38 protein-coding genes and 2 pseudogenes (1 of these 40 running past the window's edge) are annotated in these 57,671 nt (G+C 61.8%); 19 read left to right on the top strand and 21 right to left on the bottom strand.

Features of this window, described 5'->3' with window-relative positions:
• The 3 genes from MESS2_RS30035 to MESS2_RS30025 all read right to left on the bottom strand — a co-directional run.
• Nucleotides 1-337, bottom strand: partial view of an amino acid ABC transporter permease gene (locus MESS2_RS30035; RefSeq protein WP_008878481.1) — the 5' portion only. Its footprint begins 332 nt before the window's first position; the window shows 337 of its 669 coding nt (coding positions 1-337); it begins with the start codon at nucleotides 335-337; its stop codon lies beyond the left edge, outside the window.
• A gap of 9 nt (nucleotides 338-346) precedes the next feature.
• Entirely contained in the window at nucleotides 347-1,123 is a 777-nt protein-coding gene (locus tag MESS2_RS30030) for an amino acid ABC transporter ATP-binding protein (RefSeq protein ID WP_008878480.1), read from the bottom strand.
• A 71-nt stretch (nucleotides 1,124-1,194) separates the two neighbouring features.
• The gene (locus MESS2_RS30025; RefSeq protein WP_008878479.1) at nucleotides 1,195-2,025 is read right to left on the bottom strand and encodes a substrate-binding periplasmic protein; all 831 of its coding nucleotides are present in this window, start codon (nucleotides 2,023-2,025) and stop codon (nucleotides 1,195-1,197) included.
• A 210-nt stretch (nucleotides 2,026-2,235) separates the two neighbouring features.
• Between MESS2_RS30025 and MESS2_RS30020 the strand changes: the two genes are divergently transcribed.
• A complete protein-coding gene (locus MESS2_RS30020; RefSeq protein WP_008878478.1) occupies nucleotides 2,236-2,955 on the top strand; it encodes a GntR family transcriptional regulator in 720 nt (239 codons plus the stop codon).
• 603 nt (nucleotides 2,956-3,558) lie between these two features.
• On the opposite strand, the gene MESS2_RS32635 is transcribed toward MESS2_RS30020, so the two are convergent.
• The 3 genes from MESS2_RS32635 to MESS2_RS30010 form a co-directional block, all read right to left on the bottom strand.
• Complete coding sequence (locus tag MESS2_RS32635) at nucleotides 3,559-3,699, bottom strand: hypothetical protein (protein ID WP_157357917.1); 141 nt, start codon at nucleotides 3,697-3,699, stop codon at nucleotides 3,559-3,561.
• Nucleotides 3,700-4,162: 463 nt separating this feature from the next.
• Nucleotides 4,163-6,160: a CocE/NonD family hydrolase gene (locus MESS2_RS30015; protein ID WP_040594466.1), complete on the bottom strand. Its 1,998-nt coding sequence runs from the start codon at nucleotides 6,158-6,160 to the stop codon at nucleotides 4,163-4,165.
• 97 nt (nucleotides 6,161-6,257) lie between these two features.
• The gene (locus MESS2_RS30010; RefSeq protein ID WP_008878475.1) at nucleotides 6,258-7,820 is read right to left on the bottom strand and encodes an ABC transporter substrate-binding protein; all 1,563 of its coding nucleotides are present in this window, start codon (nucleotides 7,818-7,820) and stop codon (nucleotides 6,258-6,260) included.
• A 108-nt stretch (nucleotides 7,821-7,928) separates the two neighbouring features.
• Between MESS2_RS30010 and MESS2_RS30005 the strand changes: the two genes are divergently transcribed.
• Nucleotides 7,929-8,723, top strand: a complete 795-nt coding sequence (locus tag MESS2_RS30005; RefSeq protein WP_008878474.1) for a helix-turn-helix domain-containing protein — start codon at nucleotides 7,929-7,931, stop codon at nucleotides 8,721-8,723.
• A 611-nt stretch (nucleotides 8,724-9,334) separates the two neighbouring features.
• Here MESS2_RS30005 and MESS2_RS30000 read toward each other — a convergent pair.
• From MESS2_RS30000 to MESS2_RS29960, 9 genes are all read right to left on the bottom strand, one after another.
• A complete protein-coding gene (locus MESS2_RS30000; protein WP_209436143.1) occupies nucleotides 9,335-9,655 on the bottom strand; it encodes a hypothetical protein in 321 nt (106 codons plus the stop codon).
• A 131-nt stretch (nucleotides 9,656-9,786) separates the two neighbouring features.
• The gene (locus MESS2_RS29995) at nucleotides 9,787-10,119 is read right to left on the bottom strand and encodes a hypothetical protein (protein WP_040594451.1); all 333 of its coding nucleotides are present in this window, start codon (nucleotides 10,117-10,119) and stop codon (nucleotides 9,787-9,789) included.
• An 85-nt stretch (nucleotides 10,120-10,204) separates the two neighbouring features.
• A complete protein-coding gene (locus MESS2_RS29990) occupies nucleotides 10,205-11,320 on the bottom strand; it encodes an ABC transporter substrate-binding protein (protein WP_008878471.1) in 1,116 nt (371 codons plus the stop codon).
• A 63-nt stretch (nucleotides 11,321-11,383) separates the two neighbouring features.
• Nucleotides 11,384-12,319 (bottom strand): SMP-30/gluconolactonase/LRE family protein, encoded by a 936-nt coding sequence (locus tag MESS2_RS29985; RefSeq protein ID WP_008878470.1) that lies wholly within the window; start codon nucleotides 12,317-12,319, stop codon nucleotides 11,384-11,386.
• A 28-nt stretch (nucleotides 12,320-12,347) separates the two neighbouring features.
• Nucleotides 12,348-13,403, bottom strand: a complete 1,056-nt coding sequence (locus MESS2_RS29980) for an ABC transporter permease (protein ID WP_008878469.1) — start codon at nucleotides 13,401-13,403, stop codon at nucleotides 12,348-12,350.
• Nucleotides 13,404-13,421: 18 nt separating this feature from the next.
• A complete protein-coding gene (locus MESS2_RS29975) occupies nucleotides 13,422-14,918 on the bottom strand; it encodes a sugar ABC transporter ATP-binding protein (protein WP_008878468.1) in 1,497 nt (498 codons plus the stop codon).
• An 81-nt stretch (nucleotides 14,919-14,999) separates the two neighbouring features.
• On the bottom strand, nucleotides 15,000-15,884 hold the full coding sequence (locus MESS2_RS29970) for an NAD(P)-dependent oxidoreductase (RefSeq protein WP_040594449.1): 885 nt from the start codon (nucleotides 15,882-15,884) through the stop codon (nucleotides 15,000-15,002).
• A gap of 1 nt (nucleotide 15,885) precedes the next feature.
• Nucleotides 15,886-16,461 (bottom strand): gluconokinase, encoded by a 576-nt coding sequence (locus MESS2_RS29965; protein ID WP_157357915.1) that lies wholly within the window; start codon nucleotides 16,459-16,461, stop codon nucleotides 15,886-15,888.
• Nucleotides 16,430-17,167: an SDR family oxidoreductase gene (locus MESS2_RS29960; RefSeq protein ID WP_040594463.1), complete on the bottom strand. Its 738-nt coding sequence runs from the start codon at nucleotides 17,165-17,167 to the stop codon at nucleotides 16,430-16,432. The genes MESS2_RS29965 and MESS2_RS29960 overlap by 32 nt, the downstream gene beginning before the upstream one ends.
• A 174-nt stretch (nucleotides 17,168-17,341) precedes the next feature.
• Between MESS2_RS29960 and MESS2_RS29955 the strand changes: the two genes are divergently transcribed.
• Both MESS2_RS29955 and MESS2_RS29950 read left to right on the top strand, forming a co-directional pair.
• Nucleotides 17,342-18,262, top strand: coding sequence for a 2-hydroxyacid dehydrogenase (locus MESS2_RS29955; protein ID WP_040594461.1), 921 nt, complete (start codon nucleotides 17,342-17,344; stop codon nucleotides 18,260-18,262).
• 15 nt (nucleotides 18,263-18,277) lie between these two features.
• Nucleotides 18,278-19,309 carry an L-idonate 5-dehydrogenase gene (locus tag MESS2_RS29950; RefSeq protein ID WP_008878463.1) on the top strand — a complete coding sequence of 344 codons (1,032 nt, stop codon included), beginning with the start codon at nucleotides 18,278-18,280 and terminating at the stop codon, nucleotides 19,307-19,309.
• A gap of 31 nt (nucleotides 19,310-19,340) precedes the next feature.
• Here MESS2_RS29950 and MESS2_RS29945 read toward each other — a convergent pair whose 3' ends face one another.
• The 5 genes and pseudogenes from MESS2_RS29945 to MESS2_RS29925 all read right to left on the bottom strand — a co-directional run bounded on the left by MESS2_RS29945 (nucleotide 19,341) and on the right by MESS2_RS29925 (nucleotide 26,087).
• Nucleotides 19,341-19,760, bottom strand: coding sequence for a GlcG/HbpS family heme-binding protein (locus tag MESS2_RS29945; protein WP_008878462.1), 420 nt, complete (start codon nucleotides 19,758-19,760; stop codon nucleotides 19,341-19,343).
• A gap of 40 nt (nucleotides 19,761-19,800) precedes the next feature.
• Nucleotides 19,801-20,841, bottom strand: coding sequence for a LacI family DNA-binding transcriptional regulator (locus tag MESS2_RS29940; RefSeq protein WP_040594458.1), 1,041 nt, complete (start codon nucleotides 20,839-20,841; stop codon nucleotides 19,801-19,803).
• A gap of 517 nt (nucleotides 20,842-21,358) precedes the next feature.
• A pseudogene (locus MESS2_RS31870) lies at nucleotides 21,359-21,617 on the bottom strand (IS110 family transposase); the annotation flags it as partial.
• 24 nt (nucleotides 21,618-21,641) lie between these two features.
• Nucleotides 21,642-24,326, bottom strand: coding sequence for an AAA family ATPase (locus MESS2_RS29930; RefSeq protein ID WP_008878459.1), 2,685 nt, complete (start codon nucleotides 24,324-24,326; stop codon nucleotides 21,642-21,644).
• A 574-nt stretch (nucleotides 24,327-24,900) separates the two neighbouring features.
• A protein-coding gene (locus tag MESS2_RS29925) for an IS3 family transposase (RefSeq protein ID WP_085987231.1) occupies nucleotides 24,901-26,087 on the bottom strand; the annotation gives its coding sequence in 2 pieces (ribosomal slippage) (nucleotides 24,901-25,835 and nucleotides 25,835-26,087; 1,188 coding nt in all).
• A 181-nt stretch (nucleotides 26,088-26,268) separates the two neighbouring features.
• On the opposite strand from MESS2_RS29925, the gene MESS2_RS29915 reads away from it, so the two are divergent.
• From MESS2_RS29915 to MESS2_RS29900, 4 genes are all read left to right on the top strand, one after another.
• Entirely contained in the window at nucleotides 26,269-32,232 is a 5,964-nt protein-coding gene (locus tag MESS2_RS29915; protein ID WP_008878455.1) for a DUF3320 domain-containing protein, read from the top strand.
• 13 nt (nucleotides 32,233-32,245) lie between these two features.
• Nucleotides 32,246-33,370, top strand: a complete 1,125-nt coding sequence (locus tag MESS2_RS29910) for a metallophosphoesterase family protein (RefSeq protein WP_008878454.1) — start codon at nucleotides 32,246-32,248, stop codon at nucleotides 33,368-33,370.
• Entirely contained in the window at nucleotides 33,367-36,000 is a 2,634-nt protein-coding gene (locus tag MESS2_RS29905) for an AAA family ATPase (protein ID WP_008878453.1), read from the top strand. The genes MESS2_RS29910 and MESS2_RS29905 overlap by 4 nt, the downstream gene beginning before the upstream one ends.
• 124 nt (nucleotides 36,001-36,124) lie before the next feature.
• Nucleotides 36,125-36,925, top strand: coding sequence for a DUF6088 family protein (locus tag MESS2_RS29900; protein ID WP_244440123.1), 801 nt, complete (start codon nucleotides 36,125-36,127; stop codon nucleotides 36,923-36,925).
• Between the two features lie 151 nt (nucleotides 36,926-37,076).
• On the opposite strand, the gene MESS2_RS29895 is transcribed toward MESS2_RS29900, so the two are convergent.
• Entirely contained in the window at nucleotides 37,077-40,052 is a 2,976-nt protein-coding gene (locus MESS2_RS29895; RefSeq protein WP_008878451.1) for a Tn3 family transposase, read from the bottom strand.
• A gap of 493 nt (nucleotides 40,053-40,545) precedes the next feature.
• On the opposite strand from MESS2_RS29895, the gene ltrA reads away from it, so the two are divergent.
• From ltrA to MESS2_RS30410, 11 genes and pseudogenes are all read left to right on the top strand, one after another.
• Complete coding sequence (ltrA, locus tag MESS2_RS29890) at nucleotides 40,546-42,060, top strand: group II intron reverse transcriptase/maturase (protein ID WP_008878450.1); 1,515 nt, start codon at nucleotides 40,546-40,548, stop codon at nucleotides 42,058-42,060.
• 78 nt (nucleotides 42,061-42,138) lie between these two features.
• Nucleotides 42,139-42,975 (top strand): annotated as a pseudogene (locus MESS2_RS29885) (nucleotidyl transferase AbiEii/AbiGii toxin family protein); the annotation flags it as partial.
• Nucleotides 42,972-43,829, top strand: coding sequence for a response regulator transcription factor (locus MESS2_RS29880; RefSeq protein WP_008878448.1), 858 nt, complete (start codon nucleotides 42,972-42,974; stop codon nucleotides 43,827-43,829). The pseudogene MESS2_RS29885 and the gene MESS2_RS29880, both read left to right, overlap by 4 nt.
• Entirely contained in the window at nucleotides 43,826-44,404 is a 579-nt protein-coding gene (locus MESS2_RS29875; protein ID WP_008878447.1) for a hypothetical protein, read from the top strand. Before MESS2_RS29880 ends, MESS2_RS29875 begins: the two co-directional genes overlap by 4 nt.
• A gap of 1 nt (nucleotide 44,405) precedes the next feature.
• Nucleotides 44,406-47,807, top strand: a complete 3,402-nt coding sequence (locus MESS2_RS29870) for a UvrD-helicase domain-containing protein (protein ID WP_008878446.1) — start codon at nucleotides 44,406-44,408, stop codon at nucleotides 47,805-47,807.
• Nucleotides 47,808-47,888: 81 nt separating this feature from the next.
• A complete protein-coding gene (locus MESS2_RS29865; protein WP_008878445.1) occupies nucleotides 47,889-48,644 on the top strand; it encodes a multiubiquitin domain-containing protein in 756 nt (251 codons plus the stop codon).
• Entirely contained in the window at nucleotides 48,619-49,791 is a 1,173-nt protein-coding gene (locus MESS2_RS29860; RefSeq protein ID WP_008878444.1) for a ThiF family adenylyltransferase, read from the top strand. Before MESS2_RS29865 ends, MESS2_RS29860 begins: the two co-directional genes overlap by 26 nt.
• Nucleotides 49,788-50,228, top strand: coding sequence for a ubiquitination-like system serine protease family protein (locus MESS2_RS29855; protein WP_008878443.1), 441 nt, complete (start codon nucleotides 49,788-49,790; stop codon nucleotides 50,226-50,228). Before MESS2_RS29860 ends, MESS2_RS29855 begins: the two co-directional genes overlap by 4 nt.
• 214 nt (nucleotides 50,229-50,442) lie before the next feature.
• Nucleotides 50,443-53,097: a PD-(D/E)XK nuclease family protein gene (locus MESS2_RS29850; RefSeq protein WP_008878441.1), complete on the top strand. Its 2,655-nt coding sequence runs from the start codon at nucleotides 50,443-50,445 to the stop codon at nucleotides 53,095-53,097.
• A complete protein-coding gene (locus MESS2_RS29845; protein WP_008878440.1) occupies nucleotides 53,097-56,489 on the top strand; it encodes a UvrD-helicase domain-containing protein in 3,393 nt (1,130 codons plus the stop codon). Before MESS2_RS29850 ends, MESS2_RS29845 begins: the two co-directional genes overlap by 1 nt.
• A gap of 294 nt (nucleotides 56,490-56,783) precedes the next feature.
• The coding region (locus MESS2_RS30410) for a hypothetical protein (protein ID WP_051069195.1) at nucleotides 56,784-57,671 on the top strand (888 nt) is incomplete at its 3' end.

Below are 57,671 nucleotides of genomic sequence, written 5' to 3'. Positions count from 1 at the left end.
AGGCGCGGTAGGCCTCCGCGTTGAAGGCTGTGAGGTTCATTCCGAGCGCGAGAATGCCCATCGTCACCGAACCGAGAAAGACGTTGAACAGCATCGGCACGCAGTAGAAGAACCAGACGATCTGAACGAGCGCGGGCGTGCAGCGGAAGAACTCGACGAACATGGTTGCTGGCCACCGCACGACGGCCCAGCGGCTCATCACCATGAGCGCCACGACGAAACCGAGCGTCAGTCCGATCAGATTGGCTGCTGCGGTCAACTGCAGCGTCACGACGAGGCCGTCGAGCAGCGGCCCGAAGTTGCGGGTGACCGACTGGAAATCGAAACTGTAGTTCATCGCCCCGCCTCACTGCCGGATGTGAAAGACGCGATCGATGAAGTCCTTGGTCCGCTCCTCCTTGGGCGCGCCGAGAACCTGTTCGGGCGGACCGTCCTCGACAATGACGCCGCCGGCGCAGAACAGCACGCGCGATGCGATGTTCTTCGCAAACCACATGTCGTGGGTGACGATCATCATCGGCATATCCTGCCGCGCGAGTTGGAGGATGACCTGCTCGACCTCGCCGACCAGTTCCGGATCGAGCGCCGAAGTAACTTCGTCGAAGAGCATGAGCTTGGGGTCGAGCATCAACGCACGGGCAATCGCCACGCGCTGTTTCTGACCGCCCGAGAGCTGGGAGGGAAAGGCTGTCGCTTTCTGGCCCAGTCCGAAGCGGGTGAGCAGAGCGTTTGCACGCTCGGTCGCGGCGGATTTCTTTTCGCCACGCACCTTACAAGGGGCGAGGATCAGATTCTGCAGGACGTTCAGATGCGGGAACAGCGTATAATGTTGAAAGACCATGCCGATCGACCGGCGCACCTGAAAGTCGATGGCAGTCTTCGCCGGCTTAGCGCCGGCATGGATGTAGGGCTTGCCTGCGAACGTGATGGAGCCGCCATTGATGTTCTCAAGCCCCATCATAACTCTCAGCAGCGTGCTCTTGCCGCCGCCGCTCGGACCGATGACGACCAGTCTCTCGCCAGGCTTCATGGTCAGGTCGATGCCCTGGAGCACTTGCAGCGCGCCATAGGCTTTCTGCAACCCGCTGACACTGACTAGCGGGTCTGTTGCCCGATCGATCATGACAGATCTCCTCCTGTTCGGTTCCGCCTTTCAACAGACCGCGCCGAAGCGCGGCCTGCTGTGCCGACCGGCTATTTCGTGCCCTTGAGGACTTCGTCGTTGGCCTTGCGGATCAGGTCATCCACATGGCCCGTTGCAACCTTCTCCTCCAGGAAGATGTTCACGACCTCGACGTCCGAGGCAGACAGGTCGAGCGGCAGACCGAATGCGACGCCCTGCTTTGCGAGAGCGGGGACCGGGTTCAGCGCTACCGCCCAGTCCGGATTCGCCTGCGTGAACAGGGCGTTGGTGTCCGAGGCGTCGACCAGGATGTCAGCGCGGCGCGAGGTGAGCGCCAACCGAGTTTCGTCATTGCCAGGAAGGCGCAGTATCTGCGCCTGCTTGACGACGGCGGAGATCGCCTTGTCTTGGGCGGTGCCGGACATGACGGCAAGCGTAACATCCGGCTTATCGACATCAGCTACCGACGCGGCGCCGCCCGGGATCTTGGGGTTCTCCTTGTTGTAGGCGAGCGATATCTGATACTCCATTGCCGGGATCGAGAACTGCACCGCCATGGCTCGGGCCGGCGTGCGGTTCAGCGCCAGCGACATGTCCCATTTGCCGGCCTGCAGGCCGGCGACGATGTTATCCCAGGTCGTGTCGACGAATTCAGGCTTCACCTGCAGGACCTCGGCGAACTCGCGGCACAGATCCGCGAAGAAGCCTGAATACTCGCCCGAAGCCGGGTCGCGCATGACATAGGGCGGAGCGACCGCAGCCCCGCACCGAAGAACACCGGCCTTCTGAACCTTCTGCCAATAACCCCCGGCGGACTGGGCCCTGGCCGTTGTCGGAACGGCCGCCAGCAAGGCCAATGCGGAGATTGCCCCGATTGCGGGCGCAAGCAGTTTGGAAAACATTCGAAACTCCTCTGTGAGGCGCCGATTTGGCGCGTTCCTCTTCGTCGGCTTGCTGCCGATCTTGCCCTTATGTCGGCACCGTGCCGACAATGATGTATGTCGTCATCGTGTCGACAAGTCAACAGAAAAGTACAACGTGTCGACATAGCCCGGATTTTCGGGCATATGATTGGGTCAAACTCATAGGCGAAGGATTGCAGGGGTTTCGACATGGAAGAAGAAAACGAGCCAAGGCGGGCCAAGGGTTCCGGCTGGAAAAGCGTATACGACACGCTGCGCAACGAGATTCTCGCGCTGACGTTGCAACCCGGCGAATTGCTCGACGAAACGACGCTGGCCGGGCGCTTCGATATGTCGCGCTCACCGATCCGCGAAGCGCTGATCCGGCTTCAAGGCGATGAGCTTGTCGTCACTTTGTCCAACCGCAGCACAATCGTGGCACCAATAGAGCTCACGACTTTCCCGAAGTATGTCGAGGCGCTCGATGTCGCCCAGCGCATGAACACGCGACTGGCGGCCAAGCTCCGCACTGATGCCGACTTGAAGATCATCGCGCGGCGCCAGAAGGACTTCGAGGCCGCGGTCAGGGCTAACAATCACCTCCAGATGTCGGAGGCCAACAAACAGTTCCACGTGGCGATCGCCCACGCCGGAAAGAATCCCTATCTCGCCTCGTTCTATGAGCGTCTCCTGTGCCAGGGCCAGCGCATGCTCCATCTCCATTTCGAGTATTTGGAGCGGACCGGCGAAGGCTATCTCCTCACCGATGAGCATGACCTGATGCTGGAAGCTGTCAGGGCCGGGAACGTCGAATTGGCGGACGAGTTGGCCCATGCCCATACTCGGCAATTCCAGGAGAATTTCATGGCCTTTATGCGCGAGAACTACACAACCGACGTGAATCTCTGGCCACTAAAAGCGGCAGAGTAATAGATGACCCCCAAAGGAATCGGATTGGGGCAAGAGGTTGTTGGCCGTCCCCTGAGGTCGCTGTGAAGATCGTCGATTACATGCCGGGGCTGGAAGCATTCGAGGCGGAGGCGGCAGCAACGGCACTCGTCAGCACAGCGATCTCGATTCCTATGCCTGCCGCGTTTCGAACAACAGGCAGCCGCTGTCCTCGTCCTGCGCCACCTTCCATCTACAACAGGCGAATGTCTGCTACGCCCTACCGTCCACAGTGCGCTGCCGTAGCTCTGCAGGCGACATTTCATGAGCTTCGCGGACCTCTACCTGGGGCACCGCTAACCATGGATGGCTTCGTTCGCCGTCGGACTAGCACCGACACTTCAAGGCTAGTCTGCTCGCCCAGCTGCCGTAAATCTAGGTATCGTTCGCTCGATCCGTCGGGCTAGGTAGGTGCCTTCGGCGAGATATTGCGACCGTCTGTCCGCGACGTCGAGACGAGCTTCTCGCATCATGTCAAAAGGGCTCGCCATAGTCGGCGACGCAATAGTCGCCGAGTCCGACACCCATGAATATTGGGGCTCGTGCCCTACTGTGTCGCTATCGCCGGGCGGAGCGCGCGGCCGGTCATTCCATCCACGCGCCACCGCTGACGGTGAGCGCGATGGCAGTCATGAAGCTGGCCTCGGGCGTGGCCAGAAAGCCCACCACGCCCGCGACATCCTCAGGTGTCTCGATACGGGCGCCGCATCCGCCCTGCGCAGACATTTATCCGGCACGTTATACGCTAGGATCGAAAAGCCGAGTGATTTTCAGATATACCGATGTGAAAACAGTAAATTAGCGCATCAAACTCCGCTCGCCGCTCGTGGCTTTTATGAAGAGAACAAGAGGCGCGAAACCTGAGGGCAACGCGCCATAGCCGTGTCGCTGGCCCGATGTCACTCTGATCGCGTGACCTCGCGGCGATTCTACAAGGCGCAGATTCTAGGCGAGAAGCGGAAATATCAGCGCTCAGGTCTGTGTCGCGTATCTTCTCTTTTTGCGCCAACGCAGCAAGAGAGACGACGAGCCTTTATCACCACCAGCGCGCCCCATTCAAGGCAGTACGAGGGCCGGAGTGCCGCAAAAGCTTGCAACGGAGCTATCCAGTCTACAGGCTGCCAATTCCGCCCGTATGGTCGCAAGCCTAACCCTGCGCGCGCCGGGTTTATCGGTGTAGCCCGAACTTTCACATATGGTCGCGGGGGATGCGCGCGCTGCGCTCACGGTCGAAGACCGTGGCCCCATCGTGGAAGGCCTGCATGTGTTCCGAGACCACCCATTCCGTCCCGGTGCAGGCCATCGTCATGGTGCTGCGGGTCATGGTCTCCCAGCCCTCGCGCGCGATGATGCACAGCGAGACGATCGTCGCAGTCATCGAAAGCGGATCGCCAGGCACGATCGACCAGACCTGTTCGGTGACGTCGCGCGACATCAACCCATTGCCCGGATGACGGTTCAGGCCGGTGTCTTCGCCGACCTTGTATCGCGTCACGCCATTGAGAACGTCGCGCTCGATCGTGCGGGCAGCAGCCCCCTCTTCCAAAGTCTCGTAATGCGGCAGCGGATCGGGATTGGCCGGCTCCGGCACGTCGATGCGCTCATGTTCCCCGAGCAGCGGCAGGCTGATTTCCATCGAATCGAGTTCGACGTCGAGCTTTGCGTCGAAAGGCGGCGGCAGGATCAGCGGCCAATAGGCGCTGGACAGCGACAGTCGGATGCGGTGCCCCGGCGCAAAACGATAGCCGCAGGCATCCAGGACCAGTTCCACCGACACCGTCTTACCCGGGTCCAGCGCCGTGGGTTCGGCATTGCCGTTTCGATGCGCCAGATTGAGCACGCCGAAACACACGCGCGTGGCCGTGCCATCGGGATGCACATCGACCAGCCTTGCCGCCAGATTAGCGAGCGGTGCATCGCTGAAAAGCTGCAGCTTCAGCACGGGTTGGCCGAGGACGAGGCGCTCCTCAACCAAGACCTCGCTGTCGAAGGCCAGCGAACCGGCATCATCAAGGCGCTGGTCGCCGGCCATTTGCGTATCCGGCTTCAGGGTGAAGAACTCGCCCGCTGCCGTGCCGGTGTCGAGCGGCGATTGCAACACGGCGCGGCCGCCCGCGCGGCTTGCCGGTTCGTGGGTCAGCCGGCCGGATGCGTTGACGGAAAGAGCCAGCATTTCCGGCTCGCTCCACGCGTCCTTGGCGATCCAGTAGCCCGGGTCGGCCTCGCGCCAGCGCACCGGCTTCGGACCGTCTAGAATATAGGCGCGCACCTGCGGCAAGACTTCCACTCCGTTTTCTTCATCACAAAGCCAGCGACGCCACCAGGCGATTGCTTCGGCGTGAAAATCGGCGCGCGGCTTCGGATAGGCGAAATGCGGATATTTGTGCACCCAGGGGCCAATCAGCGCCTTGGCCTTGCCGGGCATGCCAGTCACCGCCTTTAGCGGCGTGTTGCGATACCCATCGGCCCAGCCGGCAAGCACCAGAGCGGGAATCGGGAAACTCTCGAAATCCTCGCAAATCGAGCCATGCCGCCAGAAGTCGTCACGCCGCTGGTGAGACAGCCATTCCTGTATAAAGAACGGTTCGCCTTCCAGCCGCTCCAACCACATGTCACGCCAGTGTTCCCCGACGATCTCACGGTCCGGCGAGCGCGATTCATAGGCGCTCATCGTCGCCGCCCATGAAAACTGGGCCGAGAGATGCGTGCCGTTCTTGTAGTGGATGTCGTCATTGTAGCGATCGACGGTCGTGGCGATGCCGATCACCGCCTTCAGCGCCGGCGGCTTCAGCGCCGCCACCTGCAGGCAGTTGAAGCCGCCCCAGGAAATGCCCATCATGCCGACGCTACCGTTCGACCAGGCTTGCGCTGCGATCCATTCAATAACCTCGACGGCATCGGACAATTCGCGTGGCGTATATTCGCCATCGATCACACCATCGGATTCACCGCAACCGCGAATGTCCACGCGAATTCCGGCAATGCCGGCGCCGGCGAACACCGGATAGGTCGATTCGTCGCGCGGCGCGGTGCCGTTGCGCTTGCGATAGGGCAGGAATTCCAGCACGGTCGGCACTCGCGCGGTCTGTCCGGCATCATCCGGCATCCAGATGCGCGCGGCCAGCCGTGTACCGTCCTTGAGTACGATCCATTTATTTTCGATCACACGGAAATTCTTGTTCGTCATCAAACCAACCATGGAAATTCCGGCAGTGCGCAAAGGCGCACCGGCGGCGCCATCAGGCGCAGGAAGGAAAAGCCAGCGGCCGCCGGCCTATCAGAAATCAGGCTTGCAGCCAGACCCGGCTGGCGACACGGCCATTGGAAAGGTCGTTGCCGATGTCGTTGACATAGCCCTTCAGCTTCTTGGACGACGCGTTCAGATAGTCGTTGAACACCGGCAGGATGAGACCGCCCTCATCGCGCACCATCAGGGCGATCTGGCGGTAGAGCGCACGGCGCTTAGCCTCATCCAGTTCACCGCGCGCCTCGATCACCAGCTTGTCGAAGTCGGGCCGCTTGAAGCGCGTATCGTTCCACTCTGCCGTCGAGACATAAGAGGTGGAATAGCGCGCATCCTGCGTCGGGCGCCCGCCCCAAAAGGTCGCGCAGAACGGTTTGTTGTTCCACACTTCGGCCCAGTAACCGTCGGCCGGCTCGCGCTTCACGTCGAGCTTGATGCCGGCCTTGGCCGCACTGATCTGGAAAAGCTGGGCGGCATCGACAGCACCGGAGAAGGCAGCGTCGGAGGTGCGCAGAAGGATCGGCCCGTCATGCCCGGACTTCTTGTAGTGGAACTTCGCCTTTTCAGGGTCATAGGCGCGCTGCTCAATATCGGTCGGCGCCAGCGCATAGTTGGCATTGACCGGAAAGTCGTTGCCGATGGTGCCGTAACCACCGACCACCGTCTTGAGGATCGCCTCGCGGTCGATCGCCAGTTTCAGCGCCATGCGCAGGTCGTTGTTGTCGAAGGGAGCGGTGTCGCAATGCATCAGGAAGGCGTAAAAGCCCTTGCCCGACGTGCGCAGGATCTCGACGGTCGGCACTCGCTTCAACAAAGGCAGCACCTTCGGCGCCAGCATACTGATGAAATCGACCTGGCCCGATTGCAGGGCGGCGATGCGCGCCGTCGGGTCGTTCATCACGGTGATCTCAACGCTGTCGACATAACCGCGATCCTGCCGCCAGTCGTCCTTGTTGCGCTCAAAGGTGGCGCGCACGCCCGGCTCGAATTTGAGCAACTTGTAGGGACCGGTGCCGATAGCGGCGTTCGGATTGTCGTTGCCGCCATTAGGCTGGATTTGCAGATGGTAATCGGTCAGCACCAGCGGCATGTCGGCATTGCCTTCCTCGAGCGTGATGACCAGCTCCCCGGCCTTTTCCTCGATCTTGGAAATACCAGTCAACAGGCCGAGCGCGCCCGACTGCGACTGCGCGCCGGCATGGCGCTGCAAGGTGGCAACTACATCCGCAACCTTCAGCGGCTTGCCGTCATGGAACTTCACATCCTTGCGGATCTTGAAGGTCCAGACCTTGGCATCGGGCGAAGGCGACCAGGACTCGGCCAGAGAAGGAAGCGGTGCGCCGGTCTTGGGATCGGATTCAATCAGCGTATCGCCCCAGCAATGCCCGATCACGAAAGGCACGCTGGCCGATGCCAGCGCCGGGTCGAGCGTGTCGGCGGAAGCACCGCCCTCAAGCCCCATGCGCAGCGTGCCTCCGCGCACCGGAGTTTCAGCCATCGCCGGCGAAACCAGCGTTCCGGTTGCGGCTGTCAGGCCAAGCAGGGCGCTTCCCTGCAGGAAGCCGCGCCGCGAAAGGTCCAATGTCTTGCCCAGGTCGATCATCATGGAGATCCTCGAAACGGAATGTTTCGCCGGCGATATTTCAGTCCAGATTGTCGCAGTGCAATTTCGTTCATTGACGCGGCTTTACGCGAGTTTACTCTATAGCCAATGGGGGAAAGCGACCACAATTTCAGCAGCAATCTCAGGCTGGCGTGCAGCTCGCGCAGGTCGATCTCGGATCTGTGCCGTGCTGTCGGCCTCAACCGGCAACAATTCAACCGCTATCTTAATACAGGGACCCTGCCATCGGCGCACAACCGCTCGCGCATCGCCGCGGCGTTCGGCCTCGATCCCGCCGATTTCGCCCTGCCACCGCAGGCCTTTCGTCTCAAGCTGCTTGCAAGCAGCCAGTCGGTTGCCCGTCCCAATCCCAGTCTCGGCCCACTCGGTAGCGCCTTTCCCGGCGATCTCAAGGCGCTGCGCGCCTATCTGGGCTTTTACCAAGCATGGCACACATCGCTATCCTGGCCGGGCCGGATCGTCTGTTCCTGCTCGCATCTGCGTGAGATGGACGGCAAGGTGCTGGTGACATCGCTAGAGCGCATCGTTGATCAGGAAAGCGGCATCGTGCAGCGCTCGCGCTATCTCGGCCTGGTCGCCTTCCGGCACGAGCGCCTCTTCCTGACCGAATTGACACGCGACGAAGCGCCGACCTTTGGGCAGACAATCCTGACGCCGTTCGAACTCTACCAGCGCCGTTACCTTCGCGGCCTGTCGATGGGCATATCGTGGCGCAACAACAATCTGCCTTATGCCACGCGCACCATCTGGCGCCGGCTTGCCGCCCCGGTGGACAAGCGCGGCCTGATCGCCAATTGCGGCATCTACAAACCGGCCTCGGCCGCCCTGCCGTCCGTCGTCGTGTCTTTCCTGACCGAAGCCCAGCCGTTGACCGCAGCATAGCGTTGGTGCAGGAATGCGGAACTGCGCGCAATCGGGTCTTTGATACTGGCGATCGCCCCGATGCGATCGTCCCTTTGAACGGGTGGTCGGTATCATCACTCTCCACCCCCCTATTACCTGGCGGAATGGCATTCTTTGCGGCCACGCTTACTTCAGCACAGCGCAGTAGGTGCGCCATTCTAAATTAAGCTCAGTCGTCCGATCTCTGCATCAATCCGGGCGATCAGTGGCTCTGCCAGGATCGTCGGCGTTCTGATCGGTCTGAAAAAGGGGGCGATGATCTCGCCGCTGGATGGGTATTCGGGCGGCGTGCTTGCGACCGCCTGGGCTTTTCGTGCTGCGACTTCTTCCCCGGTGATCCCGAGAGACGTGTAAACGCCAATGTGTCGACCTCGGACCGAAAACGTCCCTCAGGCAAAGAAAAAGCCCGCTGCCGGGAGGTGGCAGCGGGCTGATTTGAACGGTTTGGAGGGGAGGCATTGCATTCGGCCCCAGCGTCGACATCTGGGAGGCGGCCTGACAACAGAATGCTACAGAGAGCCGCTGATATTGCATGCAGGAACCAGCCGCGTTCCACTGTGCGCTCCGGAATTATCTGTCGGTGTCCGGAATTATGCCGGGCTGCGGAGGTGGTCTGCGGCGTCGTTTCGGCGCTCGTGCAGAAGCCTGAGCACATCGCTGCCGCACGACATGCCGCGAAGCGTGGTCTCGATCCGGGGAAGCCGAATGCTGCCGAAGCCGCTGGTACCGGCGGCGCAGTTCTGGAGGAGGTGGCAAAGCGCGCGAAGGGAGGTGTTCTCACCGCAGGTGACAATCGCTTCGTAGGCGTCTGCTCCCTCAACGTTGTGTTCGGCGCCGATCCTCACGCAATCCTCCCGCGTCGGCTGCCCGATCTCGAAACGCATGCCGATACGGCTTTCGATCTGATCCATAGCGTGGATATCACGCCTCGTGCCCGCTAACCGATGAGTGTTGCCGGCGAGCAGTAAAGCGAAGCCGCAGCGCTCCTGGAGCCGGCGAAGGCTCCCAGTTTGGCTTGTCTCACCAAACTCCACGCTGTCAATCAAACAGGTGCGTAGTCATTCGCCTCGAAAACATGATGGTGCACGCGGCCGGTGAACATCTTCAGCAGTTCACCGGTCACCTCCCGGCTTTGAAATCTTACGTCGGATTGAAGCGCTTTGTTGCAGGCTTCCATGTCGGGATAACGAATGGCGAGCGCCATTGCGTATGCGGGCGCTCCTTCGTCGCGCGCCGTTCCGTCAAGAACGCGCACTTCCTCGGCGCCAGGAAACTGCGTCCACAGCGGCACCAGCCTGTCCCTGACGAAGCGCCGGAACTCGCTCTCTTGTCCGTTATGGATTTCACCTTCGAAGAGGGCGTAGCGAATGATCATGGCGAGGGCTTTCCTGACGTTGTGCGCTTGAGCCGTCTGTCGGCTTTGCGGGCGCATCGGGTGATGCGCCCGCCTTGGTATTTGCTTATTTGCCCCAGATTTTCTTGTACTCGTCCCGGTAGCCGTTGCCGGGATCGAAGGCATTGTTGGGGCCGCCGTCGAACTCGACATTGTCGGCCGTGACGACATGCAGCGGCGACAGATAGCCCGACCATTTTTCACCGGCGATGGCGCGGTTAAGCTCGTCGACCAACTGCCAGCCCTGCAGGTTGAGTGGCTCGGCGACCGTCACCTTCTGGAACTGCCCGGCGCGGATGCGCTGATAGGCTGATTCCGAACCGTCGCCGGCGGCGACATTGATCGGCGCGTCGGTGCCGGCCTTGCCCGCCGCGGCAAGCGATGGACCCATGAAGTCGAAGTAGAGATCGTTGATGGCCAGCGAGTGCGTCCAGGCATCGCCGTATTTCTGCAGCAGGGAGGTGGTGAGCTGCGGCATGCGCTGCGAAGTCTCGGCGATCGGCGTGTCGACATATTCGAGCACCTTTCCGCCCATCCGCTCGATCTCCTCCTTCATCTTGTCGGCCTTGGCGATGGCGATGGCATAGGTCGAATCGGTGAAGATGACGACGCCGGGCTTCCCCTTGGCATCGGCATAGGCCCAGTCGGCCGCAGCCGTCGAGACCTGCATGGCGTCGGTCGAGACATTGGCGAAGACGCCGCTCTTTTCGTCGGGTCCGATCACCGGTCCGGCATGCCAGGAGACCAGCGGTATGCCGGCGGCCTTCGCCTGTTCCAGCGCCGGCGCCTGTTCGACGGCGTCGAAGCCGTTGATGACGATGCCGTTCGGCTTCAGCGCCATGGCCTGGCCGAAGGCTGCGGTGCGGCCGCCGATCGAACCGGCGCCGTCAATCACCTTGACCTCCCAGCCGATCGCCTTGGCCGCTTCCTCGACGCCGGTGGTGACGCCCAGAATGCCGCCGTTCTTGAGATCACCGGCGAGCACGACGATCGTCTTGCCCGGCTGCGCCTTCGGACCGGTGGTCGGGCCGTCCCATGCCGTGACTTTCTGCGCATATTTTTCGACCACAGCCATGGCGTCGGCCATCGCGTCCGCCCGTGCCTGGCCGGCGAACAGGACCGGAGCAGCGATTGTGATGGCCATCAAGGCGACGGATGATTTCAAAAGTGTTCTGCGTTGCATGTTGGTACCTCCCTTTGGTTTCAAAAAAAACGGGTCTTCCGGAACTCGATTTCGGGCGCCAGGTCACTGGCTGATCTGCCCAGCCACCGGGCCCAAACCGGCTGGATGCGCGTTGACATAGATGGAATAGAGCGACGTCTGGGCGGTGATGTAGAGGCAGTTGCGCTTCGGACCGCCGAAGCATAGATTGGAGACGATTTCGGGAACAAGGATGCGTCCGATCAGCATCCCGTCCGGCGCGTAGACACGAACCGCATCGGCGCTGGAGGTCCAGATGTTGCCATCGCGATCGACGCGGAACCCGTCGAAGAATCCGGCCTCGCATTCGGCGAGCGTACCGCGCGAGCGCAGCGAACGGCCATCCGTGGCGACGTCATAGGCATTGATTGCACGCGGCAGGCCCTGAACATGGCTTGCGCCGGTATCCGACACGTAGAGGATTTTCTCGTCGAGCGAAAAAGCCAGCCCGTTCGGCTGCACCAGATCGGTGATGACCGCAGCCACCTCGCCGGTTGCTTCGTCGAACCGGTAGACATGGGACGCGCCGATCTCCGGCCGGGCAATCATGCCTTCATAGTGGCTGTCGATGCCATAGGCCGGGTCGGTGAACCAGATCGTCCCATCGGATTTGACCACCACATCGTTGGGCGAATTGAACCGCTTGCCGTCGATGGCTTCGACAAGCGGCTGCCAGCGCCCGTCATGCTCGAGCCGGGAGATGCGCCGGCCGCGATGCTCGCAGGCGACGACGCGGCCTTGGCCATCGAGCGTGTGGCCGTTCTGGTTGTTGCAAGGGGTTTCGAAGACACTGACTGAGCCGTCGCTTTCGTCGTAGCGCAGCAGCCGGTCGTTGGGGATATCCGACCACAGCAAATGCTTCGCCGCGGGAACATAGACCGGTCCTTCCGCCCAGCGGCTGCCGGTCCACAGCCGTTCGAGCTTGGCATGCCCGATCGTCAACTTTCGGAAGCGATCGTCCAGAATCTCGTAGTCGCTCATGTCGTGCCCCCGGACCCGGCTCGACTTGTCACTTCGAGGACTGCACTACGGTCTTGGTCCTGGCCCTGTGCGCGGCGCCGCGCTTGCGCTGGGCGTAACCGGCAATGCCGATGGCGACGAGCAGCGTCACGCCGTTGAACAGCGGTTCGACGAAGAACGAGCCGCCGAACTGCTGGATGCCGGAAATGCCGACTGCCAGGATGACGACGCCAGTCATCGTGCCCCAGACATTGACGCGCCCGGGCTTGATCGTGGTCGAGCCGAGAAAGGCGCCGACCAGGGCCGGCAGAAGATATTCCAACCCGACACTGGCCTGGCCGATGCGCAGCTTGGAGGCGAGCAGCACGCCCGTCAGCGCCGTCAGGAAGCCCGACGAGATGAAGGCGCCGATGACAAAGCGGCGCACCGGAATGCCGTTCAGCGCAGCAGCCTTCGGATTGGCGCCGATGGCATAGACGTAGCGGCCGATCGGCAGATATTCGAGGATGATCCACAGCGCGGCGGCAATCGCCAGAACATAGAGACCGGTGATCGGCAGGCCGAACACCATCGTGCCGTTGAGCGCGTAGAAGCCGTCGGGCAACACGCCGACAACCTGCCGCCCGCCAGTGTGCCAGAGCGCCAGAGCGTAGAGGACGGTGCCGGTGCCGAGCGTGGCGATGAAGGAGTCGATGCGGGCGACTTCCACCAGCAGTCCGTTGAGGAAGCCGGTTGCAGCGCCGAGTAGCAGCACGATGATCACCGCCAGCGGCCACGGAACGCCGAACATGGTCTGCAGGCTGATGGCGAGGATGTGCCACAGCACGATGCCGTAGCCGACTGTGAGGTCGATGCGACCGGACGCCATCGGGATCATCGCCGCCAGCGACAACAGCGCGATGATCGCCTTGTCGGAGATGATCGAGCGCAAATTGAGCAGGCTCGGAAAGGTGTTCGGCAGCAGAATCGAGAACAAAAGGATCAGCAGCGCCGTCAGGATCACCAGCCCGTAGACCGGCAGCAGCCGGATGATCTTCTGCCCCAACGGCAAACCCGCCATTTCGCCGCGGGTCGGTTCGAGTGCGCTGGATTCGATCGATTGCATGGCTTTGCTCCGGAAAAGTCAGGCGGCTTCGGAAGCCGATGCCGCGGTGATCACGGCGGAGGTGGTCAGGTCTTTGCCGGTGAGTTCGCGCACGATCTGTCCGCGCGAAAACACCAAGGCGCGGTGGCAGATATGGGCGATCTCCTCGAAATCGGTCGACACCACGACCACAGCGAGGCCGGCTTCAAGCGCGCGGCCGATCAGCCGGTAGATTTCGGCCTTGGCGCCGACATCGACGCCGGCTGTGGGATCCTCGGCGATCAGCAATGTGCGGCCGGTGTGGAGCCAGCGCCCGACGACCACCTTTTGCTGGTTGCCGCCCGATAACGCTTCGATGGGAAGGTTCGGGTCGTTGGGGCGCAGCCCGACCGAGCTGCCGATCAATTGCGCCAGCGCAGCCTCCTTGTGAGGCGCCAGGAACGAGAACAGGCCGCGCTTGCCGGCGCCGGGATTGAGAAAACTGTTTTCGCGGATCGACAAGGAGGCCGCGATGGATTCCTCGGTCCGGTCGCGGGCGATCAGGCCGACGCCGGCCGCCATTGCGGCGATCGGGCTCGACAGATCGGGCGTAGCGCCATTGATGGTCACCGAACCGGAAAAAGCCTGGCAGCCGAACAGCGTGCGGCCGACGAGTTCCTGTCCGGCGCCGCGCAATCCGACCAGACCGAGCAGCTCTCCCTTGCGCACGTCGAACGACACCGGACCGGCGCCGGCGCAGACCAGGTCGCGAACAGCGCACACCGTCTCGCCGGCCTGCGTCTCAGCCTTGCTGAAAACCTGGCTTACCGGACGGCCGACGATCATCTCGACCAGCTCGTCCGGCTTGGTCTCGGCGACCTTCTTCTGGCCAACCAGCCTGCCGTCGCGCAGCACGGCGACGCGGTCGGCGATGCGGAAAATCTCGTCGAGGCGATGCGAGACATAGATCATGCCGACGCCGCGTTGCTTGAGCGGGCGAATGGCGTCGAACAGGCGGTCGACCTCGTCGGCCGGAAGGCTGGCGGTCGGCTCATCGAGCACCAGCACATCAGCCTCGGTGGCCAGAGCGCGGGCGATGGCGACCAGCGATTTTTCGGTGCGCGTCAGATCCTGGACGCGCGTCGTCGGATCGAAATCGCAGCCGACCAGCTTCAGCGCCTCGTGCGCCCGCTTTTCGGTGGAGTGCCAGTCGATGAGACCGGAGCGCAGCGAAAATCCCTGCGCGAGGCCGACATTTTCACCGACCGTCATCCATTCGATCAGGCCGAGATCCTGATGAATGAAGGCGACGGACTGACGCTGGTTCGGCCGCGGCGGGCGGTGGTGATAGGGCTCGCCGCGAAACAGGATTTGGCCGCCATCCGGCCGGTAAATGCCGGCGAGCGTCTTGATCAGTGTCGACTTGCCAGCACCGTTTTCACCAAGCAGCGCCAGGATCTCGCCCTTGTGCAGATCGAGCGACACGTCGGAGAGCGCGCGGGTGCCGCCGAACTCCTTGGTAATCGACTTGAACTCGATCAGTTTTTCCTTGGTCACAATGCGTTCCTCCCAAGATCGCCAAATTATGTTATCGATAACATTTCTAAGCGTCAAGCGACAAAAATTCAGGCCAGCCGATCAGCTGGTCGTGCCGTCGAGCAGGCGCATCATCTCGGCCGAATCCTTTGGTCCCAGCCCGGCGGCGCAAAGCAGGCGGTGGATTTCCACCACCTGCCCGGTCATCGGCATCGGCGTCTTGGTCTTCAGCGCGAAGGCCTGCAGCGAATCCAGATCCTTCAGCATGTTGTCGATGCGGCCGGTGGCTGAAAAATCCCGGGCGGCGAATTTTGCCATGAACTCCTGCATGATACTGGAATCGGCGCGTCCGCCTTTGAGCGCCTCCGGAATTGCCTTCGGATCGACCCCACCGGCTTCGGCGAGCTTCACCGCTTCGGCCACGGCCTGGAAAAGCACCGCGCAGAAAAGCTGGTTGATGAGCTTGGTCGTCTGACCTGCTCCGCTCGGACCCATCAGCGTGTAGTTGGCGCAGAGATGCCGCATCACCGTGCGCGCGTGTTCAAAGTCTGCCGCCTCACCACCCGCCATGACGGTCAGCCGGCCGGCCAGCGCGCCTGGAACACCGCCCGAAAGCGGGCAGTCGAGCCATTTCATGCCGGTCTCGGCCGAGAGCTTCTTCGCCATCTGCGCGGTGTCGACCGGGTCGATCGACGACATGTCGATCAGCAGCTTGTCCGGCGACGCCGCAGCCGCGACACCGCCGTCGCCAAACACCACCGAACGCACGATATCGGCATGGTTGAGGCTGAGAATGACGAAGCTGCTGGCGCGCGTCGCCTCGGCGACCGACGCGGCAGCGGCCGCGCCCTTTGCAGTCAGGGCGGCGATCTTGGCCTTGTCCAGATCGAACACCATCACTGCTTGCCCCGTTTCGATCAGCCGGGTGGCGATCGCCGATCCCATGATGCCGGCGCCGACAACGGCTACTTTTGCTGCTTGCGTCATCTCAACGTGCCTCTTTTCTTGTCCTGGCAGCAGGAGCGACATTGAAGTCGCCAAGCCCCTTCAACGCCGCATCGGCGATCCTGTCGACCGGGGCGTCAATGTCCACGGTAACCACCATCGGTTCTTCGCCCGGATTCTCCAGCGCGGCGAGTTGGCTGTCGAGCAGCGCCGGCGGAAAGAAATGGCCGCGGCGCTCGGCAATCCTGGCTTGCAGCACCGCGCGCGATCCCTCCAGGAATACGAAGACTACCGCCCCGCCCGCTGTTTGGCGAAGGCGGTCACGATAGGATTTCTTCAGTGCCGAGCAGCTCACGACGAGCCCGCCACCCTGCTCATGTGCCTGGCGCAAAGTTGCGCCGACTAGATCGAGCCATGGCCAGCGATCATAGTCGGAAAGCGGCATGCTCGCCGACATCTTTTCGAGATTGCCGCGCGGATGCAGCGTGTCGCCTTCGATGAAGGTGAGGCCGAGCCGCTCCGCAATCTCGACTCCGATTCTGGTCTTGCCGCAGCCGCTGACACCCATCACGACGATGAGTGCGGGCTCAGAGGCAGGTCGTGATACCGCCATCGACATAAAGCGTGTGTCCGTTGACAAAGGATGAGGCCGGTCCGGCCAGGAAGACCGCCGCGCCGATCAGTTCGCCGACATCACCCCAGCGTCCGGCCGGCGTGCGGTTGGTCAGCCAGGTTGAAAATTCGGGATTGTCGACCAGCGCCTGGTTGAGCGGTGTCTTGAAATAGCCGGGTGCGATGCCGTTGACCTGCAGCCCGTGCTTGGCCCAGTCGGCACACATGCCGCGCGTCAGGTTGCGCACCGCGCCTTTGGTCGCCGTGTAGGGGGCGATGTTGGGACGGGCGAGTTCGCTCTGCACCGAGGCGATGTTGATGATCTTGCCGCGCTTGCGCGCAATCATGTGCCGCGCCACCGCTTGTCCGACGAAGAACACGCTGGAGATGTTGGTGCGCAGCAATTCGTCCCATTTGTCGGCGGGAAAATCCTCGAGGGGCGTGCGGAACTGCATGCCTGCATTGTTGATCAGAATGTCGATGGCGCCGACCGTCGCCTCGACCTCGGCGACACCCTCGGCCACCGCCGCATGATCGGTGACATCGAAGACGGCGCTGCGCGCCTTGTAGCCTTTCGCTACAAGGGTTTCAGCTGCCGCCTCGATTTTGGTGGCGCTGCGGCCATTGAGCACGATCTCCGCGCCATGCTGCGCCAAACCCTCCGCCAGCGCCAGGCCGATCCCCTGCCCCGAGCCGGTGATCAGCGCCCGCATGCCGGTCAAATCGAACAATGAACTGGTCAAATGCTCCTCCAAAGGAATGTTCCTGTAGCGGCTACGATTTCCACCCGCGCCACCGCCAGACCCTATTGACATGAATGTTATCGATAACATAGTCAATGGGAAAAATGAACTTGCTGAGGAGGCGACGCCTTGACCGACATATTGATGACAGGCCCCTATCCGGATTGGGATATGGCAGACCTTGAGGCTAGATATCGCATCCACAAGCTGTGGCAGGCCGAGGACAAGGACGCGCTGATCGCCCGTCATTCCGGCGCCATCCGGGCCATCGCGACACGCGGCGAGCTGGGCGCCAGCGCCGCCCTGATGGCGAAGCTGCCGAAGCTCGAAATCGTCTCCTGCTACGGCGTCGGCACCGATGCCATCGACCTTGGCTACGCCAGGGTGAACGGCATCCTTGTCACCAACACACCGGATGTCTTGACCGAGGATGTGGCCGATATCGGCATCGGGCTGTTGCTCGCCGTCGCGCGAAAAATCCCGCAGGCCGACGCCTATGTGCGCGATGGAAGCTGGCGCAAGGGCAATATGGGGCTGGTTACGCGTGTCTGTGGAAAAAGGCTGGGCATTGTCGGCATGGGCCGCGTCGGTGCGGCGGTGGCGCGGCGCGCCGCTGCCTTCGACTGCGCGATTTCCTATTTCGACAGCCGCAAGCGCGACGATCTTCCTTACACATTTGTCGGCGATCTGCTCGAACTGGCGCGCAACAGCGAATTTCTGGTCGTGACGCTCGCCGGCGGCGAAAGCACGAAGCACATCATCAATGCGGATGTTCTGGCTGCACTCGGACCTGACGGCATCGTCATAAACATTTCGCGCGGCAGCACGGTCGATGAGACCGCGCTGCTCGCCGCGCTGGAGTCCGGAGCGATCAAAGGCGCCGGGCTCGACGTGTTCTGGAACGAGCCGACGATCGACGAGCGCTTTCTGAAGCTTTCCAACGTCGTGTTGCAACCACACCACGCCAGCGGCACGGTGGAGACCCGCAAGGCCATGGGTCGGCTTGTCCGCGACAACCTCGCCGCCCATTTCGGCGGGCAATCCTTGCTGACACCGGTCGCTTGAGAAAGGAACGCGTTCATGAAGTCGATTGTCATCCATGCGGCAAAAGACCTGAGGATCGAAGAGACCGATCCGGGTGTTCTTGGCGATGGGCAGGTCGAGATATCAGTCGAAGCCGGCGGCATCTGCGGCTCGGACCTGCATTATTACAACCATGGCGGCTTCGGCGCGATCCGCCTTCGTGAGCCCATGATCCTTGGCCACGAGGTCGCCGGCACGGTGCAGGCGATCGGCGGCGGGGTTTCCGCCCTCGCCATCGGCGATCGCGTGGCGATCTCGCCCAGCCGGCCCTGCAATGCCTGCCGCTACTGCCTGCAAGGCATGCAGAACCAGTGCTTGAACATGCGCTTCTACGGCAGCGCCATGCCTATGCCGCATATACAAGGGGCGTTCCGCCAGAGCCTGATCGCAGAGGCGTGGCAATGTCACAAAATCGCCGACCATGTCTCCATCAACGAAGCCGCTTTTGCGGAGCCCTTCGCGGTTACGCTACATGCGATGAACCGCGCCGGCTCGCTGCTCGGCAAACGCATCCTGGTCACCGGCTGCGGGCCGATCGGCGCGCTTTGCATCCTGGCCGCGCGAGCCCACGGCGCGCGCGAAATCGTCGCCACCGATGTCATGGACGGCGTGCTGACAAAGGCTGAGGAGATCGGCGCCGACCGTACGATCAATGTCGCGACCAATGGCGAAAAGCTAGCCGCCTATAATGTCGACAAGGGTAGTTTCGATGTGATGTTCGAGGCCTCCGGCAACGAGCGCGCCGTGCGTGCTGGGCTCGATGTGCTCAAGCCGCGCGGCGTGCTCATGCAGCTCGGTCTCGGCGGCGATCTGTCGATCCCGCAGAACCTCATCGTCGCCAAGGAGATCGAGATGCGCGGTACTTTCCGTTTCCACGAGGAGTTCGCACTCGCCGTCGATCTGATCAACCAGCGCCGGGTGGATGTCAGACCGCTGCTGACCGGCATCTATCCCCTCGACGAGGCGGTTGCGGCCTTCGAGATCGCCGGTGACCGCAACAAATCCATGAAGGTCCAGATCGCGTTCTGAAGTTCCTTCGGTTGCGTCGGGGGCACATGCCTTAGACCACGTCGGCGCCGATCGCCGTGAGCGCGGCGCGTGCAACGTCGAAATCCTGCTCACCGGTTCCCGAACCGACACCGATGCCGCCCGCCAGGCGGCCACCGAAGCGGATCGGCAGGCCGCCAGGCAAATTGGTCACGGCGCCCTGTGAGGCTATCCCGGCGGAGAGTGCCGCTTCGAACGCCATGTCGCCGGTGGCTGCGTTGATCGACGCCGCGGTGCGCGCCTTTGCCAGTGCCGTGCGCAGGCTCAAGAAACGTGCGCCGTCCATGCGCAGGCTGGCGAGGGTCTCGCCGCTCGCATCGACGACCATAAGACATTGCGGCACGCCCATCTCGACGGCGCGCGTAGCTCCGGCAGCGACGGCTTTCAAGGCGCCGTCATGTGTGAGACTGATGGTTTCTCGAAACATCGCCATCGGAACTGCCCTTCGTCGTGTTGGAATTTTCCGCAGGGGCTCACGTGCTTTCGCGTTCGACAACGCGATAGCCGGTCAGGATGATTTCCTGTTCATGCTTCTTCTCGTCGCCGCGGATAATCTGGATAAGCCTGCGCGCAGCCTGTCGGCCTATGCCATAGCAGTCCACATTCACGGTGGTTATGCCGGGATGGCAGAAGGCGGCAACCTCATAGTCGCCAAAGCCAGCAATGGCGATATCTTGCGGAACCTTCATGCCTCGGCGCTTGCACTCCATCAGTGCCCCGAAGGCCGAAAGATCCGAAACGCAGAGCACGGCCTCGGTGTCCGGCCAGCGTTCCAGCATGCTGACAACCGCCTGGCCGCCCTGTTCTATGGAGATCGGCGGCACGCCGAAGGAAACAAGGCGCCCGGCAGGCAGGCCTAGTTCCTCAATGGCTCTGACAAAACCTTCGCGCCGCTGGCTGCCACGCGTGTCGCGCGAGGTCGTGCCGCCGATGTAGCCGAATTTTCGGTAGCCCTTCCTGGCCAAGGTCTTCACGAGAAGCCCCATCGCCTCTTCGTTCGAGAACCCCACCACCTGGTCGATGGGCTTTGACGGCAACTCCCAAGTTTCGACTACCGGGATGCCCGCGTTTTTAAGTAGCCGACGGACGCGCTCGGTATGCGCACCACCAGTCAGAATGATGCCTTCCGGTCGCCGGCGGAGCATCGCTTCAATCAGCTTTTCCTCTTTCTCGACCGTATAGTCGGTGTAGCCGAGCAAAAGCTGGAGCCCCGTGCTCTCCAACTCATCCGTAATACCGCGCGCTGTATCGGCGAAGTTGGAATTGTTAATCGATGGGACCATCGCAGCGACAAACCCAGTCTTGCGTGAAGACAGGCTGCCGGCCGACTGGTCGAGCACGTAGCCGAGATCGTTCACGGCCGCCATGATTTTCTCACGAGTGATTCTGGAAACCCTGCCGCCATCCTTCAAGGCACGAGAGACCGTCATCGCTGACACACCGGCACGGTTGGCAACATCGACCATCGTCGGCGCCTGCATGTCGGCAGGTCTTGATGAGGCTGCCTTGGCCATCAGCACCCTCCCCCCCACAATAGTGTGCGTGTGAAAGATTTTAGCGCAGCATTGGGTTGGTGGTCAGCTTCCTTCATTCATCACCCTTGATCGGTTGTAAGCTATGTTATCGATATCATCACCAGCTGACAACAATCTATTCGCTTGCCTCCGACAACCACCAGCTGGTCGGTAACCACGGGCGGCGAGGTCGAATAGACCGAGCCGGGCGTGACGTTGGCTAAGCCGGCAGGACCGACCAGCGCATAGGCAGTAGTTCCGCACTGCCATTTTATGCGACTTTTTGAGCACAGATCATGAACACGATGCGATGCTCAGGCAGGGCACCGTGCCGGAATCGAGCGCGAACGAGACAGGAGGCCGAAACGAGCTCCGAGGGAGGGCGTTGTCCTCAAGGCCGCATAGTGCGATCACCACCATGCGCAAGGCACGGATCGCGCTTGCCCACCGGCTGGTCATCATCATGCAGAATTGGATGACGGCTCCGATTGTGGGCGTTGATGCCGAAGGATTGGTCCGCGACGGCCGAGAGCACTCGGCAATGAGGCCCTTTCACGGCGACAGACAATCCAGCTATTCCCTCGCTCCCCCGCAGCGCCTGTTCTATGAAGGCGGGGCTGAGGGCCCGCGGCAGGCGGATACCGCGGGGAGTCGAAGCTGGTTCTCCAACATGACCCGCTGGCCGACCAGCTTCTTGCGCGCGATGATCAATGCGCAAACGGCATGCGCAGCAGCGACTTCACGTGCATGGGCTTGATGAAGCCAGTGAGGGCCAGTAATAGGCGACAATAGTCATTAGGCTAGAGTACGGTCGCCTTGGGAGGCTGTTCGAATTCAATCCGGCGCTTTTCGGCATCCTTTTTTCGTTTGGTGGTGTCGATACGATATTGGTCAATTCCATCAAGATCGCCTTTCATATCGTTTGGTGTTGGAACTGGAATGGCCTTGGCGGACGCCATGTCATGTCCAGAACGCTCCGAAACTCGCTTCATGGCCCAATAAATTCGCTTGTGGTCTTCGTCCTCGACCACCACACCCTTCAGGCTCTGTGTCTTGACATCGCTATTAAATCGCTCGACGACTTTACCGAGCAGGATTTCCTCAACGAGCCTCTCCCAGGTTTCCCGAAGATCGCTGTAGAAATCCTTCGCTGACCTTCGCCAAGAATCGGTGGTGAAATCAGTGGCGCCGTCGAAGCTCTTCAGGCGCGTCTTGAGAGTGTCGATGCGCTTCGTGACAGACTGTGCGATCCACGGCTCGTCAGTTTCGCTAATCAAGCCAAAACCGGCTGATTCGGACTTGTTGATGTAGTTTCGAACAAGAGGAATCGGCGGATTGGCCTGCGCAGCTGCGTCAACCACCTCATTGAAGAACAGAAGATTATGGGTGAAAATGATGATCTGACGTCCTCTGGCCGCTTCTTTCACGAGCCTTGCCGCGACCCGCCTGATCCGAACATGGTCGAGCGATGACACGGGGTCGTCGATGATCATGCCTTGACGCGATGTGTCTCCTCCGACCTCGGCTAAGAAGCAGGCCAGGGCAAGCGCGCGCTGCTCTCCTTCGCTTAAGACCTTGCTGTTTGGGATCGCTTTTGCCGCGTTGAGCCCGACCTCGAAATAGCTCTGCCCATCTTGACTACGATCATTAACTGCGAACGGGATGTGCGTTAACGCCAGAGTCTCAATCTCGGCGACGACGCGCTTTTCGAGATCCTGCATGACGAGGCTTCGTCGAAGCGACGTCATTTGCCGTGACACCGAGCCTGTTTCGACAGCGTCGCAGCATGAGAGAAGCTTGCGCCGCTCTTCGAGATTCGCCAAGCGCGCGAGAACGATGGTGAGATCGTCGCCCAGTTTTTTCCGATCCTTGAGTGTATCGCGACGAGATCGATCGGTAGCGCGGTTCCCGTCGTCGGCCGCTGCCTTGTCGTCCGTCAGCGCTTCGGCCTCTAGCGCCTCCGCCTCCGTTCGGAGTTTCGATGCAACTGGCGCTGCAAGTTGCGGGAACGCAGCGTACTCGGACAGCGCAGCCGCAGCGACAATTGCATCACGCCTTTTACCTGCCGCGACATAATATGCCGAGATCAGCGCCACCATCGCCTTGCGTACGGCGGACAGATCGCCAAACTCTCCGAGAGCCGCCTCAACCGCCTCCCCGGTCGCAATGGTGAGTCCTTTGATTTGGCGCAGGGCCTCTTCATGGGCAATAGATGCGACTTGCGCCGCCTTATTTGCGGCGCCCGTTACGAAGTCATTGAAGGATTGGATCCGCCCCGCGGCGTCCGCCGTCATCGGCTCCTGGCAGAGCATGCAACGATCGCCTTCCTGATCTGGCAAGTGCTGATGGTCGATGCCAGTGACGCTCGCTAAATAGGCTCGTGCATGGTCGAACATTAACCGCCAGGGAGAAAGCCCAACGCCGGTCAACGGCATAGTCGCGAACGCTCCTGAAGCGGCAAGTTGTGCAGCCTGCGCTGTAGAATCGGCTGTTGCATAGAGATTGCGATAAATCTCGAGGGCCGCCGCTGAGAGAGCCGCGTCGATCTGTTCAGATGCCGTCAGCAGTTTTTCCAAGGCCGCCTTGGCACGCCGACGCTTTGTCGCCATCGTTGAAGGGTCGCTTGCCAGAGCCTGTTCGAGGCCAGCGAGATCAGCCATGTCCTGCTCTGAGAGGGCAGCGAGATTTTTGATTTCGGCTGCGGAAGGCATCACGTCCTTTGACTTGATTTCGAGACGAGCCAGCAGCTTTACGACCGCGCCGGCAGCTGTGTACCCACTCGGCAATGGTGTCTTTAGGTTCTTTTCGATCGCTTTGATTTCTTCCCGGAAGTCGGCTTCGAGCTCGCTGCGGTGACGTCCATGGCTTTCGAGAAGCGCGATGGCTGCGGGCAGAAAACCGATACGGTTTTGCTTATCGACGTAGAGGCGAGCATTCGCAGAGTCGAAAACGGAGATCCGTGCAATTGACGCGGGGGGCAGCGTTCCGTCCTTCCAGGTTATGGGGGTCGGTTCCGTAGCACCCTCTTCGAGAAACCGGACAAGCACTTCGGCTGGCGGTTTGGTGCCGATCTCGAACACGTTGCCAAGAAGATCATCCGCCGTCAGACTACGGCAAAGCTTCTTTGCGATCCGGCAATAGCCGCTCTTTCCGCTTCCATTGTCGCCGTAGATAATGGTGACGCCATCGGTGGCGAAGCGCAGTTGCTGCTCTTCGGCGAGGCGGTTCAAATGCTTGACGGGGCCGAGTGAGCAAAGCACCGCGCGCGGCTCGTTTGAACTGTTGGCCCTCAAATGCTCCGCCGAGAGCGGAAAGCATTCGGGCAGATCAGCGGTAAATCCACCGACGTGGCGGACCCGAGCTGTTACACCGGCCTTATCCTCCTGCTCGAGGTTGAAGCCCGGCCGCGCGGCGTGTCTTCTTAAGGCATCCCTAATCCAGTCGGGCTGCTTATCCGCCCATTCCAAAAGTCCAACCTCGGCCATTCCTGCCCCCCGAATCTTACCATCATTATACTTATTGATCTGTCCAGATTCTATGAATTCGCTTGTCTGGACAAATTTTCCTCGCGATCTCACATAGAGTGCTGGAGATGTACCAAATAAATGACCTCCCCCGCCCCGCTAGGTCAGCAAACAAATGCTTCAGCGATCAAACGTCTCCACAACAACATCAGCAATCAAAGGCATTGGACCGCGCGCACGAATTTAGGTAGCCGGCAACGCGTACGAGGAGATAGAGCTGGAAGTGCGTGCCTTTCTATAGTCTATGGGCGGAATCGACCGCCTCACCGATAGGCCGATCGAGGTTCGCCGTCACTGTCGGGCTGGGCCCGAGTCCGCGATAGGCGCCACGACAGCGCTCGCGATAGGCGCGCAGCGCTTGGTCCATTGCGCCCGGACCGCCACACATTTGCGGATGAGGTTCTGCCCGTCTTGGGTTTCAGCAGCGTGCGCCGGCGCTTCGATTTCCGCGACTTTTGGATCCCCTCCAATCGTGGCGACCGATTATAGCCTCTCTCCATTTCGACCGTTATCTGGGTGACCTGCCACTGAATTTTCATCCGGCTGCAGTTAGAGCCTCGGCGGGTTTTACGCCGTATGGCGCGGGTTGAGCAACGGGTGATCGGTGGAGCTGGTCGGGGTTGCGCAGCCGATCGTCCGTTGCGGTGAGATTGGCGGCATAGGCCGCAGGCGTGATGTATCCGAGCGCCGAATGTGGGCGCGATCGGTTGTAGTCGTCTGCCCATTCGGCGATGGTTGTTCGGGCATGGTCGAGGCCGAGGAACAGGGTTTCGTTCAGCAACTCGTCCCGCATCCGCCCGTTGAAGCTTTCGCAGAAGCCGTTCTGCATCGGCTTGCCCGGCGCGATGAAGTGCCATTCCACCTGATGATCCTTCGACCAGGCGAGGATCGCGTTCGAGGTGAACTCGGTGCCGTGGTCAGAGACGATCATGCCCGGCTTGCCGCGCCGGGCGATCAGTTCCGTCAGTTCACGCGCCACCCGGCGGCCGGAGATCGAGGTGTCCGGGATCGCAGCCAAACATTCGCGCGTCACGTCGTCGACGATGTTGAGGACGCGGAAGCGCCGGCCGCAGCCGAACTGGTCATGGACGAAATCCAGCGACCAGCGCGCGTTCGGCTTCGCCTGAACCAGGATCGGTGCCCGCGTTCCTACCGCTCGGCGCCTGGAGCGTCGCTTGCGCACGGCCAGTCCTTCTTCGCGGTATAGCCGGTAGATGCGGTTGATACCCGATGCCTCGCCTTCGCGCCTGAGCAGAATGAACAGCCGCCGATAGCCGAAGCGCCGGCGCTCGTTGGCCAGGTCGCGTAGCCGGCCGCGCAGTGCCGCCTCAGGTGGGCGACAAGAACGATAGCGGATCATCTTGCGATCAGCGCCCACAAAGGAACAGGCCCGCCGCTCCGACAGGCCCATCGTGGCCTGCAGATGCGCGACGGCTTCGCGCTTGGCGGCGGGCCCTACCATTTTTTTGAAAGAAGCTCGCGCAGTGCCGACGCTTCCAGCATCTGGTCGGCGAGCAGCTTCTTCAGCTTCGCGTTCTCGTCTTCCAAGGCTTTCAGCCGTTTGGCATCGGAGACGTCCATCCCGCCATACTTCGCCTTCCAGTTATACAGCGTCGCCTCGGAGATCCCATGCTTGCGCGCCAGGTCGCCCGCCTTCGCCCCCGCTTCGTGCTCACGCAGAACCGCGATGATCTGCTCTTCCGTAAACCGCTTTCTCTTCATTAGTCCGTCCTTCAATCGAGGCCGGACTCTAATCTCAGATGGAGGAAATTACCCGTGGCAGGTCAGGGGCGGTAACACTTCTAGAAATCTATGCTGCTGGACATAAGCGGCGCCATACCAAGAATTTACTTTCAAATTCTGGCGGCAAAGTTCTATCGTACATGAAAATAGGGGATGGGGTATGGAAACGAGTTCGGAGACTGGCGATGCTGCCGGTATATCAGCCGCGCCCGTAATAGAAGTCGTGGCGGACATCGCCGCCAGCTTTACATATGCGTCCTTCCAAAATGCAATTCCGGTGATCCGGTCTATCGCGCTCAACAACCCGACCCAGCAGGGTTTCGAAAAATGCACTCTCGAGCTGACATCGAACCCCCCTTTTTTGCGCGCCAAAAGCTGGACAATTGATCGGATCGTTGCTGGCGACCGGCTTCCCTTAAGCGATCGAAAAATCGATCTCGACGCCGGCTATCTGGCCGGTCTCAACGAGGCTGAGCGCGGGGAGATAACGTTGCGCCTAACCTCAGGAGGCGCAGTGCTGGCCGAGCAGCGCGTTGCGGTGCGCCTGCTTGCCCGCGACGAATGGGGAGGCGTCGTCGATATGGCGCAATTGCTCGCCGCATTCGTCATGCCGAACGACCCGGCGATCGCAGGACTGCTGCGTTCCGCAGCGGAGCGGCTCGCAGCGCATGGTCATCCTTCCAGCCTCGATGGCTATCAAAGCGGCAATCCGCAACGCGCATTCATGCTGGCGGCCGCAATTTATTCGGCCATTGCTGGCCTATCGCTGCATTATGCAGAGCCACCTGCGAGCTTTGAAAGCCGCGGCCAAAAAATTCGACGTCCCTCAATTATTACGGCAGAAAAGCTGGCAACCTGTCTCGATACCAGTCTGTTATTCGCGTCCGCCCTGGAGGCGACGGGCTTGCATCCCGTCGTTTTGATGTTTCAGGGACACGCGGCCGTCGGCGTCTGGATGACACAAAGGACGCTCGCCAACGCCATTGAACCCGATGCCATGGAGGTCCGCAAGGCGCTGGCATCGCGCGAACTCATCGTGTTTGAGACGACAGGCGTGACGCATCGGCCGGCGATGACGCTGGAGGCTGCCCAACACGCAATCGAACAGCGGCTCGACGAAACGCAGGTAGCCACCTTTGTCGCAGCCATCGATATACGCCGCTCGCGCAGCGGCGGCATCACACCGCTTGCTTCGCACGAACCGATGCGCCGCAGCGTGGATACAGAGGTGGCAACCGAAATCGCGTTGCCGTTGCCAGCCGCACCGGCCGTGGTAGCCCTGCCGGTCGAGATCGTCGAGGTAAAGCCGACGACAGCGGCCGGACGGATAGACCGCTGGCAGAAAAAGCTCCTCGATTTGACACTGCGGAACCGCCTGCTCAATTTTCCGGACTCCAAGAAGACAATTCCGTTTCTTTGTACTGACGTCGGCTACCTCGAGGACCGTCTGATGGCAGGCGCTTCGATCCGGCTGATTTCGCTCCCCGAACAGAATCCACTGGGCGAGCGGGATGCTGTCCTCTATCGCGAGGTGCACGGACGTGACCTCCAGCGTGGCTTTGCCGCGGAAGCGCTTCTGCGCGACGAGCTCCCGTCGACGCTCGATGGGCGTCAATTGGAATCCCGGCTGATCGATCTTTACCGGCAAGTGCGCAACGATTTTGCCGAGGGCGGCGCGAATACGCTCTTCCTGGCGGTCGGCTTCCTGCGCTGGAAGAAGAAGGCCGAGGACGAGCGCAGCTATCGCGCACCATTGCTGCTCGTACCGGTCAAAATCGAGCGCCGCAGCGCAACATCGCATTTTACCTTGCGCTTCCATGAAGATGAACCGCGATTCAACGCAACCTTGTTGCAGTTTCTCGAACGCGACTTCGAGCTCAAACTGCCACAGTTTTCCGGTGAGCTGCCCGAGGACGAAAGCGGCGTTGATGTGCCGCGGCTGCTCGGTCTTATGCGCCAGGCAGTGCGCGACGTCCCCGGCATGGAGGTGGTGGACGAGACGGCGCTGTCGACCTTTTCCTTCGCCAAGTTTCTCATGTGGAAGGATCTGGTCGAGCGTACCGATGCGCTGCGCGAAAACCGCGTCGTACGCCACCTGATCGATACGCCGGAGATAGCGTTCGAGGGCAATGGTTCATCATTCCGGGACGAGCGCGAACTCGATCGGCACTATGCCCCGTCCGATATCGTTTCGCTGCTGCCGGCCGACTCTTCACAGACCGCGGCAAGCCTTGCCGCCGCTGAGGGTCGCGACTTTGTCATCATCGGTCCTCCCGGTACTGGCAAGAGCCAGACCATCGCCAACATGATTGCCAACTGTCTTTCAGTTGGCAAAACCGTGCTGTTCGTGGCCGAGAAGACGGCGGCGCTCGATGTGGTGTATCGCCGCCTTCGCGAACATGGCCTGGGCGCGCATTGTCTCGAACTCCATTCCAGCAAGGCGGACCGACGCAACTTTCTCAACCAGCTCAGGATCAGCTGGGAAAGCGGCGTGCGCGTGGGCGCAGCGGAGTGGATTGCGATCAACGAGCGGCTTCGCGTCCGTCGCGACGAACTGAATGCCTATGTCGAAGCGCTGCATCGGCGCCATATCAATGGTCTCACGCCCTATCTGGCGCTTGGCATCGCTCTCAAGAACAAGCAACAGCACGCTCCGGGATTGTCGTGGCCATCGCGCGATGGCCATGACGAGGCAAGCCGGCTGACGCTGGAGCATATTGCCGCCGAAACAGGTCTCGCGTTTCAGTCAGTGGAGATGCGACCGGTCTTGCGTCTCATAGATGTCACCGAGTGGACGTCAGGCTGGCAGGACAATTTGCTCGAAGGGGCAAAGACCCTCAAGAGTGCGTCCGAGGTTCTAGCGACCGCACTTGACGCCTTCCTGGTGAGTATCGGACTGCGCGCAAAAGGCGATGCGTCAAAAGCGGAGCTCGAAGCGCTGCGAAAACTAGCAGGGGCACTCCAGGACAGTGCCGGCTATGACGTCAGCATTGTCTTTGATCGAGATTTCGCCCAGTTGCGGGGAGCCCTTGCCACTCTCAATGATGCAATTGGAGACTATCGCAAGTCTCGCAAGGACCTGTCGGCACGCTATGACGAGGCTGCTGTTGCGCGCATACGGGTAGAGGACATAGACCAGCAATGGCAACAGGCCGCTTCTGCGTTCTGGCCAAACAGTCAGTTGGGCAAACGCAAAGTCCAGAAGCTGCTTCAAGGCTATGTGACAGAGGGCGTGGCCGATCCTCAGCACGACTTGCCGCTGTTGTGCGTGATGCAGGACCGCCGCGCCACTGTCGAAGCCAACATCCTATCTGGCAAGCCGATCGGATTTGCCGCACTTGATACCGACACCCACCGTATCGATCAGATACTCTCGATCGCCGAAAGGCTTCGACAGACGCTACGCCTGCCCGGCCTCGGCACGGAGGATCTCAGAGCGCTCCTCCAAGCAACGGCCCCGAGCCTGCGAAGCGGTGCAGCAGATAGCACGATGCGCAATGGGGCAGCCCGCTTCCTTGCGGCTTCTGCGGCATTCGAGGCTGCGAGGACCCAATTTGCGATCGTTGCTGGAAAAACGCCTGCGTGGGCAGGACATGATAACCCGCTGACCGAATTGACGACCGCGATGGGAGATTTGCTCAATGGCCGCCATCTTCTGCGGGACTGGACTTCGTGGTGCGGCATACGTCGCAGAGCTGTCAGTCAGAATCTGGGAGCGTTGGTCGACGATATCGAGGCGGGTCTAGTGCGACCAACCGAAGCTCAATCCGCGTTCCGCCTGGCCTATGTACGCTGGTGGCTGCCGGCCACGCTGGACGCCGATCCGGTGCTGCGAGATTTCCGTCGCTTCCAGCACGAGCACGCCATCGAAGATTTCCGGGAAATCGACGATCTTGTCCGCGCTCAAGCAAGCCTTCGCGTCATCAGTGCCATCGCTCATGGTTTGCCGGCTGTGCAAAGCGTCCCGCGCAATTCCGAGTTGGGCCTGTTGCGCCATCAGATGGAATTGCAGCGGCCCAGCAGGTCGATCCGCGAGATGATCGGCGCTATGCCATCGAGCTTTGCCAAGCTCGCCCCCTGCATGCTGATGTCGCCGCTTTCAATCGCTCAATACCTACCTCCCGACCAAGCGCTTTTCGACGTGGTCATTTTCGACGAAGCATCGCAGATCACCACCTGGGACGCTGTCGGTGCTATCGCGCGAGCCCATCAAACCATTATCGTAGGCGATCCCAAGCAGTTGCCGCCCACCAATTTCTTTGGCCGCAACGAGGAGGACGAGGAAGTCGTCGAGCACGAAAAGGATCTTGAGAGCATTCTCGACGAAGCCAAAGCGGCCGGCATCCCGGTACGTGACCTGCGCTGGCATTATCGTAGCCGCAATGAGTCGCTGATCGCCTTTTCCAACCATCACTACTATCAGAACCGGCTCATCACATTCCCTTCGCCAACGGTGGAAGATCGGGCAGTTCAGCTGCGAAAAATCACGACCGGCATCTATGACCGTGGCAAAAGCCGCACCAATCGAATCGAAGCCCAAGCGGTAACCGACGAGGCGGTCAGCAGGATGCGGCGTTGGCTGGCCATACCGGAAAAGGACCGACCCACGCTCGGAGTCATCACTTTCAACGCGCAACAGCAATCGCTCATCCTCGACCTTTTCGACAAGGCGCGCCAGACAGAGCCGGAGCTTGAATGGTTCTTTGCCGACGAGCGTATTGAGCCCGCCATCGTCAAGAATCTGGAAAATGTCCAGGGCGACGAGCGTGACATAATCCTGTTTTCGATCACCTTTTCGCAAGATAATGCCGGCAAGCGCAGCATGGATTTCGGCGCGCTGAATCGGGACGGCGGCGAACGCCGGCTGAATGTCGCGGTGACGCGTGCGCGGCAGGAACTGATCGTATTTTCAGGTTTTGCCGCCGACCAGATCGACCCCAACCGAACCAAAGCGATCGGCGTACAGCATCTCAAAGCCTTCCTCGATTTTGCCGAACGCGGCGCTGTGGCATTGCCAGCGCAGGAACGCGGATCGGTCGGAGCCCTGGAATCCCCTTTCGAGGAGGCCGTCGCTGCCGAGCTTGAGAAGCGCGGATGGACCATCGTTCCTCAAGTCGGCATTTCTGGCTTTCGAGTGGATATAGGGATCCGGCATCCCGATCTCGCCGGCGCCTATCTGGCTGGGGTCGAATGCGACGGCGCGACCTATCACAGTTCTGCCACAGCGCGAGATCGAGACAAGGTCCGCGAGCAGGTCCTGCGCGGCCTCGGTTGGAACATTGTCCGGGTATGGTCAACCGATTGGTGGTTTGATCTCGAAGGTTGCACCGAGAGGCTTCATGCCAGCCTGGCCGCGCTGCTCGAGGAAAGCCGTCGCAAACAGGCTGAACAACAGGAAAGTGAAGCCGCGATCCATTGGGACATGGGACATAAGGTCGACCCCATGGACCCATTGCCAGCCGAAGACCTAGCATCGGCCGGCGAACCGGAACATCCGTCGATAAAATCAGAGCCAGAACTTGTCGCCGCTCCCCTCGCGACGGGAGAGCGCCCATCGGCATCTGCAGGAGTTTTGCCTGCGGCCGCGCATTCGACGCATGATTCCGTACCGACGGGCGGCCGTTATCGCCTGACTGATCTAACCGGATTTTCCACCAGCCCGGATCAGTTTTATGACTTCGTCTACCGAGGCACGCTGCGGTCCATGGTCGACGCGGTGATCGAGCAGGAAGGACCTCTGCGAGAAGACGTCCTTGCGCAGCGCATCGCACGGGCGCATGGCTGGCTCAGAACGGGCAACAAGATTCGGGAGCGGATCGACCTGCATCTGCGCGAGTTCGATAGAACTGAAGAATCCAGCGGCAGCTTCCTATGGAAGAGAGGGACGGTGGTCGACCTGCTTGATTATCGCATGCCGTTCGATGCCGATGCCCGCCGGTCCATTGCCGACATTCCAATCGCCGAGCTGGCCGCTGTCGTCGTTGCGAACGAGGACATTCTGGAACAGTCCGACCCCGCTCTCGACCTTGCACGTCTGCTCGGTGTCGAGCGACTTGCGGCGATTTCACGCTCCCGGCTGGATGAAGCCATCGATCGCGCTCAGCGCAACCTGGCATCGACATAGTCTCGGAGACTCCATGTTTCGATTCATCCACAGCTCCGATCTTCATATCGGCAAGCGGTTCGGCAACATGCCGGAGGATCTGCGCGGGCGGCTCCGTGAAGCGCGCCATGGCGCGATCAGCCGGCTGGCAGAACAGGCACGGGTCCATGGTGCATCCACAATATTTCTGGCCGGCGATACGTTCGACACCGAAACGCCTACACCAGCGATGTTGCGGCAGGCCCTTGCCGAGATGAGCCAGAGCGCGCCCTTGCGCTGGATATTGCTCCCTGGCAACCACGATTCACTGTTAGCTGATCAATTGTGGAGCGCTGCGGGTAGCGTTGTGCCGGACAATGTCATACTGGCGACCCGCCCTGAAACCCTGACCATTGGCGCGGACGTGGCGCTGTTGCCAGCACCTTGCACCACCCGCAGACCCGGTCGCGACCTTACCGAGTGGATGAACAGCGCCGCGACGCCGCAAGGCGCCATCCGGCTCGGCCTTGCTCATGGCGCTATTCAGAACTTTTCCGAAGATTCAGCAGCGTCCGATGTCATTGCACCAGATCGCGCGACCAAGGCCGGCCTCGATTATCTGGCACTTGGCGACTGGCACGGGTCCGTCACCATCAATGAGCGCAGCCGCTACAGCGGTGCGCCCGAACCTGACCGTTTCAAGCATGAAACACCCGGTCAGGCCCTTGTCGTTTCCATTGCCGGGCCCGGCGCCCTGCCCGAGATCGTGGCCGTCGAAACAGCCAGCTTTTCCTGGAAAACCGCTCCACTGCATTTGCTGTCTGGCGATGACAGCGCGGCGGCATTTGAAGCGTTGCTACCACCGGCAGACTTGCGGCGTCAGACCTTGCTGCGAATTGTCGCGTCTGGCCGGGTACGGGTAAGCAGACGAACCGCCCTCGAAGCGGCGGTCGCGGCAGCCGCGCCCGACTACGCCTATCTGGAGCTGCAAGGGGACGGGCTCGCGACCGACTGCGAAAGCGGCGATTTGGATCGGATCGATCGCTCCGGTGCCCTTCGCGAGGCAGCGCAGGCACTGTTGGATGAAAGCGCCGACGAAAGGCGGTCGACTGTCGAACGCGACATATCGCGAGAAGCACTGGTTCGGCTGTTCAGCTATTGCGAGGCGATGGGATCATGAAACTTACAGCCCTTCGGCTCCACAACGTCAAACGGTTCGCTGGGCAAGGCGTCGCCATCGAGAACATAGGCGACGGCGTCAACGTGCTTTGCGCAGTCAATGAATTCGGCAAATCAACCTTCTTCGAAGCACTCCATGCACTCTTTTTCCAGTCCCACACCGGGACGCCCGAAGGCGTAAGACTGCTGCGGCCTTATAGTGGGGGCAATCCGGTGGTGGAGGCCGACATCACCACTTCAGAAGGACGATATCGGCTTACCAAGCAGTTTTATGGAGGCAAGCTGGCCAACGTTGTCGACCTCGATCGGGGGCGACTGTTGGCTCAAGCGGACGAGGCCGAAGCGTTTATCGGCAAACTAATCCACGGCGGAACCGCAGGACCGGCAGGATTGCTCTGGGTTCGCCAAGGGGTCACCGGCCTCGAAAAGCGCAGCAAAAGCGAGGAGGATGGCGAAAAACGCGTGCGCGAAAGCCTACTATCCTCGGTTCAGGGGGAAGTTGAGGCCCTGACCGGCGGGCGACGCATGGCCGAAATCACCGCCGCATGCGAAGAAGAACTCTATAGCCTGGTTACGTCAACGCTGCGTCCCAAGAGCGGCGGTCTCTATGCGGCGGCGCTCGATGAGCGTGACAAACTGCTGAAAGAAGAACTGCGCCTCAGCGCCGAAGTTGCCGGTCTGCGCGATGCTCTCGACAAGCGGCGTATGGCGTTGGCGCGTCTGTCTGAGCTTGAAAACCCCGAAGAAGGCGCTATCCGGCGGGAGGGTATCTCGGCCGCCGAAGCCTCAGTCGAGGCCGCCAAATCGCACAGCGAAGCCTTGAAGGCTGCTGAAGCGGAAGCTGCTCTGGCCGCAATTCACCACGACGCGGCGAAGCAGGCCCTCGATAGTTTTCGGACCGCGCTCAAAAGAGCCACGGATCTGCGCGAGCAGTCGACGATTGCGCAGCTTCGCCGCAGTGAGGTTCTCGATCGGCGCGCTTTTGCCATTGCCGAAAACGAACAAGCGATGGGCGAAGTTCAGGCAGCCGAACAGGAAGAGCTCGAAGCACGCGAATTGCTCGCGCGGCTGGATGCGACCCTTTTGGCGCGCGATGCGGCCGAACAACTGGCCAGCCTACACAACCGGTTAAAACAAGCCGAAGTCGCCAGAACCCAGATCGAAGACGGAGAGGCAGCGCTAGCTATGCTGACGGTGCCGGAACAGGCTGTCGAGCAACTCCAAGCGCTCGAAATCGACCTTGCCGGCCTTCGTGCAACGCAACTGGGAACCCTGCCGACGCTACGCATGGAATACCGGGACGGCGCCGCCGATTTGGTGACCATCAATGCCAAGCCCTTGGCCCATGCAGAAGATCAAAGCTTTGCTGGCACCGTGCGCATAGATATTACCGGCATCGGAGCTTTGACCCTGCGCTCAAATCGGCCCCAGCAAGCCAACCGGACAATCGAAGAAGCCGAAGCGAAGCACCACAGCCTGCTTGCGGCCCTTGGTGTCGACAGCCTCATGACGGCACGCCAGCGCTTGGTTGAAGCGCGCGACAGGGCCGCCGAACTGGGCTTGGCGCGTCAGCGGCTCGGCGATCTCGCGCCCAAGGGACTACAGCAATTGCACGAAGAGCTTGCCCGACTGAGTGCCCTCGCGGCCGGGGACCTCGAACTTAAGGTCGATTCGCAACAGATCCGACAACATCATGCAGCAGCTCAGCAGCGTGTGACGACAACACGCAACAACGTGCGCGAGGCCCTGCCCCTGCGCAGCCATGCTGACGAGGCTGTCATGGCCGCGGAGACTGCTTACGTGACCATCCAGGCGGAACTGACCAGCCTCGACGTCATATTGGGACCTGAAGCAGCACGCGAGGAAAAGGAGCGCTTGCTGCTTACCGAGGCCAACGCACGACAAACTCTGCGCGAAGCGGCCGAAATGCGCGCCGCGCCCCTGCGCGACGGGGCTCACGATCTCACCAGCGCCGAGGCCGTTCTGCGCCGTGCCCGCTCGGTTCAGGATGCCGCCACTCAGGAGGCAGGTCAGTTGCGTGTGACTCTTGCCGATCTCAATGGCCATATTCGCACTCGGTCCGACGACGCGGTGGAAGAAGCTTGGCGCGAGGCCAGGGAAAAATTGGAAGTCGCTGAAGAGCGAGTGGGACGCTTCGAAATCGAAAAGGCCGTTCTCGACCGGCTGCGCACAACGCTGGGCGCTGCACGCTCGGCGGCACGCGATCTATATCTTAAGCCGGTCATGTCCGAGCTGCGGCCGCTACTCAGACTGTTATTCGACGACATCTCCATAGTGTTCGATGAGAATACACTGTTGCCGCAGACCGTTCGTCGCAATGGTCAGGACGAGGATGTCGAGAGGTTGAGTGGCGGCATGCGAGAACAGCTTTCGGTTCTGACCCGGCTGGCCTTCGCCCGTCTGCTCGCCCGCGACGGGCGCCCCACACCGGTCATCCTGGATGACGCGTTGGTCTATTCCGATGACGATCGCATTGAGCGCATGTTCGACGCTTTGCATCGTCAATCACGCGATCAGCAGATTCTCGTATTCTCCTGCCGCCAACGCGCGTTCGCAAAACTCGGCGGAAACATTTTGCAGATGAGCGACTGGCAACCGAGTCAGTCCTAAGTGGAGATCAGATGACCCTGTCCGAAATTTGTATATATCTTTCGGACAGGCTGCTTGTTGATCGTCCGAAAAACCTCTACAATTTTCGGACATGAGCAGCGACTCACCCGATCTGAAGACAGCCATGCTTGACCGCATCCGTGCCGACGCGCCGCGCAAGGTGTGGACGCCGAGTGATTTCGTGGATCTCGCATCGCGGGACGCCGTCGATAAGGCGTTACAGCGGTTGACGAAGGCGCAAACCCTCAGGCGAATCGATCGAGGGCTCTACGATCAGCCTGGCTTCAACAAGCTCACCCAAAAAACCAACCCGCCCGATCCGCGCTCGGTCATCGACGCCGTTGGTCGACGCGACCAAACCCGGATGCTTGTCGATGGCATGACCGCAGCAAACGATCTGGGCCTGACCGACGCGGTCCCCGCAAAAATCGTGGTGCACACAGACGCCCGCCGTCGTGCGATCAAGCTCGGCAACGTCACGATCACCTTCCGTCCGACCGCGGCCAGCAAGCTGTTCTGGGCCGGGCGACCGGCGATGCGCGTCGTCCAGGCGCTTCACTGGCTCCGCGATCTCCTGGTCCGTGAAGGAGAGAGTGATCACGTCAAGCGCAAGCTCGCCAAACTCTTCGAGGATCCCGTTGCGGGCCCGCCGCTGAAAGCTGACATCACTGCGGGTATGACGGCGCTGCCAACCTGGATGTGGGTGTTTCTCAAGCCGCTTGTCGAAAACGACGCTGGCGTTGGTCGTTGGCATGTCGGTGATGATGATCATGCTGGTGCCGATGCTGATCATGATCGTCAGCGACAACGAACGAGGGACGGCGACGACGATCACGCAGCCATCGGCCGACGGAAGCCGAAACCGCACTCTGCCGACAAGACACGAACCGCCAAGCGCGGCGCAACCCGGACCGCGAAGACATGAATGCGGCTTTCGACGAGGTCCTCGCGGCAGGGTCGGACACGATGTTAAGCGCCTTCGATACGACGGCGCTGCGCCTCGGCACGGCATCCCAGAATGGGGTCAGAACAAGAGCAGTGCGAAATCGTACGCTAAGGTCGAACGGATCACGAACTCATGCGGCTCGCCGTAACCCAGCCGGGAGTCTCAGCGACCGGAAGCCTTCCGGCAGATGCTGTTCGCTGTCCCAGGTGTAGATGCCGGTCAGATTGATGTGTTCCCAACTCAGCGGCGAGATGTGCCTGAGCAGATGATCAGGGATTTCGCGACGCACGCTGCGTAAGTGGGTGACGGCCCGTTCGATATAGATCGTGTTCCAGTGTACGATCGCGCTGACGACGAGGTTAAGGCCGGAGGCACGGAACGCCTGGCTTTCGAACGATCGGTCACGGATCTCGCCACGTTCGTGGAAGAAGACAGCGCGTTTGAGCTTGTGCGCAGCCTCGCCCTTATTGAGGCCGGCTTGGCAGCGACGGCGCAATGCCGGACTCGAGTACCACTCGATCATGAACAAGGATCGCTCGATGCGACCCAGTTCGCGCAATGCTCTGGCAAGCTGGCTTTCCTTCGGGGATGCTGACAGCTTCTTCAGAATTGTGGACGGCACGACGGACCGCGTGGTGATCGACGCCGCCAGATGGAGCAGATCGTCCCAATGGTCGAGGATCAGGGTGGCATTGATCGGTGCTCCGATGTGGTTCGACAGCGCCGGATATGCATCGCTCTTCTCGAATGTGTGGAACTTCCGATCCTTGAGGTTGCGCAGTCGCGGTGAGAACCGCTTTCCGATCAGGGTAAACAGCCCGAAGACGTGATCGCTTGCACCGCCTGTATCGGTAAAGTGTTCCTGGATGTCGAGAACCGTGTCCTGATCGAACAGTCCATCGAGCACATAGGCCGCCTCGCTTTCGGTTGGGCTGATCGGCAAGATGCTGAAGTAGCCATACTGGTCGGACAAATGGCTGTAAAACTTCGAACCCGGCTCGCTGCCGTAGTGCAGATTGACGTCGCCGCGCTTTGCGGCTCGGTCGCTCGCGCGGAAGAATTGGCCATCGGACGATGAGGTTGTTCCGTTGCCCCACAGTCGAGAATGCGGATGTCGGGTGTGTGCATCGGTGATACATGCTTGCGCCGCGCGATAGGTCTCCGACCGAGCGTGGAACGTGCGCATCCAGCCGATCTGGTGAGCGCTGATGCCTTTGGATGCGCTCGCCATTCGCTTCGGACCGAGGTTGGTTGCGTCCGCCAGCACGCCGGCCAGCATGGCCGAGACGTTTCTCGGAATGTCACCCGTGCGGACATGCGTGAAGTGATCGGCAAAGCCGGTCCAATCGTGCACCTCCCTCAAGAGGTCCGGCACCTCAACCATTGGGTACATATCGCTGATCTCAGCATTCAGCTCGTCTGCGGCGGCAGGGACTTCGCCGGTGGTCGGCGTGACGATTAAGCTACCAGCTTCAAGGCGGACACCTTCGAGCTTTCCGGACCGTGCTCTGTGCGCCAGACGCTTCAGGTTGAAGTCGAGCATCTGACGCGCTTCGGCAAGCCAAGCCGCGCCATCACCTTGGACGCCCAATCCGAGCCGATCCTCTTCCTTCATCGCGGCGAATGTCGACCGCGGCATCAGGTGCTCGTCGATTGGCCGGAAGGATCGGCTGCCGTCGACCCAAATGTCGGCTGATCGAAGCCTGTCCCGCAAGACGGCGAGCGTGGCAATCTCGTAGAGACGGCGATCAGGCTGTCCCTGTTCGAGGATAAGCCGACGATCAGCTTGGCTGAGGTGGGTTAGGGGGACGCGATCCGGGAGTGTCCGACGCTTCTCGGCATAGATCCGTTTCAGCAGCGAAATTGCCGCAAGGAGCGGATCGTGTCGCCGTGCCGACTGGAACGTGAACGCCTGCAGGAATGCACCGGCATATTTGCTTATGGTTGCATACTGTTCGGCAGCCAAGGTCAGGGGCGACGCCTCGTTGTCCTCGACCATCGATTCAAGTTCTGGCTTCATCCGGAGCAGCCGATGCCAGCCGACTTTCTGGTCGAGAACCTCCAACGCATTCCGACCGTATTCGTTCGCGGACTGCAGGGCAGTGATCGTGTCGAGGAACATGCGCAGTGCCTTGGCGGTATCCCGTCTGCAGTCCATGTGCCGCTGCTTCCTGCGGTTGTTGGCTTGCGAGAACAGCCTACCCATCAGCTTGATGAACATCGTCACAGCGTCGTCGGTGAGTTTCTGGCTGAGCTTGATGACCTGCGCCACGATTAGGGCGTGTCGACGACTGGAATTGAAGTCATTGGCCAACCACGCCGGCGTGGCGTTCCCTTCGCGGATCATCTGGTCCCACCGACCCGAGGAAATCCGCATCTGCAATCTCGGATCGATCTCCAGCGTGCGCAGGAAGGCAACTCTTTCTGTCAGCCCGACCAGGTTCGACGCGCCAGGCGCTTCTGGCGCCGACCGCAGCCAATGAAAGCGGGTCTGGCTGATCGACGGGTCAACCTCTAACAGCCTATCCACTGATTGAAGCGTATCAAACGGGATGTCTTCAATCAGAATTCTCTCCGCTCGTCGGCGGGTTATCGCACGGCCGGCAAGGCCGATCCGTTCGATCGTGTCGATTGCCGGCAGAAGAGACCCACGTTGGCGAAACGTGGCGACAATGGAACTTGCGATCGCAGCACCGTCGTCAGACATCGTCGCCGTCTGAATTGCAGCCAATAGCGCGGCCCGCCGATCTTGCGCCGTCGCGCTTCTCGTATCCAGATACAGCATGAGGCGCGACGTGTGATCGCGACGGGTTTCTTCACGGCGTGCATAGAGTGCAAATGCTTCTGGGTCGGCGCCGATTTGGTCGGCAACATATCTGAGCATGGCGCGAGGCGGGGTCTCTTCCGCTCCCAGTACCCGGCCAGGATGACGCATCAGACATAGCTGAACGGCAAAGCCGAGCCGATTATGCTCACGCCTCCGCAGCTCAATCTCCAGGCGATCCGCCGGTGACAACGAATAGTGTCGGATCAGGCTGTCCTCATCGACTGGTACGTCGAAAAGCTTCCGTCGATCCTGCTCTTTGAGAAGCTTCCGCTTTGCCATCTTTCATCCCTATGCGCGACCATCTGGCGGAAGCGTTGTCGAGTCGGGCAAATGAGGAAATCAAAACTGACGCGTCGCGATGACAATCCACAGGGATCGGACGCCGCTGATCCATACGCCGTTCATGGGCCGTTCGACCTTAGCGTACGATTTCGAACTGCTCTTGTTCTGACCCCAAATAGAGCGATCAGACATGGCAGGGCTCAATGTTCCCTGCTGAGGGGTGCGAGAAATACGCACTCGGGGTGGGCGAGTTCCTTCAACCCACTCTCCGCATCGCCAGGGGTATAGCGCACCACCTACAGGCACGAAGGTTGAAAATCGGAACACGGGAACTTGAACCGTCTGCCCGGCAGGAACCGGGCTAGCCGCGACGACCGGAGACGGGCGCGTTCAAGGGCGGAGCCTCCGTAGTAGTTTGAGCCCGGGAAAGCCGGGCACATGGCGAAGGGGGGCAGGAAGACGATCGGTTGGCATGACGGAGGAGTGATCTGTGGACACGGATCATCAGGCTGATGAAGCTTGGGTACTCGGCGTTCAGCGCAAACTGTATCAGTGGAGTAAGGCGAATCCCCACGATCAGTGGCGGGACATGTGGGGCTGGCTGACAGACTCGCGCATGCTTCGTCACGCCTGGCGTCGTGTGTCCACCAACAAAGGCGGGCGCACAGCCGGGGTCGACGGGATGACCGTAGGACGCATCCGGAAGAGAGGAGAGCTACGCTTCCTTGCCGGGATTCAGGACGAGTTGCGCTCCGGCGCATATCGGCCGAGTCCGGCGAGGCGCAAGCTCATCCCCAAAGCCGGTAAACCGGGGCAATTCCGGCCCTTGGGCATTCCCACGGTCAAGGACCGCGTTGTACAAAGCGCGGTCAAAATACTTCTGGAGCCAATCTTCGAGGCGCAATTCTGGCATGTTTCCTATGGGTTCAGGCCCGGACGGAGCACGCACGGCGCCTTGGAGCATATCCGCCGGGCTGCTCAGTCGCATAAACGCGGCGGGGATACCCGGAGGCACGGGATGCCATATCCTTGGGTTATCGAGGGAGACATCAAGGGCTGCTTTGACAACATCAACCATCACTATCTGATGGACCGGTTACGCAAACGCGTCGCCGACCGGCGGGTGGTACGGTTGATCGGGCAGTTTCTGAAAGCCGGCGTGCTGACGGAGGAGCAGTTCTTCCGCACGGAAGCCGGAACCCCGCAGGGTGGGATCATATCACCGCTGCTCGCCAACATTGCGCTCAGCGCGATTGAGGAGAGATATAAACGGTGGGTGCATCCTGATCCGACGGGGAGGTCTTCACGACAATCGATACTCTCGGCGGCATCGGGTAGACGTCTGTGGGATCGCAAAGCAGGGCACTGCGTGTGTTTCCCCGTACGCTATGCGGACGACTTTGTGGTGCTGGTCTCCGGTACGCAGGAAGAGGCTATTGCGGAGAAATCCGCGCTGGCAAAATACCTGCAGGAGACGACAGGCCTCGAGCTGTCACCGGAAAAGACGAAGATCACAGCAATGACGGACGGGTTCGCGTTCCTCGGATTCCGCTTCGTCATGGAATGGGACGGGCGCTACGGATATTGTGCACGAATACAAATCCCGAAGGTCAAGTCCCTCGATCTCCGTCACAAAGTCAAGGAGTGCACCGGGCGCGACAGCGCGAGAGGCACCCTTGGCGCAAAGCTTCAGGAGCTTAATCCCATCCTGCGCGGATGGGCGAATTACTTCCGTTTCTGCTACGGAGCCAGCAACGTGTTTACCAGCCTCGACTGGTACACCGGGGATCGGCTCTGGCGCTGGCAGCGGAAAGTGCGCCCGAACGCCAACGCAGGTGAGATCGCTAAAGGCCGACAACGCAGCAGTCGCCGTCCCACGGTGAGACTGTGGCGTGATGGGTCCGTCGAGCAGTATATGCTTGCATGGACTCCCGTCTGCCGGTTTCGTCTGGCGTGGATGGGAACGCCAAACTTCGCCATGTCTTCTGGCGAGCCGGATGCATAACGAAAGGTGCACGTCCGGTTCTGCGAGGGGTGGTGAGAAACGGGCCGCTGAAAGGCGGCACCGCGCTCGCCACCTACTCTACACGTCACGGTGTTTCGGGACGACATTGGCGAACCGGCGACCATCGAGGAGCTTGACGCTCTGAGCGGTAAGAAACGCAAGGCGCGCCTCGATGCGATCAAGGACGCCTGCCAAGCCTACATCAACGGCCCGCTGCGCGCTGAGTTGACTCTGATCCTGCAAGAAAGGCTCAAGGCCGCCGGCCTCGATACCGGGGCGGGACGGGTGGACGCCGACGATGCCGATGGGCAGACGCTGCTGATCTGGTATCCAGCGGCGACGCCGCGATCGGATTATGTGCGAGCGGCGATCAAGATCGAGTCTGGCGCGAAATCCGCGCTCGACCCCAATAGCGAAGTGCCGATCAAACCCTATGTCGATGATGATCTGCCGGCGCTCGACCTGACCGTGCCGGCCGTGCGAACGGTCGACCCTGAGCGCACCTTCTGGGATAAGATCGTCATCCTCCATGGGTTGCGACGCTGGTTCGACAAGCGAGGAGAGCTGCGTGGGGGCGGCCAGCGCGTGTCTCGACACTACTATGATCTGCACCAACTCGCCGCGACGCCGGTGGGCGACGCCGCCATCGCTAACAGCGCGCTCGGCGCGGACTGCGTCGCGCATGCCCGGATGTTCTTCGATCGACCGGACTTCGATCTCGCGAGCGCCGTGCCTGGCTCGTTCGCGCTTGCACCGCATGACGCCATGATCGAACAGTTGCGCATCGATTACAGAGCCATGAAGGGGATGATCTTCGGCGATCCTCCGGGATTTGAGGCGGTGCTCGACAGCATCCGCTCGCTCGAGACGCGTCTGAACAAGAGGCGCGATATGGAAAGCGAGGCGGCGCGATGAACCAGTTTGAGGGAGCTGCCGGTGCAGGGCAAGGGGCAGACGCGCTGCGCACGCGCCAAGCGACAGCAACACCGCTGCGAAAGCGACGCCTCAGCGGCGAACTCTACAAGCGCGACCAGAGGGTAGAAGCGCTCATCGCCGAACTGGCGGCCCTGTCGCGTGGCGAGTTGATCGCCAGGGCTGCAATAAGGAAGCGCTCCGACCCAGCCTACGTCCCCAGCGAATGTCTCGTCTATTTCATCCGCGCGAGCCGCCAAGACAACAACGAGATGTGGTTTGAGCGGCTCTATCGGATCCTGACTGAAAGGGTAATGCGTAGTTTGTCTAGGGCGGAAAGCCCTGATGGCAAGACGGAATCTTTGACGCGCGGGGTCGTGCGCGACAAGGTGTTCGGCCGCTTCGTCGAGCTGCTGTCGGCGGATCGCGCCGCCTATGTCGACAAGGTCGACTACTTCGAGGTGCGTTTCGACGGCGCGCTGGCTAGCCTGCGGCGCGATGCCCAGGAACAGGCCTGGCGCGACGAGAACCGTTCCCGACCACTCGAATACGACGAAGAAAGCGGTGAGCTGTCACCGGAAGTCGAGGCGGCTGCCGGGGTTCACGACCCGTTCGCCTTGTCGGATTTGGACGATCCGGCTTACCGGTTGCGCCTAGATGCGGCGATTGCGGCTCTACCCATAGAACAAAGCAGGATCATTCATATGCTGAGACAGGGCTTCCCCATCGACTCAAAGGAGCCGGACGTCATGACCATCGCCAAGGCCCTGGGCCGCTCGGAAAAGACCGTCCGAACCTATCGCGACAAAGCCTTCGCCGCCCTGCGGGCCGCCATGGCCGATGGAGAAGAGCGGTGAGCCCCGCAGGAGAACGTCCAACCCGCGAGTCTGTGCTCGACGCGTTCGCGGTCGAGAGCGAGCCTGGCCGGTCAACCTTGGAGCGCTATTTGCGGCTTTACCCGGAATATGCCCAAGAGCTCGTTGACCTGTCGCGCGAGCTTAGCCGCGAAGTCTACGACGATGACGCGCCGCTGACCGCTGCCGATCAGGCCCTCCTCGACGCTGCCTGGTCGCAGCACGCGGCGGCCATGCCGGCGCCGATGACGGACCCCTTCGCGGCGCTTACGGTCGCCGATTGGCGTGCCGTCGCCCTGCGTCTTGACGTGCCCCGGCAGGTCGTGACCGCGCTGCGCGAGCGACGGATCTCCTTCATCAGTATCCCTCGACGGTTTCTCGGCAGGCTTGCCCAGGAGGTGAGCAGTTCGGTCACACAGTTGGAATTGTCCTGGGGCCCCGCGCAGCTGGCCGCCGGGCGCAGCTACAAGGCCGACGGCAAGCCCGCGATCGGCGGGCAGGTCACTTTCGAGCAGGTGCTGATCGACGCAGGCGTCCCGGCAGAGAAGCGCGCCCGGTTGTTGGCAGAGGCGGATTGAAATGGACAGCGTGGAGCTCGCCAGGCAAGTCGCCGCCGAGCTTCATGCTCGCCTGGTTGCTTCCGGCGCCGATCCCTGGTCGCCCTATGACTTTGCTGTCGCCGAGGCCAGGCGACGGGGGATTGATGTCGAACCGACGGCCGCTGGGGCAGCCGTCCTCAATGGCGGCCGTGCGACCTTCGTCACCGACGACGATCTGATCCTTCACGAGAATGTCGGCTCGCGGTTCGAGCAAGCCTTCCTGGTCGCCCACGAGATTGGTCATGCCGAACTCGGCGACGATCCTGAGGGCGAGCCAGTACCGGCGATTGATCCCAGCCGCGCCGCAGAGCCGTCGCCGGTTGGAATGGATCGGGTTGTCGACTATGGCCGCAGGCAACGCCGTGAGGTCCAGATGGACCTGTTTGCACGCGAGCTGCTGCTACCGCGCCCCCTGGTCCGCACACTTCATATTGACGAAGGGCTCTCCGCGTCCGCCATTGCCGCGAAGCTCGGCGCGCCATTCGAGATGGTCGCGCAACAGCTGTTCGACGCCTTGCTGCTGCCGCCAGTGCCACCTGTGACGGCGGCGACGCATATCGAGCGGCCGCTGAATTCGCTGCAAGCCTCGGCGGCGGCTCATCGCGGCGAGGCGTATCTGCTTGAGGCGGGTCCTGGCACTGGCAAGACGCAGACGTTGATCGCTCGCGTCGAAGGCCTTCTGGAGGAGGATGTCGATCCGCGGCGCCTCTTGCTTCTGACCTTCTCCAACAAGGCGGCGGGAGAGATGGCGGAGCGGATCGCCCGCAAGCGACCCGAGGCTGCCGCCGCGATGTGGATAGGCACGTTCCACGCATTCGGTCTCGATATCATCCGTCGTTTCCATGCAGAACTCGGCCTGCCGAAAGATCCGCGGATGATGGATCGGACCGAGGCGGCCGAGCTCCTCGAGGACGAGTTCCCGCGCCTGAGGCTTACTCATTACCGCAATCTCTACGATCCGACCCAGATCATCGCCGACATGTTGGCCGCCGTTTCCCGGGCAAAAGATGAGGTGGTCGACGCCGAAGCCTACGCCGCACTCGCCGGCGCAATGCTTGCGAAAGCCGGGGACTCCGATACGCGCGACGTCGCTGAACGCGCCGGCGAGGTAGCCCGCGTCTACGCTGCCTATGAACAGCTCAAGCGCAACGCACATTGCATCGACTTCGGCGACCTTGTCGCATTGCCGGTGCAACTGCTCGAGAAGGACGTCGCCATCTGTGCAACGCTACAAGCGCAATATGACCATGTCCTGGTGGATGAGTATCAGGACGTGAACCGCAGCAGCGTGCGGTTGCTGCATGCGTTGCGCCCAGATGGCCGCAATCTCTGGATGGTCGGTGACGCCAAGCAGTCGATCTACCGGTTTCGCGGCGCCTCTTCCTTCAACATGGCACGGTTCGGCAAAGAGGACTTCGCTAACGGCAAGCGCGGCCGATTGAAGCGCAACTATCGTTCGGTGCCAGAAATTGTCGAAAGCTTCTCCAGCTTCGCTACCACCATGTGCGCCGGAGATGCGGACAGCGGCCTTGAAGCGCATCGCGACGGCAAAGGTCAAAAGCCCGAACTGCGGACTGTGCAGCGGGCCGATCAGCAGCAAGTTGCTCTTGCAGACGCGATCGAGCAGCTTCGCGGTGAGGGCTTTGCCTACCGTGACCAGGCGGTCCTATGCACCGGCAATGAGAAGCTGTCGACGATCGGGCAGGATCTAGAACGGCTTGGTGTTCCCGTCTTGTTTCTGGGCAGCCTGTTCGAGCGGGCCGAGGTCAAGGATCTCCTGGCCTTGCTGTCCATTCTCGTCGATCGGCGCGCCATGGGCTTGCTGCGTATCGCGTGCTGGCCCGACTTCACAACTTCCTTCTCTGACGTGGCGGCGATCTTTGAGCACCTGCGGGCAGCCGACCACGCGCCGGGCGCCTGGCTCCAGCAGGTGGATGCGATCCCCGGCGTAAGCGACGCCGGCCGTCAGGCACTCTCCAGGCTTGCGATTGCGCTCGACGGCTTCGACCAGACAGCCTCGCCCTGGACCGTGCTCGCGATGCTATTGCTTGATCGTACCCGCATGGTCGCGCGCCTTGGCGCATCCGCAGAGCTCGCCGACCGTACGCGCGGCATCGCGATCTGGCAGTTCCTCAACTTCATGCGCGTCCAGCCGGCCGGCCGCGGCCTGCCGATCACGCGTGTGCTCGACCGGGTGCGCAGGCTTGTCCGTCTCGGCGACGATCGCGACCTGCGTCAGCTTCCGGCAGCCGCCCAGCATCTCGACGCCGTGCGGCTGATGACCATCCACGGTGCCAAGGGCCTGGAGTTCGGCGGTGTCCATATTCCGGGGCTCAACAGCGACACCATCCCGCGCACACCGCCGGCGCCGCCCTGTCCGGCGCCCGACGGCATGATCGCGGGGGCCGCAGGCAACGCGCTGGAGGCGTTCCGCGCGGGCCAGACCGAGGAGCAGGAGTGCCTGTTCTATGTGGCGCAATCGCGCGCCCGCGATCGCCTGATCCTTTATGCACCGACCGAGAAGAGCAACGGCTACAATCGTGCGCTGTCGCCCTTCCTCGACCGTCTCGGAGCCACCCTGACGCGCGGCTCGGTCGTGCCGGCGCGACCGCTTCCTATGGCGGCGGAAGCGCAGGGCATCGATTTGATCGTCGAGGGACGGCTGCAGTTCGGAGCTCCGCAAATCGCTCTGTATGAATCCTGCCCGCGCCGCTTTTTCTACACCCATGTCCTGCACGTCGGTGGGCGCCGAACCACTACGGCCTTTATGCACTTGCACGAGGCGGTTCGCTCGGTAGTCAAGGCGGTTATCGCTTCGGACCTGCCTGTGACCGAGCAGGAACTCACTGATCGAACCGATGCAGCGCTTGCCGGTGAGGGACTGGGGCAGCATGGCCACCGCGCTGAATTCCGCGATCTCGCATTGGCGATGCTGCGTTTCTTTCTGTCGGGCCGCGCAGGAGCGATCGCTGAGGCGCCTGTGGCGGTCAGTATCAACCTCGGCGGCGAAGAGATCCTCGTCGAGCCGGACGAGGTGCTGATGCGGCCTGACGGTATCCGCGCCGTGCGCCGCGTCCGCACGGGTCACATGCGATCGGCCGAGAGCAAGGATGTCGGCGCCGCGGCGCTGATCCTAGCGATCAATCAGGCCTATCCCGGCGCTGTTGCCGAGCTCGTCCATCTCTCCGACGGCGAGGCATCCGAGCTTTCCCTTTCAGATCGCGAGTTGAAGGGACGCACGGACAAGCTTTCAAAGTTTCTTGGCGACATCCGCGCTGGACGGTTCCCGGCCGAAATCTCATCGCGCACCTGTCCGAACTGCCCGGCTTTCTTCATCTGCGGACCGACACCCGACGGACCCTTGCAAAAAAAGTTCGCCTGACCTTACCGGTCGGCGAAACTCAATCCGATTAGTCGCTTAGAGCCGTGGCCCGCCCCGGCCCCAACCTAAGGACCAATCGCAATGAACACTGAAGAACTTCTCGACTACGACGACGTCGGTGACGCCCTGCGCGAAGGTCGGTCTCTGCGTCCGGCGCGGGGATATCGCTTCCTCCTCGCCCAGGGCGATCTCAACTTCCTGTCCCGTCAGGTGAGCGATCCCGTGCCGCTTGGCCGTCAGCTGCTCGAGGCCGGCGCCCTGGACCCTCAGGACGGCTACAGCCTCTTCGCTATCCTGCCCTCGGGCGACTTCGAGGATGTGCGGCTGAACGAACCCTTCGATCTGCGCGAGCACGGCGCCGAGCGGTTCGTCGCCTTCCTGACGGATCGCGACTTCAAGCTGACCTTGAACGACGACGAGCTGCGCTGGGGCAAGCCCGTTATCAGCGGCGCGGTGCTCTATAGCCTGGCCAAACCTGGCGAGGGCGAAGGCGTTTTCCTCGAAGTTCCCGGCGGCGAAGATCGCCAGATCGAACATGGGGAGCTGATCGATCTGGCCGAACCCGGCATCGAGCGCTTCATCACCGCGCCGAAGCGACCGCCAACGTTCGAGATCATCGTCAATTCGCGGCCGCGCACGGTGAACGACGACACGGTCACGTTCGAGCAGATCGTCCATCTCGCCTTTCCGGGCCAGCACGAGCCCAACGTCGTGTTCTCGATGACCTACCGCCACGCGGCATCAACGCCGCACGCCGGTGAGCTCGGGGCTGGCGGCTCTGTCGATGTCAAGAAAAAGGGGACCGTGTTCAATGTCACACGCACTGTTCAGTCTTAACCCAGACCTCAAGCGGCTGAGGGACGAAGGCTACTTCATCCAGCAGCGCGGTGGATATCTCGTCATGCGCGAGGTGCCCTATGTCGATGCACAGCGGCAGCTGCGCATTGGCACCCTGATCTCCAGCCTCACACTGGCCGGGGACCGGACGCGCAAGCCCGACACCCATGTTGCCCACTGGGATGGCGACTTCCCGTGTCACGCCGACGGGTCGCCCATCCAGGCCATCGCGCACCAAACCGGCGCCTTCGATCTCGGACATGGCCTGAAGGCGACGCATGCCTTCTCAAGCAAACCGGCCGAGGGCTACGCCGACTATCACCACAAAATGACCAGCTACGCCAACATCATCGCCGGTCCGGCCGCGGTGCTGAACCCCGGCATGACGGCTCGCACCATCCGTGAGCCTGAAGCAGAGGAAGACAGCGTCTTCAACTATGTCGAGACCGCCTCCGACCGTGTCGGGATCGGCGCCTTGGCCGAGCGGCTGGCCAGCGACCGGGTTGCCATCATTGGCGTCGGCGGCACTGGCGGCTACATCCTGGATTTCGTCGCCAAGACGCCGGTTCGCGAGATCCGCCTCTTCGACAGCGACGAGTTCTTGACCCACAACGCGTTTCGGGCACCGGGCGCTCCGAGCCTGGACGAACTGCGACAAGCGCCAAAGAAAGTCGAATATCTGAAGGATATCTATAGCCGGATGCATCGCAATATCGTGGCGCATGACGTGGCGCTCGGGCCGGATAACCTGCACCTTCTCGACGGCGTTACCTTCGCGTTCCTGTCGCTCGATGCCAGCGATGCGAAGCGGCTGATCGTCGAGAAGCTCGAGGCGACCGGCGCTGCGTTCATCGATGTCGGCATGGGCCTTGAGCTCGACGAAGGATCACTGGGCGGCATCCTGCGGGTGACCGCCAGCACGCCTCAGAAGCGGGATCATGTGCCTCAGCGCATTTCATTCGCCGGTGGGGGCGAGGAAGACATCTATGCGTCCAACATTCAGGTTGCGGATCTCAATGCCCTCAATGCTGTCCTTGCCGTGGTGAAGTGGAAGAAAATCCGCGGCTTCTACCGAGACCTCGAGCGCGAGCATCACTGCACTTACACCACCGACGGCAACATGCTGATCAATGGGGACCTCACGTGATACGCCACAAGCGACTCGAGCATCGTTTCGTCGACCACATTCCCGAGCGCCTTGGGACAGGCGTGCTGTACGTGTCGATGGAATATGCGACATCGGCCCACAGCTGCTGCTGCGGTTGCGGCGAGGAAGTTGTCACGCCGTTCACGCCGACGGACTGGAAGATGACCTTCGACGGTGAGACCATTTCGCTTTACCCGTCGATCGGCAACTGGACGTTGCCGTGCCGGTCACACTATGTGATCGACCGCGGCAAGGTGGTCGAAGCCGGCCCGTGGAGCGACGAGCAAGTGGACGCCGAGCGTCGCCGTGATCGCGCCGCCAAAGCTCGTTTCTACGGGCAGTCGCCCATGGCCGAACCTCCCGCTCAACCCGTTCCGCCCAAGGTGGCACCAGGCTTCTGGCAGCGCCTTTGGAACCGGATATCCAGGCGATTCTAACGATAAACTTGTGGATTACATTCCATCAGAAGCATCTCGCCCGGAATTCTAATGTTTGCCTGCTATAGATAGCTTTCATTGAACGGGTTTGACAGACTTCTCACAAAATAGCCCGTCAGAAAATATCGCAACGCAACAGTCACGTGCGCGGCGGCGCCGGCCCAGGGCCGGCGCCCGAATGAGAACTGACCTCGAAAGGAGGAGGCGACCCCCAATGGCCATCTCGGGCCGATCCACCCTCGTCGTTCACGGCCGCCTCGCCATGCGGGAAGGCCGCCTGGCGGCGGCGCGCGACCGCCGACATGGCCTGCAGGTCATGTCGTTCGAGCAGACGGCGGTGCGGCTCGCCGGAGGTTTCGTCCGGCCGATTGATGATGAAAGCCTGAGCGCCGCGATCCAGGCCGTCTTGCCGGCAACGCCAATGGGCGAACTGGAGAGCATCAAATCGCTGCCCGGCATGATCGACGCAGCTGCGGGCACCCTGCACAAGGCGTGGCGCGCGGGCATGGACCTAGCTGCGCGAGCGGTCGATCATCCGCGCCTGGAGGCCATCGCACGCCTGGAAGCTGCGGTCCTCGACCAGCTTCCCGCCGGCATGATGCGCCCGGTCGACATCGTCGCCGCGGCGACCGGGCGTGTCGGCCATGCGCCGGCTATCATCGGTCCGATGGAAATCATCGGCCTGACCGAACTCTCGCCCTGCTGGAGGCCGTTGCTCCGAGCCCTCACCGCGCAGATCCCGGTGCAGTGGACGGCCGGCCCCAGGAGCGTTCCCGCGTGGCTGGAAGGCACCGGCGTTGCCGTCTCGCTCGCGGCGGCGCAAACGCCGGAGATCAGTGCTGTGAGCGCGGCGACGGCTTATCACGAGGCCATCGAAGCGATGCGCTGGGCGCGGCGCCTGCTCGCCTCTGGCGTGTCGCCATCCGAGATCGCCATCGCGACCACGTCTCCCGCCGACTATGACGATCATTTCCTGGCCCTGCGCGCCGACGCCAATATCGACTTGCATTTCGTCCACGGCGTCCGAACCGTGACCACCCGCGAGGGGCAGGCGGCTGCGGCTCTGGCCGACATTGTCGTTCGCGGATTGTCGCAGTCGCGCCTACGGCGCCTCGCGGCACTGTGCCGGGACACGGGCCCTTTCGAGGTGCTGCCCGAAGGCTGGCTGCGCGTCCTGCCGGCAGATGCCCCGCTCTCGACGACCGGCTCCTGGAACCGCTTGCTGGCCCGGCTGACGCCCGAAGACTGGCCCGGCGGCACGGACCATGCCGCGGCGCTGCGCACAGCGGTCGAGACGTTGGCAAAAGGACCGGACGCCGCCAGCGAGATCGGTGACGTCTTCCTCAAGGGCCGGGCGCTCGCAATATGGCGCAAGGCATTGCTCGCCGGCCCCGCCGCCTCGATCGACGTGACACTGCAGACATTGAAGCGGGACGACGGACTTGAAGCGTGCGTTTCTGTCGCCTGGATGCCTGCCAGTGCGCTCGCGGCATCGCCCCGCCGCTTCATTCGGCTCCTCGGGCTCAATTCTTCGCGATGGCCGCGAGGGCTTGCCGAGGACCGGCTGATCCCGGACCACATCATCCCGACCCCCGTGCTCGATCCGCTTCCAGTGAATCTCGCCGACCGCCGCGACTTCGAGACGATCCTCGCAACGACGGCTGCTGAAGTCGTCCTGTCTCGCGCCCGGCGCGACAGCGACGGGCGCCTGCTGGGACGCAGCCCGCTGCTCGCTGGACATGGAGACGAAACCTACCTTCGCCGCAACGCGACGCCGGTCCATGCCTTCAGTGAGACCGACCGCCTCATGGCCCGGCCCCTGGAGTTCGCCGCCGATCCGCAGTCTGTCGGCGCACAAGGCTGCTGGCGCGACTGGCGGCAGTCGCAGATCACCCCCCATGACGGGCTCGTGCGCGCGGACCATCCGCTGGTGCTCGCCATCCTTGGTCGCACCCAGTCGGCCAGCTCGCTTCGCCGCCTGCTGCGCAATCCTCTCAGCTTCGTGTGGGTCTATGCGTTCGGATGGCGCGAACCGCACAGCACGGCCGAACCGCTCGTGCTCGACGCGCTCGGGACCGGTGATCTTGTCCACATGGTTCTCGACCGTGCGCTGAGGGACCTCGAAGCCGGAGACGGACTCGCATCCGCCGGCGCGGAGACCGTCGAAGCGGCGGTGGCCCGTGCCGCGCAAGCGGTCGCAGCCGATTGGGAAAGCGAGCGTCCGCTTCCTCCCGCCGTCATCTGGGGCCGCAGCCTCGAGGACGCCCGCGTGATGGCTGGCCGCGCCCTGTCCTATGGCGACGATGTCTTGCCCGGCGCGCGCGCCTATGGCGAAGTCCCATTCGGCGGCTCGGCACCAAAATCCGACGCAAAGACGCCGTGGGATGCGAGCGCGCCCGTCACGATCCCCGACACCGGCTTCAACATCGCCGGCTATATCGACCGGCTCGACATCTCGGGCGACGGTAAGCGCGCGCTTGTTCGCGATTACAAGACCGGCCGCCCGCCGCGGGGCGACATCCGGCTCAACGGTGGACGCGAGCTTCAGCGCTGCCTCTATGCGTTCGCCGTAAAGGCGCTCCTCGGCGACGGCGTCGCCATCAGCGCCTCGCTGCTCTACCCTCGCGAACCCATCGATCTGCGGCTCGACGATCCCGAGGCCGTGCTCGCGGAGATTACGGGCTATCTCAGCGCGGCAAGGACCAGTCTTGCTGGAGGTGCGGCCCTGCAAGGCCCCGACACCGGCGGCGACTATGACGACCTCGCCTTCGCCTTACCGGCCAATGCCAGCGCCACCTATTACAAACGCAAGATGGCCGCCGCGACAGAACGGCTTGGCGAAGTCGCTCAGGTCTGGGAGGTGGAATAATGAGCAAGTTGTCCAAGAAGCTGAAGGATGACGACGCGCGCCGCGATGCGATCAGCCTTCATGATCGTTCGATCCTGGTCGAGGCCGGCGCGGGTTCGGGCAAGACAGCCGTCATGGCCGGCCGCATCGCCGCCATGCTCGCCGAAGGTGTCTCGCCGCGTTCCATCGCCGCCGTCACCTTCACCGAACTCGCCGCGAGTGAGCTGCTGTCGCGTGTCCGTGAGTTCGTCGCCGATCTCTCGGCTGGCAAGATCGCGACCGAACTGCGCGTGGCGCTGCCCGATGGGCTGACCCAGGTCGATCGCGACAATCTCGCTGCCGCCAGCGTTGCGATCGACGAAATCACCTGTTCTACCATCCACGGCTTCTGCCAGCGCCTGATCAAGCCCTATCCGGCGGAGGCCGATATCGATCCCGGCGCCAGCGTCATGGATCGCAACCAGGCCGATCTCACCTTCTTCGAAATTGTCGACGGTTGGCTGCGCGAGAGGCTGTCCGGCAGCCAGGGCGGCGTTCTTGCCGAGATGGTGTTGCACAGCCCCGGTGAAACCGTGGCGCTCGTCCACAAGATTGCCGAGAATCTGCGCCGCCGCCGCACGCTCATGGCACCGTCCGTCTCGCCGCCTGACGACCGCCTGCAGGCATTCCGGCAGGCCGCGGCGGATTTCGCAGGTTTCATGGGCGCCACGGTGGCGGCCGAGCCTGAAACGGTGGTGATCGTCGAGCGGCTGACCGAGATGGCAACCGCCTTGGCGAGCGGTTCCGATCCCGCAACGCCCACGGGCCTCGTCCGGCTCCTGACCTCGCGTCCACATCCGGACCTGTGCACCAAGGCTGGTGCCTTCGCCTCCTACCGCAAGAAGGGCAAATGGCTCGCCGCGGCAAAGCAGGCCGGTCTCTCCAAGGCCGACGGCGACCGGCTGAACGACGCCGCCGACGCCCATTACACCGGATGCTGCGACGCCTGGGTTTCGCTTCTCCAGGCTGCGGCAGGTCAGGCTCTGAAGGCGCTGATCGAAGAAGCGCGTCCGATCCTGCAGCGCTATCGCGACCACAAGCGTGCAAGCGCCCAACTCGACTTTGACGATCTGATTTTCGCCGCGCGCGATTTGCTGCGCGATCATGACGCCGTACGCCGCGCACTGGGCCAGCGTTTCGCCCATGTGCTCGTCGATGAGTTCCAGGACACCGATCCACTGCAAACCGAGATCTTCTGGCGGCTGTGCGGCGAGCCGGGCGATCGCGATGGCGACTGGACGCGGTTCCAAATCCGGCCGGGAGCGCTCTTCCTGGTCGGCGACCCCAAACAGGCGATCTATCGCTTCCGGGGCGCCGATGTTGGTGCTTATGTGCAGGCACGCAACGCCTTCCGCGCCCAGGACCCCGACAGCCTCCTGTCGATCTCTACCAATTTCCGCTCCTGTGCCTCGATCCTCACCTTCGTCAACGAGCGCTTCGAGGCCGTGCTCTCGGCTGAAGGGCAGCCAGGCTTCTCCGCCCTGGACCCGTTCCACGACGATCGTGACGGCCTGTGCGTGGCGGCCCTCGACATCGCGGTCGCCGACGAAAACGGCAAGGCCAGCCCCGAGCAGCAGCGTGACGCGGAGGCCGACGCCATCGCCGATCTGTGCGCCCGGCTGATCGACAGCTACGCCATCATCGACAGGCGCAGTGGAGCGGAACGCCCTTGCCAGCCGGGCGACATCGCCTTGCTGGCGCCGACTGGCAAGGATCTGTGGCGCTATGAGGAAGCCTTGGAACGCCGCGGCATTCCGGTGGCGACGCAGGCCGGCAAGGGACTGTTTCGCCGCCAGGAAGTTCAGGACCTGATCGCACTGACGCGCGTCCTCGCCGATCGTCGCGACACACTCGCGCTGGGCGCCCTGTTGCGCGGACCCCTGGTCGGCCTCACGGAAGAAGAGCTGCTGGACGTCGTTTGGGGGCTGCCGCGCTCCGAGGAAGAACCTGCTCGGATTCCGCGCCTCGACCTTGGCGTCGATCCTGCTGCCATCGGGCACCCGCTCGCACGCAAGATCATCGAGAGACTGCAATCCCTCTACCGGCGCGGCAACAGCACGACACCGCACGAGCTGCTCTCTCAGGCCGTGGATGTGATGCGCGTACGCCCTCTCCTGCTTGAGCGCCACCGTGGTCAGGCCGAGCGCGCTCTGGCCAATGTCGATCTCTATCTCAGCCTGTCGATCGGCTACGCTGTGCGCGGCCTCCGCGCCTTCGCCGAGGCGATGACGGCAGCTTGGGCCGACGAGGCGCGCGCCGTCGAGGGCCGGCCCGACGCACAGGAAGAAGCCGTCGCGCTCTTCACCATGCACGCGGCCAAGGGGCTCGAATGGCCGATCGTTATTCCGGTCAACACCATGACCGGCGTCATGGCGCCCGACAGCGCGATCACCGACCGCCAAACGGACACCTTCTATTGCCCGGTCTTGGGCGTCGCGCCGGACGGTTACGAAGCCGTGCGGCAGACTGAGAAAGACGAGCTGGATCGGGAGCGCATACGGCTCTGGTACGTGGCCGCCACGCGCGCCCGCGAACTTCTCGTCCTGCCCCGGCTCGACACAACGCCGTCGAAGTCCGCGTGGATCGGTCTCGTAGATCTGTCGCTGGCCGAACTCCCCGGCCTGGATCTCTCGCATCTGCCCGCCGACGTCGCGACGGCTGGCACCGGGGCGGCCAATACCCAGACTCGCGCGATCTTCGCCACGGAAGCCGAAGCCATTGCCGCGCGGCAGGCGCGACTGATCTGGCTTGCGCCCAGCCGCGATGAGAACGCCGCGGGAGCCGTGCTGCAGGAAGAAGAGGCCAGGATCTGGACCGGATCGGCTGATGGCCAGCCACCCGAACTGGAAGCCGCTGTTCTGGTTCAGGGAGGCCGCGAACGCGGACTGATCCTACACAAGCTCATGGAAGAGGTGCTGACCGGCGAAACCCATGAGGCCGAGGCCGCCCTTGCCGAACGGGCCGCCGAACTCATCAGTGCCCTCGGCCGGACCCCGGTCGCCGATCCGGTTACAGGACTGTCGGCCGAAGAGCTGGCGGGCTGTGTTGTCCGAACCCTGGCACTACCCGCCATCGTGGTCTTACGACCGGATCTCCTGGCCGAGTTTCCCGTCTATGCCGCGTATGCGGCCGACGGGGCGGAAACGGCAACGGCCGGGATCGCGGACGCCCTAACTCTGACGTCTGAAGGCCGTCCCGTCGTCATCGTGGATTGGAAGAGCGATGTGGCGCCCGATCCCCAGACACTCGACCACTACCGCGCGCAGGTTCGGGCCTATCTCGACATGACCGGAGCCGAGCGCGGTCTGATCGTGCTGATGACCACAGGTGCGGTGATCGGTGTCGGGCCGATAGCCCAGCCGATGGCGGCCTGATCGGAGGGACTGTGCATGCCATCAGCGTCTAGCGACGGTCGACGCATATGGGCTTGCCGCCGCTTCGGCGATCTGATGGCCTCCTCTCGGTTTTTTCTGGCGAATGCCAAGGCTCAAATACCGGCTGCCGTGATCTCACTGACTGGCTGAGTTCCGTCACAGATCCCAACGACGGCGGACTTGAAGAGCAACAGATACATTAGCATGAGATGTCTGGATTGATCGGTCTGCTTAACCGAGCCTCAGCACGCCGTCGGTAAAAGGCATGAAGACTGGTACATTTGGGGGAGCGATTTGGCAGGCAAAATCTATGTCATCATGACGGGGAACGAAAACAGCCTTTGGTCTCGGTGCCTCAGCGAGAGCCTCGTAGCCCTCGAATTTGGCAAGACCTATTTTGATCCATGGCGCGCAGAAGACTACGATAGCTATCTTGAGATTACGAAAGCTGACGCCGCCAAAGACGACTCAGAGGCCGACGTCAAAGGTCGGGCGACGCTCTGGTTCAATCGAGGTAACGACCTGACGCGCAGCGAAGGCGATCTCTGGCTCCACAGAGACAAGAACAGCGATAGCCTCTATTGGGCCGAGACGACGAGTGCCGATCCGGTTTTTGATCACTCCACTCCCGACAGCGTTATGCTCGCGAAGCCTGTCACCAAGTGGTCCCGCCACGACAAGAAAATGAAGCCGTTGTCATGGAAGACGATCCATCCCGTCGCGAAGGACTATATCTCCTCAATGGCAGCGATGTTCAGCGTCGCCAATGCGGATATGAAAGCCTATGTACAGGCGCTCATCGACGGAGATGACCTCACTCCGTGGCATTCGCGCGCAGAGTGGGAAGAACGCCTCGGCGTGCACAAAGGGAAGACCCTCGGATCGAGCGTGTCGCTGCATGAGCTCACTCTCGCAAACCTCATGCTCTCGATCACGGGCGCGGTTGCGAATTCGAATGGCCAGAAGGTCTTCAAGACCTTGAAGAACAAGGAACTCCATTGTTCCGCAGCCGAGATGAAGGCTCATCTTGCCAGTCTCTACGAGGAGCAGAAGGGAAAATGCGCCATCACCGGCCTTATGATGCATCTGCATGGGCAGGATGATTGCGATAGCGATATGCTCGTTTCTGCGGATCGGATTGACAGCTACGGCCATTATTCGATCGGCAATGTTCAGCTCGTC

It is taken from the genome of Mesorhizobium metallidurans STM 2683 (assembly GCF_000350085.1).
GTDB lineage: Bacteria > Pseudomonadota > Alphaproteobacteria > Rhizobiales > Rhizobiaceae > Mesorhizobium > Mesorhizobium metallidurans.
Note: the sequence above shows the minus strand (reverse complement) of the source record. Positions and strands in the feature narration are given on the sequence as shown.

What these genes read in the sequence shown, in the direction of transcription:
- MESS2_RS29900 (WP_244440123.1), top strand. Translation starts at nt 36,125, where the DNA reads ATGCTTGACCGCATCCGTGCCGACGCGCCGCGCAAGGTGTGGACGCCG.
- MESS2_RS29955 (WP_040594461.1), top strand. Translation starts at nt 17,342, where the DNA reads ATGACAGGCCCCTATCCGGATTGGGATATGGCAGACCTTGAGGCTAGA.
- MESS2_RS29910 (WP_008878454.1), top strand. Translation starts at nt 32,246, where the DNA reads ATGTTTCGATTCATCCACAGCTCCGATCTTCATATCGGCAAGCGGTTC.
- MESS2_RS29970 (WP_040594449.1), bottom strand. Translation starts at nt 15,884, where the DNA reads ATGACGCAAGCAGCAAAAGTAGCCGTTGTCGGCGCCGGCATCATGGGA.
- MESS2_RS29965 (WP_157357915.1), bottom strand. Translation starts at nt 16,461, where the DNA reads ATGTCGATGGCGGTATCACGACCTGCCTCTGAGCCCGCACTCATCGTC.
- MESS2_RS29930 (WP_008878459.1), bottom strand. Translation starts at nt 24,326, where the DNA reads ATGGCCGAGGTTGGACTTTTGGAATGGGCGGATAAGCAGCCCGACTGG.
- MESS2_RS29865 (WP_008878445.1), top strand. Translation starts at nt 47,889, where the DNA reads ATGAACACTGAAGAACTTCTCGACTACGACGACGTCGGTGACGCCCTG.
- MESS2_RS30020 (WP_008878478.1), top strand. Translation starts at nt 2,236, where the DNA reads ATGGAAGAAGAAAACGAGCCAAGGCGGGCCAAGGGTTCCGGCTGGAAA.
- MESS2_RS29915 (WP_008878455.1), top strand. Translation starts at nt 26,269, where the DNA reads ATGGAAACGAGTTCGGAGACTGGCGATGCTGCCGGTATATCAGCCGCG.
- MESS2_RS29945 (WP_008878462.1), bottom strand. Translation starts at nt 19,760, where the DNA reads ATGGCGATGTTTCGAGAAACCATCAGTCTCACACATGACGGCGCCTTG.
- MESS2_RS29990 (WP_008878471.1), bottom strand. Translation starts at nt 11,320, where the DNA reads ATGCAACGCAGAACACTTTTGAAATCATCCGTCGCCTTGATGGCCATC.
- MESS2_RS32635 (WP_157357917.1), bottom strand. Translation starts at nt 3,699, where the DNA reads ATGTCTGCGCAGGGCGGATGCGGCGCCCGTATCGAGACACCTGAGGAT.
- MESS2_RS29995 (WP_040594451.1), bottom strand. Translation starts at nt 10,119, where the DNA reads ATGATCATTCGCTACGCCCTCTTCGAAGGTGAAATCCATAACGGACAA.
- MESS2_RS29880 (WP_008878448.1), top strand. Translation starts at nt 42,972, where the DNA reads ATGAACCAGTTTGAGGGAGCTGCCGGTGCAGGGCAAGGGGCAGACGCG.
- MESS2_RS29895 (WP_008878451.1), bottom strand. Translation starts at nt 40,052, where the DNA reads ATGGCAAAGCGGAAGCTTCTCAAAGAGCAGGATCGACGGAAGCTTTTC.
- MESS2_RS29960 (WP_040594463.1), bottom strand. Translation starts at nt 17,167, where the DNA reads ATGCGGGCGCTGATCACCGGCTCGGGGCAGGGGATCGGCCTGGCGCTG.
- MESS2_RS29985 (WP_008878470.1), bottom strand. Translation starts at nt 12,319, where the DNA reads ATGAGCGACTACGAGATTCTGGACGATCGCTTCCGAAAGTTGACGATC.
- MESS2_RS29950 (WP_008878463.1), top strand. Translation starts at nt 18,278, where the DNA reads ATGAAGTCGATTGTCATCCATGCGGCAAAAGACCTGAGGATCGAAGAG.
- MESS2_RS29860 (WP_008878444.1), top strand. Translation starts at nt 48,619, where the DNA reads ATGTCACACGCACTGTTCAGTCTTAACCCAGACCTCAAGCGGCTGAGG.
- MESS2_RS29870 (WP_008878446.1), top strand. Translation starts at nt 44,406, where the DNA reads ATGGACAGCGTGGAGCTCGCCAGGCAAGTCGCCGCCGAGCTTCATGCT.
- MESS2_RS29850 (WP_008878441.1), top strand. Translation starts at nt 50,443, where the DNA reads ATGGCCATCTCGGGCCGATCCACCCTCGTCGTTCACGGCCGCCTCGCC.
- MESS2_RS29980 (WP_008878469.1), bottom strand. Translation starts at nt 13,403, where the DNA reads ATGCAATCGATCGAATCCAGCGCACTCGAACCGACCCGCGGCGAAATG.
- MESS2_RS30005 (WP_008878474.1), top strand. Translation starts at nt 7,929, where the DNA reads ATGGGGGAAAGCGACCACAATTTCAGCAGCAATCTCAGGCTGGCGTGC.
- MESS2_RS30030 (WP_008878480.1), bottom strand. Translation starts at nt 1,123, where the DNA reads ATGATCGATCGGGCAACAGACCCGCTAGTCAGTGTCAGCGGGTTGCAG.
- MESS2_RS29905 (WP_008878453.1), top strand. Translation starts at nt 33,367, where the DNA reads ATGAAACTTACAGCCCTTCGGCTCCACAACGTCAAACGGTTCGCTGGG.
- MESS2_RS30000 (WP_209436143.1), bottom strand. Translation starts at nt 9,655, where the DNA reads ATGGATCAGATCGAAAGCCGTATCGGCATGCGTTTCGAGATCGGGCAG.
- MESS2_RS30010 (WP_008878475.1), bottom strand. Translation starts at nt 7,820, where the DNA reads ATGATCGACCTGGGCAAGACATTGGACCTTTCGCGGCGCGGCTTCCTG.
- MESS2_RS30015 (WP_040594466.1), bottom strand. Translation starts at nt 6,160, where the DNA reads ATGACGAACAAGAATTTCCGTGTGATCGAAAATAAATGGATCGTACTC.
- MESS2_RS30025 (WP_008878479.1), bottom strand. Translation starts at nt 2,025, where the DNA reads ATGTTTTCCAAACTGCTTGCGCCCGCAATCGGGGCAATCTCCGCATTG.
- MESS2_RS29845 (WP_008878440.1), top strand. Translation starts at nt 53,097, where the DNA reads ATGAGCAAGTTGTCCAAGAAGCTGAAGGATGACGACGCGCGCCGCGAT.
- MESS2_RS29940 (WP_040594458.1), bottom strand. Translation starts at nt 20,841, where the DNA reads ATGGCCAAGGCAGCCTCATCAAGACCTGCCGACATGCAGGCGCCGACG.